Annotated in this window: 54 protein-coding genes and 4 tRNA genes (2 of these 58 only partly in view); 39 read left to right on the top strand and 19 right to left on the bottom strand. The window is 63.6% G+C overall.

Annotation, left to right across the window (positions count from 1 at the left end):
• The 11 genes from der to AC54AG_RS21255 form a co-directional block, all read left to right on the top strand.
• Positions 1–552 carry the 3' portion of a ribosome biogenesis GTPase Der gene (gene der / locus AC54AG_RS21305; protein WP_034752028.1) on the top strand. Its footprint begins 795 nt before the window's first position, so the window shows 552 of its 1347 coding nt (coding positions 796–1347); its start codon lies beyond the left edge, outside the window; it ends in the stop codon at positions 550–552.
• Positions 553–793: 241 nt separating this feature from the next.
• On the top strand, positions 794–1030 hold the full coding sequence (hfq, locus tag AC54AG_RS21300; protein ID WP_008450615.1) for an RNA chaperone Hfq: 237 nt from the start codon (positions 794–796) through the stop codon (positions 1028–1030).
• A gap of 114 nt (positions 1031–1144) precedes the next feature.
• Positions 1145–2368, top strand: a complete 1224-nt coding sequence (hflX, locus tag AC54AG_RS21295; protein ID WP_034752026.1) for a GTPase HflX — start codon at positions 1145–1147, stop codon at positions 2366–2368.
• Positions 2369–2370: 2 nt separating this feature from the next.
• Positions 2371–3666 (top strand): FtsH protease activity modulator HflK, encoded by a 1296-nt coding sequence (gene hflK, locus AC54AG_RS21290; RefSeq protein ID WP_496631526.1) that lies wholly within the window; start codon positions 2371–2373, stop codon positions 3664–3666.
• Positions 3666–4553, top strand: a complete 888-nt coding sequence (gene hflC, locus AC54AG_RS21285; RefSeq protein WP_331778046.1) for a protease modulator HflC — start codon at positions 3666–3668, stop codon at positions 4551–4553. Before hflK ends, hflC begins: the two co-directional genes overlap by 1 nt.
• A gap of 269 nt (positions 4554–4822) precedes the next feature.
• The gene (locus AC54AG_RS21280; RefSeq protein WP_034752022.1) at positions 4823–5983 is read left to right on the top strand and encodes an ATP phosphoribosyltransferase regulatory subunit; all 1161 of its coding nucleotides are present in this window, start codon (positions 4823–4825) and stop codon (positions 5981–5983) included.
• A gap of 3 nt (positions 5984–5986) precedes the next feature.
• Positions 5987–7300 (top strand): adenylosuccinate synthase, encoded by a 1314-nt coding sequence (locus tag AC54AG_RS21275; RefSeq protein WP_034752021.1) that lies wholly within the window; start codon positions 5987–5989, stop codon positions 7298–7300.
• Positions 7301–7366: 66 nt separating this feature from the next.
• The gene (locus tag AC54AG_RS21270; RefSeq protein WP_034752020.1) at positions 7367–7912 is read left to right on the top strand and encodes a phosphoribosyltransferase; all 546 of its coding nucleotides are present in this window, start codon (positions 7367–7369) and stop codon (positions 7910–7912) included.
• 65 nt (positions 7913–7977) lie between these two features.
• Positions 7978–8487 (top strand): GNAT family N-acetyltransferase, encoded by a 510-nt coding sequence (locus AC54AG_RS21265; protein ID WP_034752019.1) that lies wholly within the window; start codon positions 7978–7980, stop codon positions 8485–8487.
• Entirely contained in the window at positions 8484–9410 is a 927-nt protein-coding gene (locus AC54AG_RS21260; protein WP_496631525.1) for a WD40 repeat domain-containing protein, read from the top strand. The genes AC54AG_RS21265 and AC54AG_RS21260 overlap by 4 nt, the downstream gene beginning before the upstream one ends.
• Entirely contained in the window at positions 9407–9712 is a 306-nt protein-coding gene (locus tag AC54AG_RS21255) for an NIPSNAP family protein (protein WP_034752016.1), read from the top strand. Before AC54AG_RS21260 ends, AC54AG_RS21255 begins: the two co-directional genes overlap by 4 nt.
• 6 nt (positions 9713–9718) lie before the next feature.
• On the opposite strand, the gene AC54AG_RS21250 is transcribed toward AC54AG_RS21255, so the two are convergent.
• The 4 genes from AC54AG_RS21250 to AC54AG_RS21235 all read right to left on the bottom strand — a co-directional run bounded on the left by AC54AG_RS21250 (position 9719) and on the right by AC54AG_RS21235 (position 13784).
• Positions 9719–10378: a glutathione S-transferase family protein gene (locus AC54AG_RS21250; RefSeq protein ID WP_496631524.1), complete on the bottom strand. Its 660-nt coding sequence runs from the start codon at positions 10376–10378 to the stop codon at positions 9719–9721.
• Positions 10379–10493: 115 nt separating this feature from the next.
• Positions 10494–11927 (bottom strand): Dyp-type peroxidase, encoded by a 1434-nt coding sequence (locus AC54AG_RS21245; RefSeq protein WP_496631523.1) that lies wholly within the window; start codon positions 11925–11927, stop codon positions 10494–10496.
• Positions 11928–11988: 61 nt separating this feature from the next.
• Positions 11989–12447, bottom strand: a complete 459-nt coding sequence (locus AC54AG_RS21240) for a hypothetical protein (protein ID WP_152546463.1) — start codon at positions 12445–12447, stop codon at positions 11989–11991.
• A 275-nt stretch (positions 12448–12722) separates the two neighbouring features.
• Positions 12723–13784, bottom strand: a complete 1062-nt coding sequence (locus tag AC54AG_RS21235; protein ID WP_166449140.1) for an AI-2E family transporter — start codon at positions 13782–13784, stop codon at positions 12723–12725.
• A gap of 197 nt (positions 13785–13981) precedes the next feature.
• Here AC54AG_RS21235 and AC54AG_RS21230 point away from each other — a divergent pair, with 197 nt between their 5' ends.
• Positions 13982–14608, top strand: a complete 627-nt coding sequence (locus AC54AG_RS21230; RefSeq protein WP_070301513.1) for a flavin reductase family protein — start codon at positions 13982–13984, stop codon at positions 14606–14608.
• A gap of 2 nt (positions 14609–14610) precedes the next feature.
• Here AC54AG_RS21230 and AC54AG_RS21225 read toward each other — a convergent pair whose 3' ends face one another.
• From AC54AG_RS21225 to AC54AG_RS21215, 3 genes are read right to left on the bottom strand one after another with little or no spacing between them, the layout of a single operon-like run.
• Positions 14611–15945, bottom strand: a complete 1335-nt coding sequence (locus tag AC54AG_RS21225; protein WP_496631522.1) for an MFS transporter — start codon at positions 15943–15945, stop codon at positions 14611–14613.
• A 35-nt stretch (positions 15946–15980) separates the two neighbouring features.
• The gene (locus AC54AG_RS21220) at positions 15981–16790 is read right to left on the bottom strand and encodes a substrate-binding domain-containing protein (RefSeq protein WP_496631521.1); all 810 of its coding nucleotides are present in this window, start codon (positions 16788–16790) and stop codon (positions 15981–15983) included.
• Between the two features lie 17 nt (positions 16791–16807).
• Positions 16808–17899, bottom strand: coding sequence for a porin (locus tag AC54AG_RS21215; RefSeq protein WP_496631520.1), 1092 nt, complete (start codon positions 17897–17899; stop codon positions 16808–16810).
• A gap of 113 nt (positions 17900–18012) precedes the next feature.
• On the opposite strand from AC54AG_RS21215, the gene AC54AG_RS21210 reads away from it, so the two are divergent.
• Entirely contained in the window at positions 18013–18927 is a 915-nt protein-coding gene (locus AC54AG_RS21210; protein WP_496631519.1) for a LysR family transcriptional regulator, read from the top strand.
• Positions 18928–18933: 6 nt separating this feature from the next.
• Here the strand turns inward: AC54AG_RS21210 and AC54AG_RS21205 are convergent, their stop codons facing one another.
• Complete coding sequence (locus AC54AG_RS21205; protein WP_496631518.1) at positions 18934–19776, bottom strand: FadR/GntR family transcriptional regulator; 843 nt, start codon at positions 19774–19776, stop codon at positions 18934–18936.
• A gap of 158 nt (positions 19777–19934) precedes the next feature.
• Between AC54AG_RS21205 and AC54AG_RS21200 the strand changes: the two genes are divergently transcribed.
• The 6 genes from AC54AG_RS21200 to denD are packed head-to-tail and all read left to right on the top strand — an operon-like array spanning position 19935 to position 25932.
• Positions 19935–21263, top strand: coding sequence for an MFS transporter (locus AC54AG_RS21200; RefSeq protein WP_496631517.1), 1329 nt, complete (start codon positions 19935–19937; stop codon positions 21261–21263).
• A gap of 14 nt (positions 21264–21277) precedes the next feature.
• Complete coding sequence (gene ltnD, locus AC54AG_RS21195) at positions 21278–22201, top strand: L-threonate dehydrogenase (protein WP_496631516.1); 924 nt, start codon at positions 21278–21280, stop codon at positions 22199–22201.
• A complete protein-coding gene (gene otnK, locus AC54AG_RS21190; RefSeq protein WP_496631515.1) occupies positions 22198–23499 on the top strand; it encodes a 3-oxo-tetronate kinase in 1302 nt (433 codons plus the stop codon). The genes ltnD and otnK overlap by 4 nt, the downstream gene beginning before the upstream one ends.
• A complete protein-coding gene (gene otnC, locus AC54AG_RS21185) occupies positions 23496–24140 on the top strand; it encodes a 3-oxo-tetronate 4-phosphate decarboxylase (protein WP_338679341.1) in 645 nt (214 codons plus the stop codon). Before otnK ends, otnC begins: the two co-directional genes overlap by 4 nt.
• 20 nt (positions 24141–24160) lie before the next feature.
• Positions 24161–24952: a 2-oxo-tetronate isomerase gene (gene otnI, locus AC54AG_RS21180; RefSeq protein ID WP_496631514.1), complete on the top strand. Its 792-nt coding sequence runs from the start codon at positions 24161–24163 to the stop codon at positions 24950–24952.
• A 2-nt stretch (positions 24953–24954) separates the two neighbouring features.
• A complete protein-coding gene (denD, locus tag AC54AG_RS21175; protein WP_496631513.1) occupies positions 24955–25932 on the top strand; it encodes a D-erythronate dehydrogenase in 978 nt (325 codons plus the stop codon).
• Here the strand turns inward: denD and AC54AG_RS21170 are convergent.
• Positions 25929–26771, bottom strand: a complete 843-nt coding sequence (locus tag AC54AG_RS21170) for a DUF6597 domain-containing transcriptional factor (protein WP_496631512.1) — start codon at positions 26769–26771, stop codon at positions 25929–25931. The genes denD and AC54AG_RS21170 overlap by 4 nt on opposite strands.
• A 56-nt stretch (positions 26772–26827) precedes the next feature.
• Between AC54AG_RS21170 and AC54AG_RS21165 the strand changes: the two genes are divergently transcribed.
• Positions 26828–27322: a DUF3224 domain-containing protein gene (locus AC54AG_RS21165; protein WP_496631511.1), complete on the top strand. Its 495-nt coding sequence runs from the start codon at positions 26828–26830 to the stop codon at positions 27320–27322.
• A gap of 135 nt (positions 27323–27457) precedes the next feature.
• Here AC54AG_RS21165 and uvrB read toward each other — a convergent pair whose 3' ends face one another.
• Complete coding sequence (gene uvrB, locus AC54AG_RS21160; protein ID WP_034751995.1) at positions 27458–29551, bottom strand: excinuclease ABC subunit UvrB; 2094 nt, start codon at positions 29549–29551, stop codon at positions 27458–27460.
• A 112-nt stretch (positions 29552–29663) separates the two neighbouring features.
• Between uvrB and AC54AG_RS21155 the strand changes: the two genes are divergently transcribed.
• From AC54AG_RS21155 to AC54AG_RS21145, 3 genes are all read left to right on the top strand, one after another.
• Entirely contained in the window at positions 29664–30878 is a 1215-nt protein-coding gene (locus AC54AG_RS21155) for an amino acid aminotransferase (protein ID WP_175444492.1), read from the top strand.
• 131 nt (positions 30879–31009) lie between these two features.
• Positions 31010–31085, top strand: a tRNA-Asn gene (locus tag AC54AG_RS21150).
• A gap of 135 nt (positions 31086–31220) precedes the next feature.
• Positions 31221–31296, top strand: a tRNA-Asn gene (locus AC54AG_RS21145).
• Between the two features lie 51 nt (positions 31297–31347).
• Here AC54AG_RS21145 and AC54AG_RS21140 read toward each other — a convergent pair.
• Positions 31348–32301 (bottom strand): alpha/beta fold hydrolase, encoded by a 954-nt coding sequence (locus AC54AG_RS21140; RefSeq protein WP_496631510.1) that lies wholly within the window; start codon positions 32299–32301, stop codon positions 31348–31350.
• Between the two features lie 162 nt (positions 32302–32463).
• On the opposite strand from AC54AG_RS21140, the gene AC54AG_RS21135 reads away from it, so the two are divergent.
• From AC54AG_RS21135 to AC54AG_RS21125, 3 genes are all read left to right on the top strand, one after another.
• Positions 32464–32790, top strand: a complete 327-nt coding sequence (locus AC54AG_RS21135) for a Dabb family protein (protein ID WP_496631509.1) — start codon at positions 32464–32466, stop codon at positions 32788–32790.
• A gap of 73 nt (positions 32791–32863) precedes the next feature.
• Positions 32864–32939, top strand: a tRNA-Asn gene (locus tag AC54AG_RS21130).
• A 263-nt stretch (positions 32940–33202) separates the two neighbouring features.
• Positions 33203–33823 carry a choice-of-anchor C family PEP-CTERM protein gene (locus AC54AG_RS21125; protein WP_219327434.1) on the top strand — a complete coding sequence of 207 codons (621 nt, stop codon included), beginning with the start codon at positions 33203–33205 and terminating at the stop codon, positions 33821–33823.
• Positions 33824–33935: 112 nt separating this feature from the next.
• Here the strand turns inward: AC54AG_RS21125 and AC54AG_RS21120 are convergent, their stop codons facing one another.
• From AC54AG_RS21120 to AC54AG_RS21110, 3 genes are read right to left on the bottom strand one after another with little or no spacing between them, the layout of a single operon-like run.
• Positions 33936–34946 carry a hypothetical protein gene (locus tag AC54AG_RS21120; RefSeq protein ID WP_496631508.1) on the bottom strand — a complete coding sequence of 337 codons (1011 nt, stop codon included), beginning with the start codon at positions 34944–34946 and terminating at the stop codon, positions 33936–33938.
• Complete coding sequence (locus tag AC54AG_RS21115) at positions 34943–35686, bottom strand: aspartyl/asparaginyl beta-hydroxylase domain-containing protein (protein ID WP_496631507.1); 744 nt, start codon at positions 35684–35686, stop codon at positions 34943–34945. Before AC54AG_RS21115 ends, AC54AG_RS21120 begins: the two co-directional genes overlap by 4 nt.
• Positions 35671–36159 (bottom strand): GNAT family N-acetyltransferase, encoded by a 489-nt coding sequence (locus AC54AG_RS21110; RefSeq protein WP_496631506.1) that lies wholly within the window; start codon positions 36157–36159, stop codon positions 35671–35673. The genes AC54AG_RS21115 and AC54AG_RS21110 overlap by 16 nt, the downstream gene beginning before the upstream one ends.
• Before the next feature lie 138 nt (positions 36160–36297).
• On the opposite strand from AC54AG_RS21110, the gene AC54AG_RS21105 reads away from it, so the two are divergent.
• The 6 genes from AC54AG_RS21105 (at position 36298) to AC54AG_RS21080 (ending at position 43112) form a co-directional block, all read left to right on the top strand.
• Entirely contained in the window at positions 36298–37302 is a 1005-nt protein-coding gene (locus AC54AG_RS21105; protein ID WP_496631505.1) for an SAM-dependent methyltransferase, read from the top strand.
• Positions 37303–37424: 122 nt separating this feature from the next.
• Complete coding sequence (locus AC54AG_RS21100) at positions 37425–38084, top strand: sugar dehydrogenase complex small subunit (protein WP_496631504.1); 660 nt, start codon at positions 37425–37427, stop codon at positions 38082–38084.
• Positions 38081–39739: a GMC family oxidoreductase gene (locus tag AC54AG_RS21095; RefSeq protein WP_070302271.1), complete on the top strand. Its 1659-nt coding sequence runs from the start codon at positions 38081–38083 to the stop codon at positions 39737–39739. The genes AC54AG_RS21100 and AC54AG_RS21095 overlap by 4 nt, the downstream gene beginning before the upstream one ends.
• A complete protein-coding gene (locus AC54AG_RS21090) occupies positions 39736–41196 on the top strand; it encodes a c-type cytochrome (protein ID WP_496631503.1) in 1461 nt (486 codons plus the stop codon). The genes AC54AG_RS21095 and AC54AG_RS21090 overlap by 4 nt, the downstream gene beginning before the upstream one ends.
• 140 nt (positions 41197–41336) lie before the next feature.
• Complete coding sequence (locus AC54AG_RS21085; RefSeq protein ID WP_128142434.1) at positions 41337–41738, top strand: GtrA family protein; 402 nt, start codon at positions 41337–41339, stop codon at positions 41736–41738.
• A 75-nt stretch (positions 41739–41813) separates the two neighbouring features.
• Positions 41814–43112, top strand: coding sequence for an NCS2 family permease (locus tag AC54AG_RS21080; protein WP_496631502.1), 1299 nt, complete (start codon positions 41814–41816; stop codon positions 43110–43112).
• 68 nt (positions 43113–43180) lie between these two features.
• Here the strand turns inward: AC54AG_RS21080 and AC54AG_RS21075 are convergent, their stop codons facing one another.
• Positions 43181–43888, bottom strand: a complete 708-nt coding sequence (locus AC54AG_RS21075; protein ID WP_496631501.1) for a GntR family transcriptional regulator — start codon at positions 43886–43888, stop codon at positions 43181–43183.
• A gap of 259 nt (positions 43889–44147) precedes the next feature.
• Here AC54AG_RS21075 and AC54AG_RS21070 point away from each other — a divergent pair.
• Positions 44148–44223 (top strand) — tRNA-Asn (locus tag AC54AG_RS21070).
• A gap of 120 nt (positions 44224–44343) precedes the next feature.
• On the opposite strand, the gene AC54AG_RS21065 is transcribed toward AC54AG_RS21070, so the two are convergent.
• The gene (locus tag AC54AG_RS21065) at positions 44344–44727 is read right to left on the bottom strand and encodes a hypothetical protein (protein ID WP_496631500.1); all 384 of its coding nucleotides are present in this window, start codon (positions 44725–44727) and stop codon (positions 44344–44346) included.
• A gap of 340 nt (positions 44728–45067) precedes the next feature.
• Here AC54AG_RS21065 and AC54AG_RS21060 point away from each other — a divergent pair, with 340 nt between their 5' ends.
• Both AC54AG_RS21060 and AC54AG_RS21055 read left to right on the top strand, forming a co-directional pair.
• A complete protein-coding gene (locus AC54AG_RS21060; RefSeq protein ID WP_496631499.1) occupies positions 45068–45859 on the top strand; it encodes an alpha/beta fold hydrolase in 792 nt (263 codons plus the stop codon).
• A complete protein-coding gene (locus AC54AG_RS21055) occupies positions 45856–46233 on the top strand; it encodes a VOC family protein (RefSeq protein ID WP_496631498.1) in 378 nt (125 codons plus the stop codon). The genes AC54AG_RS21060 and AC54AG_RS21055 overlap by 4 nt, the downstream gene beginning before the upstream one ends.
• A 15-nt stretch (positions 46234–46248) precedes the next feature.
• Here AC54AG_RS21055 and AC54AG_RS21050 read toward each other — a convergent pair whose 3' ends face one another.
• Complete coding sequence (locus AC54AG_RS21050) at positions 46249–46923, bottom strand: hypothetical protein (protein ID WP_496631497.1); 675 nt, start codon at positions 46921–46923, stop codon at positions 46249–46251.
• A gap of 139 nt (positions 46924–47062) precedes the next feature.
• Here AC54AG_RS21050 and AC54AG_RS21045 point away from each other — a divergent pair, with 139 nt between their 5' ends.
• From AC54AG_RS21045 to AC54AG_RS21030, 4 genes are all read left to right on the top strand, one after another.
• Positions 47063–47902: a M15 family metallopeptidase gene (locus tag AC54AG_RS21045; protein WP_034750149.1), complete on the top strand. Its 840-nt coding sequence runs from the start codon at positions 47063–47065 to the stop codon at positions 47900–47902.
• A gap of 195 nt (positions 47903–48097) precedes the next feature.
• Positions 48098–51916 carry a type VI secretion system membrane subunit TssM gene (gene tssM, locus AC54AG_RS21040; protein ID WP_496631496.1) on the top strand — a complete coding sequence of 1273 codons (3819 nt, stop codon included), beginning with the start codon at positions 48098–48100 and terminating at the stop codon, positions 51914–51916.
• On the top strand, positions 51913–52893 hold the full coding sequence (gene tagF, locus AC54AG_RS21035; protein WP_496631495.1) for a type VI secretion system-associated protein TagF: 981 nt from the start codon (positions 51913–51915) through the stop codon (positions 52891–52893). The genes tssM and tagF overlap by 4 nt, the downstream gene beginning before the upstream one ends.
• 9 nt (positions 52894–52902) lie before the next feature.
• A complete protein-coding gene (locus AC54AG_RS21030; RefSeq protein ID WP_496631494.1) occupies positions 52903–53688 on the top strand; it encodes an OmpA family protein in 786 nt (261 codons plus the stop codon).
• 127 nt (positions 53689–53815) lie between these two features.
• On the opposite strand, the gene icmH is transcribed toward AC54AG_RS21030, so the two are convergent.
• Positions 53816–54604: a type IVB secretion system protein IcmH/DotU gene (gene icmH / locus AC54AG_RS21025; protein ID WP_496631493.1), complete on the bottom strand. Its 789-nt coding sequence runs from the start codon at positions 54602–54604 to the stop codon at positions 53816–53818.
• A protein-coding gene (gene tssK, locus AC54AG_RS21020) for a type VI secretion system baseplate subunit TssK (RefSeq protein WP_496631492.1) crosses the window boundary here: on the bottom strand, positions 54601–55252 show its 3' end. It continues 719 nt past the right edge of the window; only the last 652 of its 1371 coding nucleotides appear in the window; its start codon lies beyond the right edge, outside the window; it ends in the stop codon at positions 54601–54603. The genes icmH and tssK overlap by 4 nt, the downstream gene beginning before the upstream one ends.

Here is a 55252-nt window from a genome sequence, read left to right as displayed (position 1 = left end):
GTCGTGCTGATGCTCGACGCGCAGCAGGATATCTCGGAGCAAGACGCGCATATCGCCGGCTTCATCCTGGAATCGGGCCGCGCGCTGGTCGTGGCCGTGAATAAATGGGATGGCTTGCAATCGCACGAGCGCGATGAAATCAAGATCGATATCGACCGCAAGCTCGATTTCCTGTCGTTCGCGCAGATGCATTTCATTTCCGCGCTGAAAGGCACCAACATCGGACCACTGATGAAGTCGCTCAACGCCGCGTATGCGGCCGCCATGTGCGATTTGTCGACGCCGAAGCTGACGCGCGCCCTGATCGAGGCCGTGGAGAAGCAGGAGCCGCGCCGCAAGGGTTCGATCCGTCCGAAGCTGCGCTATGCGCACCAGGGCGGCATGAACCCGCCTGTGATCGTTATTCACGGCAATGCGCTCGACGCCGTCGGCGACCCGTACAAGCGTTATCTGGAAAAACATTTCCGCGATACGTTTGCCCTGGTCGGCACGCCGCTGCGCATTGAATTGCGTACGGGTAAAAACCCGTTTGCACGCACGCCAAGCAAGTAATGTTTTAAATGCTGAATTAAGTGCATATTAAGGCGCCGCGGAGATAATGCGGCGCCGACAGTCATTTAATGGCTGTTTGCATGAAAATAATAAAGTGTTAATGCGCCATGCGCGACAGCGATCGCGAAAACAGGTTACAGTAGCTATGACGCATCTTTCTTTCTTTGAAAGGTGTGAGAGCACTTGAAATCAAGCGAGTCGCCTCCAATTCTTACACAACAACATAAACAACGGAGCTGTTATGAGCAACAAAGGGCAACTGTTACAAGACCCATTCCTCAATGCATTACGCAAAGAGCATGTTCCTGTCTCGATCTACCTGGTCAATGGCATTAAATTGCAGGGCCATATCGAATCGTTCGATCAATATGTCGTATTGCTGCGCAATACGGTGACACAGATGGTGTACAAGCATGCCATCTCGACAGTGGTGCCGGCCCGTGCCGTCAATCTCAATATTGAATCTGAAGCGGAGTAAAGCGTTGAGCTTGACGGCCCAGCGCCTTTCACCGTCCATCGCCCCCGTCCGCGCCAGCGGCGCTGATGCGTTTGCATCGGCGTCGGCGTCCGCCACAACTCATCAGATGCCATCATGCGCGCGGCACTAGTCGGAGTTGACTTCGGTCACAGCGACTTCGCCGCCAGCATGGAGGAACTCATGCTGTTGTCGCGTTCTGCTGGCGCAGACCCGATTTCCACCATCACGGCCAAGCGTTCCAGTCCCGACTCCGCGTATTTCGTCGGCAGCGGCAAGGCCGATGAAATTGGCGACGTCGTCGTCAACGATGGCCTGGAAATCGTCATCTTCAATCATGCCCTCTCGCCTGCGCAGCAGCGCAATCTGGAAAAGCGCCTGAATGTGCGCGTGCTCGACCGTACCAGCCTGATCCTCGACATCTTTGCGCAGCGCGCCAAGAGCCACGAGGGCAAGCTGCAAGTCGAGCTGGCCCAGCTGCAGCATCTGGCCACGCGCCTGATCCGCGGCTGGACCCACCTTGAGCGGCAAAAGGGCGGTATCGGCTTGCGCGGTCCCGGCGAGACGCAGCTCGAGACCGACCGCCGGCTGATCGGCGACCGCGTCAAGGCCTTGCGCGCCCGTCTGGAAAAGCTGCACAAGCAGCGCGAAACGCAGCGCCGTGCGCGCGGCCGCAATCACACATTCTCGGTGTCCCTGGTCGGCTATACCAATGCCGGCAAGTCGACCCTGTTCAATGCCGTGACCAAGGCCGGCGTGTATGTCGCCGACCAGTTGTTCGCCACGCTCGACACCACCTCGCGCCGGGTTTACCTGGGGCAGGAAGTGGGCAACGTGGTGATCTCCGACACGGTCGGCTTCGTGCGCGAATTGCCGCATCAGCTGGTGGCCGCATTCCGTGCCACGCTCGAAGAAACCATCCATGCCGATTTGCTGCTGCACGTCGTCGACGCCGCGTCGCCGGTGCGCATGGAGCAGATCGAGCAGGTCAACCTGGTCTTGAAAGAGATCGGCGCCGATCATATTCCGCAAATCCTCGTGTGGAACAAGATCGATGCGGCCGGGCTGGAGCCTTCGGTGGAGCGCGACGAATATGCTACGATCAGTCGCGTGTTCGTCAGTGCGCAGAAGGGCAGCGGGCTCGACCTGCTGCGCGATGCGATCGTCGAGATGGCCAGGAAGGCGCCCGGTTCGGCCCACCTGTATCAGAACGACGAAGCACCGCAGGAAGATCAGTTTGACGGTCAGTACGACCAGCACGATGGCGCCGCCCCGGACCAGGACGAAGAGCCTGGCGAGGACGATAGGATTTCCACCCACTCCCAAGTCGGAACACGATAGTTATGCTTGTCTCCCTACTCAAAAAAACAGGCTTGAAGTTGTCCCTGAACGATCCCCGCTGGGGCAATCGCAAGGACGACGGCAAGAAAGCCCAAGAAGGCAAAAAGCCCGGCGAAGGTCCGCCGGACCTCGATCAGTTGTGGCGCGATTTCAATCAGCACCTGAACGCCTTTTTCGGACAGAAGAACCGTCCCGACAATGGCGGCAATAACAACGGCGGTGGCGGTGGTCCGCGCCCAGACATGAAGGGCGCCGGCATCACCGCAGGCGTGGTCGGCGTGATCGCCGTCTTCATCTGGCTCGCCAGCGGCGCCTTCATCGTGCAAGAGGGCCAGAGCGGCGTCGTGCTGACGTTTGGCCAATACACGCGCACGGCGCCGGCCGGTCTCAACTGGCGCTGGCCGTATCCGTTCCAGACCGATGAAACCGTCAACGTGTCGCAGGTGCGCACGGTGGAAGTCGGGTATCGCACGTCGCTGCGCAACAAGCAGGCCAGCGAGTCGCTGATGCTGACGGACGATGAAAACATCATCGACATCCAGTTCGCGGTGCAGTACACCTTGAAAGATCCGGTGGAATGGCTGTTCAGCCTGCGCGACCAGGAAGACACCTTGCGGCAGGTTGCCGAAACGGCGATCCGCGAAGTGGTCGGCCGCAGCAAGATGGACTTCGTGCTGTATGAAGGCCGTGAAAAAGTGGCCTTCGACACGCAAAAATTGATGCAGCAGATTCTTGAAGATTACAAGTCTGGCGTGTTGATCAACAACGTGACGATGCAGGCCGTGCAGCCGCCGGAGCAGGTGCAAGCCGCCTTCGACGATGCCGTCAAGGCAGGCCAGGACCGTGAACGCCAGAAGAATGAAGGCCAGGCCTACGCCAATGACGTCATTCCGAAAGCACGCGGCGCGGCATTCCGCCTGGTGCAGGAAGCAGAGGCCTACCGGGCCATGGTGACCGAGAACTCCGAAGGTAATGCGTCGCGCTTCAAGCAGGTGCTGGTCGAGTACCAGAAGGCGCCGGCCGTCACGCGCGACCGCATGTACCTGGAAACGATGCAGCAAGTGTTCAGCAGTGCCAGCAAGGTCATGGTTGACGCCAAGACGGGCAGCAATCTGCTGTATCTGCCGCTCGACAAGTTGATCGCCCAGCAGGCGGCGTCGGACGCCTCGGCCGCGGCAGCGCGCGCCACAGCGGCCGCACCCGCAGCCAATACCGTAATGCCACAGGAAGCCATGCAGACAGTAGAAGTCAATTCGCGTCGCGACAGCCGCTCTTCGCGTGAACGGGAGAGCCGCTAATGAACCGTATCGTCGCCGCCCTGATCGCGGGCTTTATCGCGATCATGCTCCTTTCCTCGACCGTGTTCGTGGTCGATCAGCGTAAATACGCCATCGTCTTCGCCCTGGGTGAAGTCAAGGACGAGATCAGCAAACCAGGCTTGTACTTCAAGCTGCCGCCGCCGTTCCAGAACGTCATCTACCTGGACAAGCGCATCCTGACGCTCGACACGCCGGAGCCGGAGCGCTTCATCACGGCCGAGAAGAAGAATATCCTCGTCGACGCGTATGTGAAGTGGCGTATCGTCAATCCGAAGACTTATTTCCGCAGCTTTGGCGGCGATGAAAGCCGCGCCCGCAACCGCATGTCGCAAATCGTCAAGGCCGCGCTGAATGATGAAATCACCAAGCGCACGGTGCGCGAAGTGATCTCGGGCGAGCGTGGCAAGGTGATGCAGGCGATCAAGGCCAAGGTGGCGGCCGAGGCCGAGGCCATCGGCGTGGGCATCGTCGACGTGCGCCTGAAGCGCGTCGATTACGTCGAGCAGATCAACAACTCCGTGTACGAGCGCATGAAGTCCGAGCGCGTGCGCGTGGCCAACGAGCTGCGTTCGACCGGTTCGGCCGACTCCGAGAAGATCCGCGCCGACGCCGACAAGCAGCGCACGGTGATCCTGGCCGAAGCGTACCGCGAAGCCGAGAAGATCCGCGGCGAGGGCGACGCCAAGGCATCGCAGATCTATGCGGAAGCGTTTGGCAAGAATCCGGAGTTCTACAAGTTTTACCGCAGCCTTGAAGCCTACCGCGCCACGTTCAAGGACAAGGGCGACGTGATGGTAGTCGATCCGAGTTCGGAATTCTTCAAGTACTTCAAGGGCGGCGGCGCAGCCGGTTCGGCCAAGAAGTAAGACAGCATCGGGACTGCCCCCGTCCGCAACGACGGGGCAGTAGCAGCGGGGCCGGCATCAATTCCGGCCCCGTTTTTTTGTGCCCGTCAGGTTGTTGCGGGAAGGCGTAAAATGCGGTGTTTTTAGGGCTGCGCGGCAGCGTTTCGGACAACTTATCCCTAAAGGCCCGTGTTTTCGCGTAAAATATCAGGTTCGGCCTCTTGCCTGGCGCGCCTGCCGCTGCCTCGCATGATGCATTTTTTCAACTTTCTTCCGTATCTCGCTCCCTCATGCCGAATTGGCTTTTGCCCGAAAATATTGCCGATGTTCTGCCGTCGGAAGCGCGCAAGATCGAAGAGCTGCGCCGCCTCATGCTGGATAATTTCCGTCTGTACGGATATGAACTGGTGATGCCGCCGCTGCTCGAGTATCTGGAATCGCTGATGACCGGCGCTGGCAAGGATACCGACCTGCGCACGTTCAAACTGGTCGACCAGCTGTCGGGCCGCATGCTCGGCCTGCGCGCCGACATGACGACGCAAGTGGCGCGCATCGACGCCCATCTGCTGAACCGTGCCACCGTCACCCGCCTGTGCTACGCCGGCAGCGTGCTGCATACCCGTCCGTCGGGCTTGCACGCCACCCGCGAACCGCTGCAGATCGGCGCCGAAATCTATGGCCACGCCGGCCTGGAAGCCGATGCCGAGATCCAGGAACTGGCGCTCGCTTCGCTGGCACTGGCCGGTTTCGATAGCGTTCGCCTGGATTTGTCGCACGTCGGCCTGTTGCGCGCTATCATTGCGCAAGACGCCGCCGCCGAGCGCGACGAAGCTGCGCTGTACGCCTTGCTGCGCGCGAAAGATGCGCCGGGCCTGCGTGCCCTGACCGCATCCTACGATGCCGTCACGCGCGATGCGCTGCTGGCCTTGCCGAACCTGTATGGCGACATCGACGTGCTGGCGCGTGCGCGCGAAGTGCTGCCGCCGTTGCCGGGCGTGTTGAAGGCGCTGGCCGAACTGGCCGCGCTGGCAGGATCTGCCCTGGGCCGCGCCGAAGTGGCGATCGACCTGGCCGACCTGCGCGGCTACCAATATGAAAGTGGCGCGATGTTTGCGCTGTATGTACCTGGCTTGCCGAACGCGGTTGCGCGCGGCGGCCGTTATGACCACGTCGGCGAAGCGTTCGGCCGGGCACGTCCCGCGACCGGCTTCTCGCTTGATTTGCGCGAACTGGCGCGCCTGTTGCCGACCGCGGAACGGAAGCATTCGATCCGCGCGCCGTGGGGCAGCGCGCCAGAATTGAAGGAAAAAATCGCCGAGTTGCGCAAGGCGGGCGAGGTCGTGATCCAGAGTATGCCGGGTCACAGTAATGAACAAGACGAGTTCGAGTGCGATCGCGTGCTGGTACTTGCCGATAATGGTAGTAGCTGGATTCTTAAAAACTTAGGTTAAGTGATGTCAAAGAAAATTATGGCAAAGAACGTCGTTGTCATCGGCACCCAATGGGGCGATGAAGGTAAAGGCAAGATCGTCGACTGGTTGACCGATCACGCCCAAGGTGTGGTGCGCTTCCAGGGCGGCCACAATGCAGGCCACACGCTGGTCATCGGCGGCGTCAAAACCGCGCTGCAGCTGATCCCGTCGGGCATCATGCGTCCAGGCGTCGCCTGCTACATCGGTAACGGCGTGGTCGTTTCCGTGCCGGACGTGCTGCGCGAAATCGACAAGCTCGAAGCTGTCGGCGTCGAAGTCGCTTCGCGCCTGAAAGTGTCGGACGCGGCGCCCGTGATCCTGCCTTACCACACCGCGATCGACCTGGCGCGTGAAGCCAAGCGTGGCGATGCGAAGATCGGCACCACCGGCAAGGGCATCGGCCCTGCCTACGAAGACAAAGTGGCGCGCCGCGCGATCCGTATCGCCGACCTGCTGAACGAGAAGCGCTTTGCCGAAAAGCTGGCCGAAAACCTCGATTACCACAACTTCGTGCTGGAAAACTACCTGAAGGCGCCGAAAGTCGACTATCAGAAGACCCTCGACGACGCGCTGGCCTATGTGCCGCGTCTGCGTCCGATGGTCACCGACGTGTCGAGTGCGCTGTACAAGGCGCACAAGGCCGGCGCGAACCTGCTGTTCGAAGGCGCGCAGGGCTCCCTGCTCGACGTCGACCACGGCACCTACCCGTTCGTCACCTCGTCGAACTGCGTGGCCGGCAATGCCGCCGCCGGTTCGGGTGTCGGTCCTGGCATGCTGCACTACATCATGGGCATCACCAAGGCTTACACGACGCGCGTCGGTTCCGGCCCGTTCCCTTCGGAACTGCCAACGGATGCGGGCGTCGGCCACCACCTAGCGCAAGTCGGTCATGAATTCGGCACCGTGACGGGCCGTGCCCGCCGCTGCGGCTGGTTCGACGCCGCCTTGCTGCGCCGCTCCGTGCAGATCAACGGCGTGACGGGCATGTGCCTGACCAAGCTGGACGTGCTGGATGGTATCGAAACGCTGAAACTGTGCACCGGCTACACCATCGATGGCGTAGCCACGGACATCTTCCCATCGGGCGCCGAAGAAGCCGCCCGTTGCGTGCCGGTGTACGAAGAGATGCCAGGCTGGACGGAAAGCACGGTCGGCGCGAAATCGCTGGCGGCGCTGCCGGCAACGGCGCGCGCTTACATCAAGCGCATCGAAGAACTGGTCGGCGTACCGGTGGACATGGTTTCGACCGGTCCGGATCGTGAAGAAACGATCGTGCTGCGTCACCCATTCGAATAAGCTGCTGGACACAATCCGCCGCAAGGCGGATTTTTTTAATCACGCTAATAATAAGATTCCACTATCATGACTACCCCACAATCGAACGATCAACACCTCTGGGTCAACTGGGAAGAATACCACCGCCTGATCGAGCGCCTGGCGCTCAAGGTCTACGAATCGGGCTGGAAATTCGACCAGGTATTGTGCCTGGCGCGCGGCGGCGTGCGTCCCGGCGACGTATTCTCGCGCATTTTTGATTTGCCACTGGCCATCCTGTCGACCAGCTCCTACCGCGAAGACGCGGGCACGGTGCGCGGCGACCTCGATATCGCCAAGTACATGACCATGACCAAGGGCCCGCTGGCCGGCCGCATCCTGCTGGTCGACGACCTGGCCGATTCGGGCGTCACGCTGGACAAGGTCACGCGTCACCTGAAGGAAAACTTCCCTGACGTGACCGAAGTCAAATCGGCCGTGATCTGGCTGAAGGGCTGCTCCGTCGTGCGTCCCGACTACTTCCTCGACGAATTGCCGCACAATCCGTGGATCCACCAGCCATTCGAAGACTACGACGGCCTGCGTCCGCACCAGCTGGCGGCGTGGATCAAGAAGGGCGAAGCAGGCAAGTAATTGCGTGCGCGCTTGCAAAAAAAAGACGATCGTGTATCGTCTTTTTTTTCGTCCAAGGAAATGCGATGACCATACTCACGACGGCGCGCCTGCGCCTGGAACCGATTACGGAAAACCACTACGAGCGCATGCGCACGCTCAACACCGATCCCGAGGTGATGACCTACCTGAACGCGGGCCAGCCCGAAAAGGAAGAGGACACGCGCGCCGCCGTCAAGCGCGTCACGGGCCGCTGGGCCGAGTGGGGTTATTCCTGGTGGGCGCTGATACGCCTCGATGATGGCGAGATGGTGGGCATGGCCTGCCTGCAGCATCTCGATGGCGACAAGAGCAAGCCGCACGAAATCGGCTGGCGTCTGGCCCGCACGGGCTGGGGCCAGGGCTATGCCAGCGAAGCGGCAGCGGCCATCGTCGCGCATGCGTTCGACGTCGTCGGCGCGCCCGAAGTGGTGGCCGTGGCGCACCCGGACAATGCCGCCTCGATCAAGGTCATGACGCGCCTTGGCATGCAATACGTGGGCATGGAACGCCATTACGATATCGATAGCGTCGTGTACCGCCTGGCGCGCCCATGACAGCAAGGCCGAAGTCCTTGACGCTGGGCTGCGCCTACGGCGTGCGGTTTTCGCCCGATGGCACGCGCCTGGCCGTGCTGGGGCGCGACCTGGTCCTGTGGGACGTGGCGGCACGCCAGAAACTGTGGCGCGGCAAGTTCATCGCCCACTGTTCCAGCATGGCCTTTTCGCCCGATGGCGGCCGGCTGGCCATCAAGAGCACGACGGGCCTGCAGGCTGTGGTGGATGCGCAGGCGGGCCAGGTACTGCTGAACTTCCAGAACAAAAAGGATGGCGAAGGCTGCGGCCCCGCGTGGTCGCCGTGCGGCCGGTATCTTGCCGACGGTGGCTGGGATGGACGCCTGCGCGTGCGCGACGCGCAAACGGGCGACCTGCTGTTCACGCAGGCGCACCCTGGCGAAATGCTGCGCGCAATCTACGCCATCGATGGCGGGCGGCGTTTGCTGGTCCTCCATGGCATCAAGTCGGTGGAGGAAGGGCAGGTGCAGCCGCCCGACTACTGCAGCGTGTGGGACTGGCCATTGCAAGCGGGAGGCGGGCGCGTGGTGCTGTCGCTGCCCAAGCTGGCGTCGTGCGCCCCATCGCCCGATGGCGAGCGCCTGGCCGTGCTGCATTACGCGGGCGGCGACGAGTATCTGTCCGTGCATGCGATGGATGATGGCCGCTGTCTGGCCACGGCGCCCGTGGAAGCGGGCGCCGGCACGGGCGACGCCTTGCGCTGGCTGCCCGACGGCAGCGCGCTGGGACGCATCGGCAAGGGCAAGCTGTTGTTCTACGCCTGGCCGGGGCTCGGCGTCCTGGCGCAGGAAGATTGTACGTATCCCTGCGCGCTAGACTTTTTGCCTGGCTCGCCATTGGCCGCCATCGGTTCCTGGGAGTCTGGCATGCTGATGGATCTGAACGTTCACAAGGAAAATACATGATTACCTGCTACCTGCGTTACATCATCGACCCCTACAAATTGCGGGAATTCGAAGCCTACGGCAAGCTGTGGATACCGCTGGTCGAACGCTTCGGCGGCCAGCACCATGGCTACTTTTTGCCATCGGAAGGCGCCAGCAATGTGGCGCTGGCCATGTTCTCGTTCCCCAGCCTGGCCCTGTATGAGCAGTACCGCAGCGATTCGATGCAGGACGCCGAATGCCAGGCCGCCTTCCGCTATGCCGAGGAGACGCGCTGCATCGTCAGCTATGAGCGCAGTTTTTTCCGCCCCGTGTTTGCCTGAACAAGGTCAATCGCGCTGCGGCGCGCCCAGGGGGAAGAGGTGGCGGTACGGGCGTGCTTCTTCCACCGCGCGGGCGAACGACGGGCGGGCCAGCAGGCGCGCGCGGTAGGCGTGCAGCAGGGGCAGCGCCGCGGGAATCGGCTGCGTCCAGTCCGCATAGAACAGCGAGGGCGCGGCGGCGCAGTCGGCCAGCGTAAAGTGGTCGCCGGCGGCCCACGTCTTGCCGGCCAGATGGGTTTCCAGCCAGGCGTAGGCGAGGTCCAGCTTGTCGCCGGCGAACGCGCGGCCTTCCTCGGTCTTCGCCGGGTCGCCGCTCAAGGCGGCACCGACGGCATGCTGCACCGGTGTCATGACGTGCAGGTCGAAATAGCGGTCGAGAAAACGCACGTCCAGCGCCTGCATGGCGTCGTCCGGCAGCAGGCGCAGGGGGCCCGGATGGGCCAGTTGCAGGTATTCGATGATGATGCTGGTCTCGGCGACGTTGCGCTCGCCGTCCACCAGCAGCGGGAATTTGCGCAGCGGCCAGCGCTCCAGCCATTGCTGCAGGTGCTCGGGCATGTCCGGCGCCAGGCAGCGGAAGTCGAACGGCATGGCGTTTTCGTACAGGGCGATGAGCACCTTTTGCGTGTACGAGGAAAAGGGATGGCCGTAGAGTATTAGCGACACGGTGGAATCTCCTGTGCAAGGTTGGCAACACGCGCGTGTGGCAACGATAGTGCAATGACAGGATCAATGCAAGCGGTCCGGGCCGTTCCGCTTGCATCCGGGGCCCGCCCGCCGCCTAACTCAGGTTTGCCAGGTAGCGCAATCCCGTGATGCTGGGGAAGAAGCAATACACGCCGCCGCGCGTGATGACGCTGCGCGAAAAATGCTGCAGTTTCGTATTGCCGCTGCCCTTGGCGCCCACGCCGGGCAAGGTGAAGGAACTGACGCTCGGGTCGTTGATTCCCAGGAACACGTCCTGGCCGCTGATATTGAGCGTGGCATTGCCCGCTTCGGGACCGGCCGGGCCGACGGCCGATTTGACGAAGGTAGCGTCATCGTTCCATTGCTGCATCAGGAATTCGAACTGGTTGCGCAGGTTGGCGTTGATGAAATAGCCGACCAGTCCCCGCTGCTCTGCAATGGGTGTCACCGGGTCGTATTCGCTGCCGTAGGGCATGGCGCGCCGCACGATGCGGTGGTGGCGGGCCGAGGTGCCCACGACGCCTTCGTCGCGCGGATTGTTGCGCCGGATATGCGCGCCGACCGGGCATTTCAGGCCCAGCGTGTCGTCCCGTTCCGGCTGCGCATCGACATAGTGAAAGCGGTTCAGGCTGGCGTTCGGCAGCACGGGCCCCGGTTCGTCCGGCGCGAGCACGAGCGGATTGCCGTTGCGCCAGCGTCCGCACATCTTGGCGGCCACCATCTCGGTACTGAGTCCGGAGCTGGCCGCGCCCTGGCTCAGAATGCTGTCGAACAGGGGCACGTCCTGCTCCAAGATGCGGAAGGCGGCATAGCTGCCATTGGTGGACAGTTGCGGTGGCTGCACCTGGTAGGTGCCGCCGTTTTCATTCGGATAGCCGAGCAGGAATTCGCCCGTCTTGACGCTGTTGAGCGGGTCAGGTTCGTGCTCATGTTCGTGCTTGCGCGGCGGGGCGCCGTCGACGTCGGGCTGGGCGATATTGTCGCGGTAGCCGAAATGCACGCGGTTGCCTGGCAGGGCCACGCCGTCGTGCGCATACAGTTCATGCCAGCCGGCGGCAAAGGCGCCACGCAGCTTGGCCGACGTTGCCTGCAGCACTTCCTCCGATTCGCTGACCCACAGGCTCAGCATCGCATGCACCTGGCCGGCTGTGGTGGCCGGCCCCAGGTTGCCGAGCCAGTGTTCGGGGGCACTGTCGCCCACGTCGCCCACGGCGACGACGCTGGCCGGATCGGCCGCACCCCGTTGAAATGCCTGGTCAAAGGTGGCCAGCTCGGCCGCGGTTACCCCCAGAGCCGACAGGCCGGGAGCGGTAAAGCTGAGGTTCAGGAAGCAGGGCGGCTTGGGGTGGATATGGCGCGCGGTGGTAATGGACGGCAGCCCGTCGCTGCCGTCGAGCAGGGCCGCGATAGTGCGCCGCGCCTGCGCCGCATCCGTGATGCTGAAGATGAAATGGCGCGCCAGGTTGACGCGGTAGCCGCGCAGGATCGTGCCTTGCACGTCGTCGTAATCGATGGTGGGATCGGCCATGCTGTTTCTCCGGGGGCTGGGGTGATGGGGCCGCTTGCGCAGCCCCGGCGTGGCGTTTTCTTTAGACGGAAGCGAGGATTTGCTGGACGGTCTGCGGATAGGCGTTATACAGGCCCGTGTTGGGCACGTGCTGCGCGGCGTCGTTGGCGGTGATGAAGGCTTCGAATGCGGCCACATGGTCGGCAACGGGCATCAGCGCCTTGCCGCCCACGACAAACTGCAGCAGCGCGTCGAATACTTCGCCCAGCTGGGCCACGAAATCTTCGATGTAGCCATTGAAGCTGCCGTCATACTCGGTGATGACGCCGATGATCAGGGTATCGGAAGTGCCCGTCTTGCCAATGTTGGGCAGCAGATTGGCCTGCGAGCGGTCAAACAGGACGAAGCGGGCAAAGTGCACGGTACCGATATTGGTGAGGGCGGTATTGATCTTCGTCTGGTATTCCTGCAATGCTGCGGCGATGGAGATCGGATTGGTGCCGGGTAGTACCGGCATCATTAAGCACAGTGGATTTGCCATGGAAGGCTCCTCATTACGTGGTTGTCGGGACGACCGACACTACGCCGCGGCTCCTGCTGCGTCAAAAACTATATTTTTGTATTTGTTGCTAAATGTATACTATTGCAACATGATAGTTGCTATGAAATGTGGTCTCATGTGGATAGTTGCCGGGACTATCCGGTGCCCGTGGACACTCTGCCGCCAGGCGGTTCCGGCCCGTTTCGGGAAGCGCAAGTGGCGCCGCCCGCAGGCCGGGTTCTCAATGGTTTATTTTTGCAGGCTGGGACGGCGCCTCAATCCTCGGCCTGGAATTCGCTGGCCGAGACGAACAGGTCCCATGAGGCGATGAACAGGGCCGCGACCACGGGGCCGATGACGAAGCCGTTCAGGCCAAACAGGGCCATGCCGCCCACGGTCGACAGCAGCACCACGTAGTCGGGCATCTTGGTGTCCTTGCCCACCAGGATAGGGCGCAGCACGTTGTCGACCAGGCCGATGACGAAGACGCCGAAGGCGGCCAGGCCCGCGCCTTGCCAGATGGCGCCCGTGGCCAGGAAGTAGACGGCCACGGGCGCCCAGACGAGGGCGGCGCCGACGGCCGGCAGCAGCGACAGGAAGGCCATCAGCACGGCCCACAGCAGGGGCGCCGGCACGTCGAGGAACCAGAACGCCAGCCCGCCGAGGGCGCCTTGGGCGATCGCCACGAGGATGTTGCCTTTCACCGTGGCGCGGATCACCGTGGTGAAATTGGTGAACAGGCGCTGCTTGTACTTGCGGCTCAGCGGCACGGCGCCCTTGATGCGGGCCGACAGGGTCGAGCCATCGCGCATGAGGAAAAACAGCAGGTACAGCATGATGCACAGGCTGGTGAGGAATTCGAAGGTGTACAGGCCCACGTTGATGGCTTTCACCGCCACCACCTGGCTCACCTGCGTGGCGCCCTCGGCCAGCTTGTCCTGCAGGCTGGCCAGGCTGGTCAGGTTGAAGCGGTCGAGCAAGTTGATCAGCCATTGCGGCAGCACCGCCATGATTTTATTGAAGAACATGGCAACCGTGATTTCGCCCGAACGCACCATTTCCACAACGCTGGCCGCCTGGTTCACGAGCGACACGGAAATGAGCGACAGCGGCAGGATCACGATGACGATGATCAGCAGCAAGGTCAGTAGCGACGCCAGGCCGGCGCGGCCCCTGGTTTTCAGCAGCAGCCAGCGGTACACGGGCGCGAACAGGATCGCCAGGATGACGCCCCAGAAGATGGCGCCCGCATACGGCGCCAGTATCCAGCCGAAGCCGATGGTGACGATGCTCAAGAGGAGCAGGAACACTTTCTGGTGCAGCGTGAGGGTAGGCATGGGCGGTAGCGGAATGATAAGGGTTGAGTTGTCCCATCATAAGCGAGGCATAGTGCGGCGCGCCATACAATTGTCTCGATGCGTGCGCGAGCGCACCTGGCGCCGGCGGTCTGACAGCGCGGTGGCGGCAATTCCAGTAAGCTGTCGTTCCAGGCGTTCCATCCCGGGCGCTGTTGACTTTGACTTCAGGAACGCGCGTGGCCGACAATATTCACTTTTATGAACCTGCACAGGGCCATGGCTTGCCGCATGACCCTTTCAATGCCATCGTGGGGCCGCGGCCTATCGGCTGGATCGCCACGCAGAGCAGCGAGGGCGTGCTCAATCTGGCGCCGTACAGCTTTTTCAACGCCTTCAATTACCATCCGCCGCTGATCGGTTTTTCCAGTATCGGCCGCAAGGATACCCTGCGCAATATTGAACAGACGGGCGAATTCGTGTGGAACCTGGCCACCCGCCCACTGGCCGACGCGATGAATACCAGCTGCGCACCGGCGCCGCCCGAAGTCGATGAATTCGCGCTGGCCGGCCTGACGCCGGCCGCCTCGCGCATCGTCAATGTGCCGCGCGTGGCGGAAAGTCCCGTCTCCTTCGAATGCCGGCGCACGCAGATCATCGAGCTGCAAGGCGTCAATGGCGACGGTGTCGGCAGCTGGCTGGTGCTGGGGGAAGTGGTGGGCGTGCACATCGCGCGCCACCTGCTCAACGATGGCGTGTACGACACGGCGGCCGCCGCGCCGATCTTGCGCGGCGGCGGTCCGGCCGATTATTTCGAGATCGGGCCGGACAGCCTGTTCCACATGCGCCGGCCCGCCTGGCCGTAACATCATGCAGGGAGCGGATGGCGCTCCCTGACGATGCCGCGATAGATCAGCCACGTCGCCACAAGGCTGATGGCGCCGGCGCCGGCCATCCAGTAGCCTGGCGCCGCCTTGTCGCCGGTGCTCTCGATCAGCAGGGTCGATACCAGCGGTGTCATGCCGCCGAACAGCGCGGTGGCCAGGCTGTAGGCCAGCGAAAAGCCCGTGGTCCTGACGCTGGCCGGGATGATTTCCGTCAGCGCGACGATGGTGGCCCCGTTGTAGCTGCCGTAGAGGAAGGACAGCCACAGCTCCACCATCAGCATGTGGTCGAAACTGGGATGGGCGACCAGCCACGACAGGGCCGGATACGCGGTCAGCACCGTCAGCGCCGAGCACACGGCCATGATGGGCCAGCGGCCGATGCGGTCGGACAGCACCCCCATGACGGGCAGCCAGATGAAGTTCGACAGGCCGATGCACAGGGTGACGAGCAGGCTTTCCTCGGTGCTCAGCTTGAGCACGTTCTTGCCGAAGGTCGGCGTGTAGACGGTGATCAGGTAGAACGCGACCGTCGTCAGCACGATCAGCATCGTTCCGGTGACCACCAGCGGCCAGTTGAGGGCGATCGTCTTGAGCATTTGCCGGAACGTCGGGTGCGATTTGCGCGTCAGGTAGGCCTCGGTCTCCTGCAGCGAACGGCGGATGTAGAACACCACGGGGATGATGGAGCAGCCGATGAAGAACGGGATGCGCCAGCCCCAGTCCGCGATGAATTCCTTGCTCAAGGTTTCGTTGAGATAGTAGCCGAGCGCGGCGGAAAAGATGATGGCCACCTGCTGGCTGGCCGATTGCCAGCTGACGTAATATCCCTTGTTGCCGGGTGTCGCCATCTCGGACAGGTAGACGGACACGCCCCCCAGTTCCACGCCGGCGGAAAAGCCTTGCAGCAAACGCCCGATCAGCACGAGGAACGGCGCCAGCAATCCGATGGTGGCATAGCCGGGCACGAAGGCGATCAGCGCCGTGCCGGAAGCCATGATGGCCAGGGTCAGCACCAGGCCCTGGCGGCGGCCGATGCGGTCGATATAGCTGCCGAGGATGATGGCGCCCAGCGGCCGCATGAAAAACCCCGCGCCGAAGGTGGCGAACGTCATCATCAGGGCCGCGTATTCGCTGGTGGCGGGGAAGAAGGCCTTGGCAATGTACGTGGCGTAAAAGCCGAACAGGAAAAAATCGTACATTTCGATGAAGTTCCCGCTCGTCACCCGGATGACGGTGGCGATGCGGGAGGGCGGACGCACTTGCGCGCGCGGCGTTGCGGCCTTGGCGATGGGTGCGGCGGTGGAGGGAATGTCCATGATTTACCTATTGATGAAAGATGAGTGACGCACGCCTAGTGCATTGCTGGCGTTGGCGCCGGCGCCGTTGCCGGTTCCAGACCGGTCGCCTCGATCGCGCCCGCGTTGTCAGGGGAGGCGAGGAAGCGCAGCAGGGCCCGACCGGCTTCAGGCTGTTTGCCGCCCGGGACCAGCGCCGCCGAAAACTGCGTCATCTTCTGTACTTCCGGCGGCAGCAGGCCGACGATGTCGATGCCATCGACCGGCAGCAGCTCGCTGCGCTGCTGGCAGCCGAAATCGGCCTGGCCATGCGCGATGATTTCGCCGACGGGGGTGGCGGGAATTTTTGCGGCCTTGCCTTGCATCTGCTCCGAAATCTGCAACTTGTTCATCAGCTGCGTCTCGATGTAGACGCCGCTGGCGCTGTCCGAATAGGCGACCTTGTTCGCCTTCAGGAAAGCGCTGCGCAAGCCTTCGGTGGTGCTGATGTCGGGTTTGGCCGCACCGCGCCGCACGGCGCAGGCAATCGGCGAATTGGCCAGCACCACCTTGCTGCCGGGGACCAGGCGGCCTTCCTGCATCAGCTTGTCGAGCGCGTCGCCCACCATGATGACGACGTCGATCGGCTCGCCGCGCGCCAGGCGCGCCGGGATCGCATTCTTGGTCGTCCCCATCGACGGTCCCCATTCGGAAACCAGGTGGTCGCCGCTGGCGCGCTCGTAGGCGGGCGCCAGGTTTTTGTAGGCCTGGGCGAAACCGCCCGAGCTGACCACGCGGATGTCGGCGGCATGGGCCGCGCCGGCGGCCAGCAGCATGAAGCCGGCCAGTAGGGGGGCGGAGCGCCGCACGAGGGTATGTTGAAGCATGGTTGTTTCTCCTGTCGTTAAAATTTCTGCATGAGGCCGAGCGTCAAGCCCATGCCTTTGCGGTCGTTGGCCCGCGTTCCCGTGACACCGGCCGCATCGCCTTGCCACAAGGTGTAGTCCGATTCGAGGTACAGGGTGGAGCGTGGCGAAAGCGTTTTTTCCAGGTAGGCGAAAGCACGCTGGAAGCCGTCATCGACGTGGCCCGTGGCGCTGCGCCGTACCTTGTAGTAGGCGGTCGTGAGCAGCACGTCCGGCGCCAATTGCCGTCCCAAGCCGGTCGATATCACGCCTTGCCGGACCGACTTGCCGGCGCCCACGTCGGCGCGGTTGACGCCGAGGTTGGCCTTGAACTGCCAGGCATCCACCTTGTACGCGGCGCCCACGGTGGCGGCGTCGAGGCTGCGGTTGTCGCGGTTGCGAAAGCGCATCACCGCCCCGGACACGGCCAGCCCCGCCTGCTGGTACGTCAGGGCGGCGCCCCAGGTCGATAATGGCGACGTGGCGCCCGCCACCTCGCCGAACGAGTAGGCGGCGCGCGCCACCACCGGCCCGAGGTTGGCGCTGGCTTTCACCATGTTGTCGAGCCGGTAGAAGTTGTCGGCATAGCCGCTGCTGCCGTATTGCTGGCCGAAAGAGTGGCGGCCAAAAGCCGTATTGCTCAAGCCCGTGATGTTCACGTTCGGATTGAACGAGGCGTAGCGGATGCCCAGCGGGTCCACCGGTGCGATGGCGTCGGCCAGCAAGGTCGCCTGGCGCCCCAGGGTCACGGAGCCCAGCGGCGACTTCAGGCCCACCCACGCTTGCCGGTCGAACAGCTTGTCGGATTTGGCCGCGCTGCCCGTGTCCAGATTCAGGCCGCCCTCGAGGCGGTACAGCGCCTGCCAGCCGCCGCCGAGGTCTTCCTGGCCGCGCAGGCCCCAGCGGCTCGTGTTGTTGATGCCGCTGCTGACGGCGGGCGTGGTGCCGCCGGGCGTGGGTGCATTGGCGGCGTTCAAGCCTTCACCATAGCGGATGCCGGCATCCGCGATGCCATACAAAACCGCGCCGCTCTGGGCCAGGCAGGTGCCGCTGGCCGCGAACAACAGCGCGAAAGTGGAACAATGTCGCATGGTGTCTCCATCTTTTTTTGGGGTGATGCCTTCTTGACGAGGCTCAGCATTAAGGCCCCATCATCGTTGAAATGGCATAATTTGATAATTGCAATTTTTCCGGGGATTAATGCATGCAGCGCATCAATTACGAACTTCATGATTTGCAAGCCTTCGTGGCCGTGGCGGAGCGCAACAGCTTTCGCCAGGCCGCGGCCGACCTGTTCCTGTCGCAGCCGGCACTGAGCCGCCGCATTGAAAAACTCGAGGATGCGCTGGGCGTCAAGCTGTTCGAGCGCACCACCCGGCGCGTGCAGCTGACGAATGTGGGACAGGTGTTTCTGGTGAACGTGCGCGATGCGCTCAATGGCCTCGAGGATGCCGTGCTCGGTGTCGCCGACCTGGCCGCGCACCGCACCGGGACGGTGACGTTCGCCTGTGTGCCGTCGGCCGTGTGGCACTTCCTGCCGGACGTACTCAAGCGCTTCAGCGCGCAGTTTCCGAAAATCCGCGTGCGCGTGCATGATGAAAGCGCGCAGGATGTGCTCAACCTCGTGCTGACGGGCGAGGCGGATTTCGGCATCAGCTTTACAGGCGCGGAAAATCCGGAGATCCATTTCCAGCCCATCTATGTCGAAACCTACGTGCTGGCGATGCGGCACGACCACCGGCTGGCCAAGCGCAAAAAGCTGAGCTGGAAGGATACCGTCGATGAACGCTATATCTCGGTGGCCAAGTCGAGCGGCAACCGCAGCGTGCTCGATGCGGCGCTGGCCGGCGTGGAAAAGCATCCGTGGATCTCGTGCGAGATCAACCACGTGTCAGGCATCTTGGCGCTGGTGGAGTCGGGCTTGGGCGTGGCGGCGGTGCCGGGGCTGTCCATCCTGCCGGAGCGGCAAGGCACGGTGGTCGGCGTACCGCTCGTCAATCCCGCCGTGAAACGGACATTGGGCTTGATCAGCCGGCATCAGCACGCGATGCCGCCCGCGTCGCGCACCCTGTTCGACATGATGAGCGCGAGCATAGGCAAGCAGGGGCGGCGGGCGTGAGCGGTCTTATTTTTGCATGATGGGATCGCGCCCCAGTGTACGCGCCAGCGCGCCGCCGTCGCCGCGCCAGAATTCGCGGGCGGCCAGGCGCACGCGCTCGGCCGCATGCTGCATGTGTTCCATGGCCGCCTGGCGCGCCCGTTGCGGGTCGCCGTCGGCAATCGCCTGGACGATCTTCTCATGTTCGTGCCGCACTTCGATGGAAAAGTCCGTGCGCCGCGCTTCATTCGCGCGCGTCACCTTGACGGCCGAGCGGATCGGGTCGGCAAACATGGCAACGAATTTCGGCCAATAGGGGTTGCCCGTCGCTTCAGCGATCGACAGGTGCAGGCGCACGTCTTCTTCCACGCCGTCGACGCCGGCCGTCACGGCTTCCTCGATCCGGTGCAACGCATGCTCGATGTCGGCCAGCTGGCCCGGCGTGCGCCGCACGGCCGCCAGCGCGGCGATTTCCGCCTCCAGCCCTTGCCGCACCTCGATCAGGTTCAGCAGCGATTGCACGGACTGCTCCGTCAGCGCATCGCCCCGTTCGCCCGTCTTCGCGCCATCCTGCGCGCACACGAAGGTGCCGCTGCCCTTGCGCGTAACGAGGATGCCGTCGGCCTGCAGCAGGGCGATGGCTTCGCGCAGCACCGTGCGGCTCACGCCGAAGTGGCTGGCCATCGCCTGCTCCGACGGCAAACGCGTGCCGCCGGCCAGGCCATCGTTGTGGATTTGCTGGCGCAGCCGTGCCGCCACCCGCGCACCCAGGGTGCCGGTGGTGAAACTGCCCGCGGCGGGCTCCGGCGGGGGAAGGGTAAAGCGGAACGTGCGGTCCATCGGGTGCATCCTTGTGCTAGCGGTTCTCATGGGGCTTGCCTGCTTGCCATTATATGGAATATACAGCTTGACACACACAAAACACACACATAATATACATCCATACAAATTTTAGACAAGTTGCCAGCCACCTCCGGTGGACCATAAAAACCCGGCACGGTCGATCCCCCAGCGATCAGGAGACAAGCATGGACGTATCACAAGCATTGCCCGGACAGCCGGCCGGCGCCGCCGCAAGCCAGAAAACCATCGACGACGCCGTCTACCGCAAGGTGACCTGGCGCATCATTCCCTTCCTCATGCTGTGCTACATCGTCGCTTACCTCGACCGTGTGAACGTGGGCTTCGCCAAGCTGCAAATGCTGGCCGATCTGCAGTTTTCGGAAACCGTGTACGGCCTGGGCGCGGGCGTGTTCTTCCTCGGCTACTTCCTGTTCGAAGTGCCCAGCAACGTGATGCTGCACAAGATCGGCGCGCGCGTGTGGATCGCCCGCATCATGATCACGTGGGCCGTCATCTCGGGCGCCTTCATGTTCGTCACGACGCCGACCCAGTTCTACGTCATGCGCTTCCTGCTCGGCATCGCCGAAGCGGGTTTCTTCCCCGGCATCATTCTTTATTTGACCTACTGGTATCCGTCCGAGCGCCGCGCGCGCATGGTGTGCACCTTCATGGCCGCCATTCCCGTGGCGGGCCTGATCGGCGGCCCCCTGTCGGGCTGGATCATGGAAACCTTCGCCGGCTGGCACGGTTATGCGGGTTGGCAGTGGATGTTCGTGCTCGAAGCGATTCCCGCCGCGCTGATGGGCGTGGCCGTGCTGTTCTACCTCGATAACAGCATCCGCGCCGCGAAGTGGCTGACGGAAGAGGAAAAAGTCATCCTCGAACAGCGCATCGCCACGGAAGCCCAGGGCAAGGTGTCGCATCCGTCGATCCGCGCCATGTTCGCCGACCCGCGCATCTGGGTCATGGCCCTGATTTATTTCTGCTGCGTGATGGGCCAGTATTCGCTGACCTTCTGGTTGCCCAGCCTGATCAAGGCGGCCGGCGTGACGGGCGTGCTCAATATCGGCCTGTTCACGGCGATCCCGTACTCGGTGGCCGTGGCGTCGATGATACTGCTCGGCCGCAGCTCGGACAAATACCGCGAACGCCGCTGGCACATGGCCATCCCGCTGGTGGTCGGTGCCGCCGCCATCGTCTGCAGTGCGCTGGCCGGCGCCCACAACACGGGCTGGGCCATCTTCTTCCTTACCATCGCCGCCGGCGGCATCCTGGCTGCCTCGCCGATGTTCTGGAGCTTGCCGACGGCTTTCCTCGGCGGCGTCTCGGCCGCCGCCGGCATCGCCGCCATCAACTCGGTGGGCAACCTGGCCGGCTTCGCGGCGCCGTACATGATCGGCTCGATCAAGGACCTGACGCAGTCGACCGACATCGCCATCTACCTGCTGGCCGGCATCCTGGTGATCGGCGCCATCATCATCATGCGCGTGCCGGCCAAGCTGGTGAACAAATAAAACTGGAGTAGCAGATGAACGTAGAAATGAAAAAAGTGGGCGTGATCGGCCTGGGCGCCATGGGCATGGGCATCGCGCAATCGTTGCTGCGCGCCGGCTTTGAAGTACATGCCTGCGACGTGCGCGCCGACACCGTGCAAGCGCTGGCCGGCCAGGGCGCCCATGCGGCGCAGTCTCCGGCCGCGCTGGCGGCGCAGGTACAAGCCTTGCTGATCGTCGTCGTCAATGCGCAGCAGACGGAAGCCGTGCTGTTTGGCGAACACGGTGCGGCTGCCAGCCTGGCGCCGGGCAGCGTGGTGATCGCCTGCGCCACCGTGGCGCCCGAGTTTGCCGAGGCTCTCGGCGCGCGCCTGGCGGCCATGGGCCTGCGCTTCATCGATGCGCCCATTTCCGGCGGCGCGGCCAAGGCGGCTGCCGGCGAGATGTCAGTGATGGCGGCCGGCGCGCCCGATGCGTTCGACGCCTGCGCCGGCATTTTCGACGCCATCTGCGCCAAGCTGTACCGCCTGGGCGAACAGCCGGGGCAGGGCTCGAAAGTCAAGATGATCAACCAGTTGCTGGCCGGCGTGCACATCGCCGCCGCCGCCGAAGCGATGGCGCTGGGCTTGCGCGCGGGCTGCGACCCGGACGCTCTGTACGAAGTCATTTCAAACAGCGCCGGCAGTTCCTGGATGTTCCAGAACCGGGTGCCGCACATCCTGAAGGGCGACTACACGCCGCTGTCGGCCGTGAATATCTTCGTCAAGGATTTGGGCATCGTGCTCGATTATGCGAAGAAAAGCGTGTTCCCGTTGCCCCTGTCCGCCACGGCGCACCAGATGTTCATGCAGGCCTCGGCGGCCGGTTTTGGCGGCGAGGACGACTCGGCCGTCATCAAGACTTTCCCGGGAATTACTTTGCCGGTGCAAGCGTTACTGAATCAAGAGGAACCATCATGACCGTACTACTGGGATGTATCGCCGACGATTTCACGGGTGGCACCGACCTGGCCGGCATGCTGGTCAAGGCCGGCATGCGCACGGTGCAGCTGATCGGCGTGCCGCAAGGTCCGCCGCCAGCCGATGTCGACGCCGTCGTCATCGCCCTCAAGTCGCGCACGAATGCACCGGAGGACGCCGTGGCTGAATCGCTGGCCGCACTGGCCTGGCTGCAGCAAGCCGGATGCAAGCAGTTCTACTTCAAGTACTGCTCCACGTTCGACTCCACGCCGCGCGGCAATATCGGCCCCGTGGCCGAAGCGCTGATGCGGGCGCTCGATACGGATTTCACCATCGCCTGTCCCGCATTCCCCGCCAACGGCCGCACCATCTACAAGGGCAACCTGTTCGTCGGCGACGTGCCGCTGGCCGAATCGGGCATGCGCGAGCATCCCCTGACGCCGATGACGGATTCGAACCTGGTGCGCGTGCTGCAGCAGCAGGTGCAAGCCAAGGTAGGCCTGGCCGATTTCTCCGTGGTGGAGAAGGGCGCGGCCGCCATCGCCCTGCGCTTTACGGACTTGCGCGGCCAGGGCTGCCATTTCGCCGTCGTCGATGCCGTCTCGAACCGTGACCTGGAAGCCATCGGCGCCGCCTGCGCGGACCTGAAACTGATCACGGGCGGCTCCGGCATCGCACTTGGACTGCCGCAGAATTTCCGCCAGCGGGGCCAGCTGGCGCCATCGCCCGCGGGACAGGCTGGACGCTTGCCGCCGCCGGCCGGTTTGCGCGCCGTGATCTCGGGCAGCTGCTCGGTGGCCACGCAGCAGCAGGTGGCGCACCTGCGTGAACTGGCGCCATCGTTCCACGTCGATCCGCTGCAGTTGGCCGCAGGCGGCGAAGTGGTCGATGCCGTCGTCGCGCAGGCGCTGGCATGGGCGGATGAGCACCTGGCGCAAGGGCCGGTGCTGATCTATGCCACGGCCACGCCGGACGCCGTGCGTGCCGTGCAGGCGCAGCTGGGCGTGGAGCGTGCCGGCGCCCTCGTCGAGGAAACCTTGGCCTCCATCGCGCAAGGCCTCGTGCGCCTCGGCGTGGGCCAGTTGATCGTCGCCGGTGGCGAAACCTCGGGCGCCGTGGTGAAAGCGCTGGGCGTGGCGGGCTTGCGCATCGGTCCCGAGATCGACCCTGGCGTGCCGTGGACGCAAGCCTTGCCCGCGCCGGGCGACGATGGCATGGCGCCCTTGGCGCTGGCGCTGAAGTCCGGCAATTTCGGCACGGCCGATTTCTTCAGCAAGGCCTGGCAGGTGCTGGCATGAGCGCCACCGAATCGCGCCAGCGCGAGCTGATCGTCGACTTCGGCAAGTCGCTGTTCGAGCGGGGCTTGACGGCCGGCAGCAGCGGCAACCTGAGCGTGCGCCTGGATGACGGCTGGCTGCTCACGCCCACGAACGCCAGCCTGGGACGGCTCGATCCGGCGCAGCTGTCCAAGCTTGATTGGGACGGCAATCTGATCAGCGGCGCGCCGCCGTCAAAAGAGGCGTTCCTGCACCGCGCCATGTATGAAGAGCGGGGCAGCGCCGGCGCCATCGTGCACTTGCACTCGACGCATTCGGCGGCCGTGTCGTGCATGTGCGGCTTGAACCATGACGACTGCATACCGCCGCTCACGCCATATTTCGTGATGAAGGTGGGACGCTTGCCGCTGGTGCCGTATCACCGGCCCGGTGACCCGGCGCTGGCCAGTGCGATCAGCGCCATGGCGCGCAAGCACTCGGCCGTGCTGCTGGCCAACCACGGTCCCGTCGTATCGGGCACGAGCCTGGAAGCGGCCGTGTATGCGGCCGAGGAACTGGAAGAGACGGCCAAGCTGTTCCTGCTGCTGCGTGACGTGCCCACGCGTCCGCTCGACGCGGCGCAGATCGCGGACCTGAAGCACACGTTCAAACTCGACATATAAGATTCCCAAGGAGATACCGCATGCCCCGTTTTGCCGCCAATTTGACCATGATGTTCAACGAAGTCCCTTTCCCGCAGCGCTTTGCCGCCGCCGCGCAAGCGGGTTTTAAAGGCGTCGAATTCCTGTTCCCGTATGACCACGCGCCGCAGGAAGTGGCCGGCTGGCTGCGCGAGCACGGCTTGCAGAATGTGCTGTTCAACCTGCCGCCGGGCGACTGGGCGGCCGGTGAGCGTGGCATCGCTTCGCTGCCGGGCCGCGAAGAAGAATTCCGTGCCGGCGTGGCACGCGCCATCGAGTATGCGCTGGCGCTGGGCACGCCGCGCGTGCACATGATGGCGGGCCTGCTGCCCGTGGGCGCCGACGTCAAGCTGCACCGCGCCACCTACCTGGCCAACCTGCGGTACGCGGCCCAGGCCGTGGGCGAGCATGGCATCGAGCTGTTGATCGAACCGATCAACGGGCGCGACATGCCCGGCTACTTCCTCGTCACGCAGGCACAGGGCCATGCGCTGCGCCTGGAGTCGGGCGCGGCCAACGTCAAGGTGCAGATGGATTTTTACCACACGCAGATCGTCGAGGGCGATATCGCCATGACGTTCAAGAACAACTTCGACGGCATCGGCCACGTGCAGATCGCCAGCGTCCCGGCGCGCAATGAGCCGGACGATGGCGAAGTCAACTACCCGTATCTGTTCAAACTGCTCGATGACCTCGGCTACGAGGGCTGGATCGGCTGCGAATACCGTCCGCGCGGGCGTACTCAGGATGGCCTGGGCTGGCTGGCCGCTTACAACAACAAACAAGGAGCATGAACATGAAAGTACTGATTACCGGCGGCGCCGGTTTCCTCGGACAGCGCCTGGCGCGCCAGTTGCTGGCGCAAGGCCAGCTGACGGACAGCCACGGCCAGTTGCAAACGATCAGCGAGCTGGTACTGGTCGACGTGGTGGCCGCGCATGACTTCAACGATGCGCGCGTGACAGTCGTCACGGGCGACATCGCCGACGGCGCTCTCATGCGCGCCACCGTCGATGCGCAGACCAGCTCGATCTTCCACCTGGCCGCCATCGTCAGCGGCCAGGCGGAAGCCGATTTCGAGCTGGGCATGCGCATCAACCTCGACGCCTCGCGCGTGCTGCTCGATATCTGCCGCGAACTGGGACACAAGCCGAAGGTCGTGTTTACCAGTTCCGTGGCCGTGTACGGCGGCAAGCTGCCGGACGTGGTGCAGGACACCAGCGCCCTGAACCCGCAATCGTCGTACGGCGCGCAAAAAGCCATCGGCGAATTGCTGCTCAACGATTACAGCCGCCGCGGTTTCGTCGACGGCCGCGTACTGCGCCTGCCGACCATCAGCGTACGTCCCGGCAAACCGAACAAGGCGGCGTCGTCGTTCGCCAGCGGCATCATCCGCGAGCCGTTGAATGGCGAGGCGGCCGTGTGCCCCGTGTCCACCGATTTGCGTCTGTGGCTGCTGTCGCCGCGCGGCGCCATCGCCTCGCTGATCGCCGGCCATGAACTGGCGGGCGAGGCCTTCGGCGCCAGCCGCACGGTGAACTTGCCGGGTTTGAGCGTGAGCGTGGGCGAGATGATCGCCGCACTCGAAGAAGTGGCCGGCAGCGAAGTGACGGCCCGCATCAGCTATGCGCCCGATCCTGCCGTCGAACGCATCGTCAATAGCTGGCCCGGCGCCTGGGATACGGCGCGGGCCGAAGCGTTGGGCTTGACGGCCGATGCGGACTTCGCCGCCATCATCCGCGCGTATATCGACGACGTGAAAGCGGTGGGCTAGGCTGCTGTTACCAACTGCGAGCGGCGATAGTCGAGCGGCGTGCTGCCCACCAGTTCCGCAAAACTGCGGCTGAAATGGGCCTGGTCAAAAAAGCCCAGCGCATGCGCCAGGCTGGCCAGGTCGGGCGCATCGGGCTGCGCCAGGCGCCAGATCGCTTCCTGCAGGCGGTAGCGCTGGATCACCCACTTCGGTGGCACGCCCACGTAGTTGGCGAACAGGCGCTGCAGCCGGCGTTCGCCGATGGCCATTTTTTCGCACAGTTGCGCCACGCTCGCCGGGCCGTTGTGGGCCGCCGCCGCGGCAGTCAGCCTGGCGGCCAGCAGGGCCGCGTCATCGACCTGCGGCAGCCGTGCCAGCAGCAGCGCCTGCGTCTGCGCCACCATGGCTGCATCGCCGGCTTGCCCCAGCACGAGCGCCTCGGCTTCCCCTGCCGGCATGCCCAGCAGGGCATCGGCGGCGATGGTCGTATCGGTGAATGACGACAGGGGCTGGGTAATGAACGGGCGCAGGCCGCCCGGCGCGAAACGCACGCCCAGCACCTTGCCCGCACCGGTCAACGGCCTGTCAAAGGCGCCGCGCACGACGCCATGGATGGCGGTGCGCCCAAGGTCGAACACCAGGTGGGCGTTCGGGTAGGGCAGCACACGCTGCGTCTCCGGCGGACAGCCCCGCCTGTCCCATTCGACCACCCAGAAATACTCGACGAACGGCGCCAGCGCGGTGTCCGGCGGATAGGTCACCAGCCGTATGCGGCGCGCCGCCGCCTGCGGGTCGACGATGCCCTTCGGCGCCTGGCCGCGCGCGGCGAGCACATTGCGCGTGCTGTCGGCTTTATCCAATATTTGTCTCCTGAGCGGTACTAGGATGGTTCTCTCGCATCGATTGAAAGGGAATCATGAAATCACACAGCTTGTCCGGCCTGGTGCTGGCCGCATGTTGTCTATCGGTGGCGCCGGCCGGCGCCGCTTCATCTGCAGAGGGAGATCATCGCATGCCAGTGCACGCCACGGGAAGTTTCATCATCACCATGACGCCATCCGCGGCGCCGCAGCGTGCGGGGCGCACGACCTTGGGCAAGGTACTGCTCGACAAAGTCTATGCCGGCGACCTGGTCGCCACGGCCAAGGGCGAGATGCTCAACGCCGTCACCGACACCAAGGGCGCGGCCGGCTACGTCGCCATCGAAGCCATCACGGGCGTCTTGCAGGGCAGGGAAGGCAGCTTCGTGGCGCAGCATGCGGGCACCATGGCCGATGGCAAGCAGCAGCTGTCCATCGTCATCGTGCCGCATTCCGGCACGGGGCAACTGACGGGCATCAGCGGCACCCTGGCCATCCGCATTGAAAACGGCCAGCATTTCTACGATATCGACTATTCGCTGCCGGAGTAGGGCGAACCATGGACAGAAATCCTGTACTCGCTGGTGCGGTCAAGGCTTTTCAAGTAGGTCGGATTAGCGGCAAGGCCGCGTAATCCGACACCGCCACCAGCGCCAACGATGTTGTCGGATTACGGCCCGCAGGGCCTAATCCGACCTACCCAGTATCGATGTCACATTGTCCGTACCCGGTGCGCCAAACAGCTGCTGCTTGAGGATATGCAGCTGGTCGCGCACTTGCGCCGCCTTTTCGAACTCGAGGTTCTTGGCGTGGTCGACCATCAGTTTTTCCAGGCGCTTGATTTCCTTGCTGACCTGCTTCTCGCTCATCGCTTCGAACTTGGCCGCTTCCTGCGCGACTTGCAGGGTTTCGCGCGCTTCCTGCGGGCTGTAGACGCCGTCGATCATTTCGCGGATCGATTTCTTCACGCCGATCGGGATGATGTTGTTGGCCGTATTGAAGGCGATCTGCTTGGCGCGGCGGCGTTCCGTCTCGTCGATGGCGCGGCGCATGGAGTCCGTGATGCGGTCGCCGTACAAAATCGCCGTGCCGTTCAGGTTACGCGCGGCGCGGCCGATGGTCTGGATCAGGCTGCGCTCGGAGCGCAGGAAGCCTTCCTTGTCCGCGTCAAGGATGGCGACCAAGGAGACTTCCGGCAAGTCCAGGCCCTCGCGCAGCAGATTGATCCCCACCAGCACGTCGAAGGTGCCCAGACGCAGGTCGCGCAGGATTTCCACGCGCTCCACCGTCTCGATATCGCTGTGCAGGTAGCGCACCTTGATACCATGGTCGCCCAGGTATTCCGTCAATTGCTCGGACATGCGCTTGGTCAGGGTCGTCACCAGCACGCGCTCGTCCTTCTTGATGCGCTCGACGATTTCCGACATCAGGTCGTCGACCTGGCTGCTGGCCGGGCGCACGATGATCTGCGGGTCGACCAGGCCCGTGGGCCGCACGACCTGTTCGACCACCTGGTCGGAATGGTTCTTTTCGTATTCCGCCGGCGTGGCCGAGACGAACACGGTCTGGCGCATCTTCTGTTCGAATTCCTCGAATTTCAAGGGGCGGTTGTCGAGCGCCGACGGCAGGCGGAAGCCGTAGTCGACGAGGTTCGTCTTGCGCGAACGGTCGCCGTTGTACATGGCGCTCAGCTGGCCCGTCAGCACGTGCGACTCGTCGAGGAACATCAAGGCGTCGGGCGGCAGGTAATCGACCAGAGTAGGCGGCGGCTCGCCCGGCAGCGCGCCGGACAGGTGGCGCGAGTAGTTCTCGATGCCCTTGGTGAAACCGATTTCCGCCATCATTTCCAGGTCGAAGCGCGTGCGCTGCTCGAGCCGCTGCTCTTCGATCAGCTTGTTCTCCTTGCGGAAGAACTCGAGGCGCTCGCGCAGCTCGTCCTTGATGGTTTCTACGGCGCGCAGCACGGTGGAGCGGGGCGTCACATAGTGCGAGCCCGGATACACGGTGAAGCGGGGGATTTTCTGGCGTACGCGGCCCGTCAGCGGGTCGAACAGCTGGATCGATTCGATTTCGTCGTCGAACATTTCCAGGCGCACGGCCAGCTCCGCATGCTCGGCGGGGAAGATGTCGATGGTATCGCCGCGCACGCGGAAGGTGCCGCGGCCGAAATCGACCTCGTTGCGCGTGTACTGCATCTGGATCAGGCGCGCGATGACGTCGCGCTGGGCGACTTTGTCTTTGACGCGCAACGTCAGGATCATCTGGTGGTATTCGTTCGGGTTACCGATACCGTAGATGGCCGAGACGGTGGCGACGATGATGACGTCGCGCCGTTCCATCAGCGACTTGGTGCACGACAGGCGCATCTGCTCGATATGCTCGTTGATCGACGAGTCCTTTTCGATGAACAGGTCGCGCTGCGGCACGTAGGCTTCAGGCTGGTAGTAATCGTAGTAGCTGACGAAGTATTCGACCGCGTTTTGCGGGAAAAAGTCGCGGAACTCGCTGTACAGCTGCGCGGCCAGGGTCTTGTTCGGCGCAAAGACGATGGCGGGCCGGCCCATGCGCGCGATGACGTTGGCCATGGTGTAGGTCTTGCCCGAACCCGTCACGCCCAGCAGGGTCTGGAAGGCCAGTCCGTCGGCAATCCCCTCTGACAACTGGTCGATTGCCGTGGGCTGGTCACCGGCCGGAGGGAAGGGCTGGTGCAGCTTGAACGGGGAGTCCGGGAAAGAGATAATTGCGCTTTCCGCCTCGCTGGCGGTAGATAATTCGGGCATGTGAATCAGACCTTTGTTAGAATAGTGCTCTGCTGGCGGCCCTGGCGTTGTATTTTGGGGCGCTGTCTACAACTCCGCTGTGAACCTGCTTCCAATCGAATCCAATCTTATCATGACGAACCCAACTGTTTCTGCCAGTCTGTTTAGCGCCATCGAGATGGCCCCACGCGACCCGATCCTGGGCATCACCGAAGCATTTAACGCGGACCAGAATCCCGCCAAAATCAATCTGGGCGTTGGCGTCTATTATGACGACAACGGTAAAGTGCCTCTGTTAGCTTGCGTACGCAAGGCGGAAGCCATCCTGATCGAACAGGCGGCGCCACGCACCTATCTGCCGATCGAAGGCCTTGCCGCCTACGACAAGGCTGTGCAAGAACTCGTATTTGGCGCCGACAGCGCCGTAATTCAAGAGCGCCGCGCCGTCACCGTGCAAGCCATCGGCGGCACGGGCGCACTGAAGATCGGTGCCGACTTCCTGCAGCGCTTCGCGCCGGGCGCCCAAGTCTACATCAGCGACCCGAGCTGGGAAAACCACCGTGCGCTGTTCGAAAACGCCGGTTTCGTCGTCAATAACTACACCTACTACGATGCCGCCACCCATGGCGTGAACTTCGACGGCATGCTGGCCAGCCTGAACGCCATGCCAGCCGGCTCCATCGTCGTGCTGCATGCCTGCTGCCACAACCCGACCGGCGCCGACCTGAGCGTGGCCCAGTGGGATCAGATCATCAGCGTGGTGACCTCGCGCGGCCTGGTGCCGTTCCTGGACATGGCGTATCAAGGCTTCGCCAACGGCATCGCCGAAGACGGCGCCGTGGTGCGCCGCTTCGCCGACGCGGGCGGCCCGCTGCTGGTATCGAACTCGTTCTCGAAATCGTTCTCGCTGTACGGCGAGCGCGTGGGCGCCCTGAGCGTCGTCGCATCGAGCGCCGACGAAGCGGCCCGTTTGCTGTCGCAGCTGAAGCGTGTCGTGCGCACCAACTACTCGAATCCGCCAGTACACGGCGGCAAGGTGGTCGCCACCGTCCTGGCCACGCCGGAACTGCGCCAGCTGTGGGAAGAGGAACTGGCCGGCATGCGCGTGCGCATCCGTGAAATGCGCAATGCCTTCGTGGAAAAGCTGAAAGCCAAGGCGCCAGGCCACGACTTCGAATTCGTGCGCCAGCAAATCGGCATGTTCTCGTACTCGGGCCTCACCAAGGAGCAGGTGGCGTCTTTGCGCGAACAATCGATCTACGCCGTCGACACGGGCCGTATCTGCGTGGCAGCATTGAATTCGCGCAATATCGACATCGTCATTGACGCGATCGCCAAAGTACTTTAATATCTTGCTTCTTCGGCGCTGCATGCAAGTGCGGCGCTGATGGCGGTAGAAAGTCGGCGATGGCCGTGTTTGTGGTGATGCAGTATCGGTCTTGCAAATATGGAACAAGCGACATATAATATTGCCTCTTTTCCCTGATAGCTCAGTTGGTAGAGCGACGGACTGTTAATCCGCAGGTCCCTGGTTCGAGTCCAGGTCGGGGAGCCAGAATTCGAAAGGCCACGTTGAAAAACGTGGCCTTTTTTGTTTTTGCGCCACTGATGCGTAGCTTGGGCCAACATGAGATTTCCCCTTTGGAAATCTGGACAGCGCCAGGTTTGGCCTATATAATACGGCCTCTTTTCCCTGATAGCTCAGTTGGTAGAGCGACGGACTGTTAATCCGCAGGTCCCTGGTTCGAGTCCAGGTCGGGGAGCCAGAACACGTAGTAGCAGAAAGCCCAGCCTTGAACGGTTGGGCTTTTTGCATTTCAGCGCGCCGCGATTGGCTCGGGCAGAGTCCCGATGATCGCCTGCTGGAATTTTTCCGGTTCATCCTGGTGTATCTGATGGCCCGACTGTTCAAATAAAAACAGCCCCTTCCTCGGCGCCTGCAACTGCTCAAAATAGTCTTGCGTGATGCGGGTGGAGGTCTGGATGTCGTTCTTGCCAACGAAGAAATAGACCGGGCAGTCGACTTTCTTCAAGGTCTTCGGCAAATCGATATGCATTACTTCGTTCCATACGGGCGACCAGGCTTTGGACCATTGCAGAAAGCCGGTCTTGAAGCCATCGCTGGTCGCAAAAGCCTTACCCTCCTGATGGAAAAGCCATTTGCGCAGGTAAAACAGGTCTTCATCCTGTTGAAAGGGAATATGCACTTGCGCCAGTTCCTTGCTGGCGGTGGCATCGTCCCGGAAATGCGCCTTCAAATTGGCCAGCAATTCCTTTTCGCTGGCCAGCTGACTGATGACGGGATTGACGGCGAAATACGCATGCAGCAGTTCCGGATGCTGTTCGACGATATGAAAACCGAGCACATTGCCCCAGGAGCTGCCCAGCAAGTATATTTTTTCCTGCCTGAGCTCTTTTTGAAGAAACGTGATGACCTGATACGTGTCCTGCTTCATCTGCGCGACGGAAGGCTGGCTAGGCGACGGATTGAGTTTCAGGGTTTTTCCCGCATCGCGCTGATCCCACTGCACCAGCGTAAATCTGTTTTTCAGAATGGCGGTGAAGGCATCCGCATTCTTCATCATCGAACTTCCCGGCCCGCCCGATAAAAAGAGCAGAACAGGTTTTTTTGAGTCATCTGTCTTGATTTCCACAAACTGTTTGATCCCGCCGATGTCCGGTGTCAGCAGCGCATCGATGGCGAGCGCTCGCGCTTTGCTTGCGGAAAATGGCATCAGGGTGATGAATAGCACTGCCAGTAGCTTAGTCATGGGCGGATATCGATGGTGGCCTGCGGGTATGGGGTGTCCATGGGGGATATTATCCGAATAACATGTTGCATATAGAGAATATGTGTGGCGTGGCGGGCCGCTGCCTGTGTGCTTTTTCGTTTTGCGCTATCCTGAATGCAACCCCATAGGAGAGCTGCCACCATGACCTGTTCAATTCCGTTGCGCCATATCGTCCTGTGTGACTTTCTCGAGGACATCACACCGGCCAAGCATGCCGAGCTGGTCTATGAATTTTCCCTGCTTAAACACCGCATTCCCGGCGTGCTGCAATTCGAATGGGGACCGAACGTCAGCCCGGAAGGCCTCGATGACGGTTTTACCGATTGCTTTACCCTGACCTTCGATGGCGCCTCCGCGCGCGACGTGTACCTGGCCCATCCGGCCCACCTGGCCTTTGTCGATCTGCTCAAGCCATGGCTGGGGCGGGTGCTGGTGTTTGACTATCAGCCCCGGGAAAATCCGGGCTGAGTGTCGCCGCGCGTAAATTTTTCAGCGTAAATCTGGACAACTGAAAATTTGCCCTATAGAATGCGGCCTCTTTTCCCTGATAGCTCAGTTGGTAGAGCGACGGACTGTTAATCCGCAGGTCCCTGGTTCGAGTCCAGGTCGGGGAGCCAGAACATCAGCAGCATCAAAAAGCCCAGCCTTCCGGTTGGGCTTTTTGCGTTTCAGGAACTACTCCTTGCGCGTGGCACATCATTTGGTCATCCACATCATTTTCAATTTCATGATCGCCAGATCCCCGAGGCGAAGAGGGCGAATCTTGGAGGATTATTTATTATTAAATTAAGAATATTATTGATTTTTTAAGTTGTCAGCCTTAAGCTGATGACTTCAAGAAAAATAAATTTCTTGAATAAAATAAAAGGGATATTGAATTATGCGTAAGTTGACTGCTTTGGCCGGTGTGGCTGCACTGATTCTGGTTGCGCCTTTGGCGCACGCTAACTTGTTGAGCAATGGCGGCTTCGAATCGAGCACGTTTAGCGGCCCGTTCACTCAGATAAACAGCGGCGGACACCTGGGCGCCTGGAGCGTGGACAGTGGCAGCGTCGATATCATCAACCAATACTGGAAGCACGCCGAGGGCAATTACAGCCTGGATTTGAATGGCAGCTCGGGCGGACGTATTTCGCAATCCTTCGGCACCGTGATCGGACAGCAGTACAACGTCAGTTTCAGCCTGGCCGGAAATGCCGAAGGTGGCGGCAGCCTCAAGTTGGTGGATGTGGGCGTCACGGGCGTGCACAGCTTCACGTTTGACAGCACGGGCCGGTCTCCTTCCAACATGGGCTGGGTAAACGAAGGGTTCAGTTTTATTGCCACCGCTGCCAACAGCACCTTGTACTTTCAAGGTAATAACAAAAACAGCGTGTGGGGTGCGGCACTCGATAACGTATCGGTCACGGCCGTGCCAGAACCATCAACCTATGCCATGCTGGCTGCCGGCCTGGGACTGATGGGTTTCATGGCACGCCGCCGTCGCGCGCAACGTGGCTAAGGGACTTTCCGGCTGAGGCACGGCCGCTCAGCGCAACGGCCGCCACACAAAAGCCCGGTCCTTCACCGGGCTTTTGCCTTTTACGGCGCGCTGATGGCACGCTGCAGCAAGGTCAATTTCCTATCCGCAGCGCTTCCAACACCTGATAGCCTGCTTGTATCTGCTCCGCCATGACAGGCAGGCTGCTTGCCGCATGCGGAGGTGCGTCGCCCTGGAATACCGTGCCATATTTTGCATGCACGCCGCCGCGTTCGCGCATCGCTTGCAGCTGTCCAGCGGTGGGGGTAATGCGGAAGCGGGGCAGCAAATCATCCAATACCATGCCAGGCAATTGATTGTAGTTAATGAGCTTGAGTTGACCCGCAGCGGCGGGCGGCTGAGCCGCCGCAAACAGGCTGGACAGCACCACACCCGCATAGCCATCATGGTCGCCCGGAGCTAGCTGGTGTGCGGGTAGCGGCAGCAGAGCCGGGTGCAGCATGCCGGGGATCATCTGCGGCCCGCGCTGGCGCTGGTGCGAGGCAAGCACGGCTTGCGGTTCGCGGTACAGGAACAGGCAGGGCGTATCGGGAAACGTCTGGCGCAGCAAGGCCAGGTTGTGGATGTGCCAGCAATCGAACTTGATGAAGAAATGTGTCTCTTCGCCCGTGCGGCGCTGGCCCAGGGCCAGGATAGCCTGGCGCAGCAGGGCGATGCCGTCGCTGCCCGCCATGCCATCGTGATGCAGACGCAGCAGCGAGTCGATCACGGTTGGCTCAGATAGCACCACGCATTGCGGCAAGGTCGCCAGCAATTGCGTCAGCAGGGTCGAACCACAGCGCGAGACGTGGAAGATGAAGGCGTCGGGCGTCAGGCAATCGCCAAGCGTGGCGAGCGCCGCCAGCGGCGTGTGGCAGACGCGGCGCTCCTCATGCGGCTGGCGTGCCAGGGTGTTGATAAAGAATGGTTCGCTGAACGGCTGCCGGCCCAGGTCGCGCCAGCAGAGGGATACCTCGTCCGTTTGCGCATCGTGCTGTGCAAAGAGTGGATACCAGCGGCGCATGTCCATGCCCGCATGCCAGGGAACAACAGTGCCTCTGGCCAGCAAGCCTTCCTGCTGGGTCAGGCCATGCCGGGCGCTCATGGCGCGTTCCCAACGCCGCCGGCTAATGCTGCCAATTCGCTGGCCAGCGCCAGGCTGGCGGGCGAGGGGGACAGCCGCAGCTGGGCGATGACGGCCCGCACATTGCCATCGTTGATGCTGGGGTCGCCATATTTATGGGCCGCTTTCGGCACGAAACCGGCGGAGGCGAACAGCGTTCCGAGCCAGGCATTGGTGATGCAGTCGAGCACGAGGTGGATGCGCGGCGCCGCGCCATCGTTGCGCACCGCGTGCAGGCAGCTGGCGTCCATGTACCAGGCGTGGCCGGCCGTGAAATGCACGTTCTCGCCGTCAATGCTGAACAGGACCTGCGGCGTAGTGTGGATGGGGATGTGGATGCGGATCAAGCCATCGGCCAGCGATGTGCCGGCGTCGCGGTGTGGGCGGATGACGGCGCCCGGTGCCAAGGCCATCAGGCGCGCGGCGCGGATCTCGCAGGCGAAGCTGGCGAGCACCTCGCGCAGGCAGGGGCAGCGCGCCAGTTGCGGTGTGCCGGCATAGGCGGCGCCGTCGACGGGCATGATGTCGCCGGCTACTCCGCCGGGCGAACGCAGCGGCACGCAACTCCAGCCCGTGTCGTAGGCGCCCGTATTGAAATGATGGATCCACTCGCCCGTGGCGAACTGGTCGCTGTCGCGCTGCATGCGCGCCACGTCAAAGCGCAGCGGCAGCCGCAGCCAGGTGCTGGGCGGAATCGGCGCCGCCACTATGATGCGCTCCATTCCAGCTGCTCCTGCACCTCGTTTTCCCCGCGCAATCGGAAGCCCAGCCGCTGGTACAGCGCGCGCGCGGCGGTGTTGCTTTTGTTGACGGCAAGGTGGATCCGGCATTGCTGCGCGCCCGCTTGCGCTTGCAGGCCGCGCAGCACGGCGCTGCCTGCACCCTGGCCTTGCGCGGCGGGCAGAATGGCGATGTCGACCAGGTGCAGCACCTGATCCTGGCGGTCCAGGACCAGGCGCCCGATGGGCGTGTCGCCGTGCTGCAGCACCAGGTATGTGGCCTGCGGATAGGCTTGCCGGTAACCGTGGCTTTGCATGCGTTGCTGCATGGCGATCAGCTGCTCGATGACGGCGGGATCGGCCGGCATCTGGCGCAAGTCGTCGCGCGTGGAGCTGTACAGCGCGGCGGCAAAGCCATCGTCGTCGTCGCGCTGGACGCGCAACTGGTAGGGGGCGGAAAGCGGCAAGTCGTGCATCGGTGCTCCGGCAGGTGGTGGCAAATGCGCAGGCGTTTATTTATTTGCTATGCTGCCAATTTTTCCGCGCACTTGCAATCATTTCAAGGAAGCCGCCATGCATTCTGTCTTTATCCCGCCTTTTCCGTGGAGTTGCGCGTGACTTCGGCGCGCGTGGAACTGGCCGCCATGGCGGCCGCGCTGTGCGATCCGCAGCGTTCGCTGGCCAGCCTGGTCGGCGAAACGGTGCGGCTGCGCCAGCTCGTCGAGCGCCATTCGCGCCTGCCCATGGACCGGCAGGACGGCTTGCGCGACGGCGAAAGTTTTTTGCCCAGCGGCTGGGCCATCTCGCCCGTGCAGGCGGGCCTGTGCGCGCGCGAGCCCTACCGCAGCGCCGCCTTCATCCAAGGCCTGGCGCTGGCCGTGCGCGAGCGGCTCGACGTGAACGGTGGGCGGCCCGTGCGCGTGCTGTATGCGGGCTGCGGTCCGTTCGCCCTGCTGGCCCTGCCGGTGATGGCCGTGCTGGACGCGAGCGAGGTGCAGTTTGCCATCCTCGACGTGCATGCCGAGACCCTGGACTATGCGCGCGAACTGATCGCAGCCCTGGGCCTGGATAGCCACGTCGACGAATACCTTTGCGCCGACGCGGCAGCCTACCGCATTCCTGCCGGCGCCATGCCGGACGTGATCGTCAGCGAAACCATGAATACGGCGCTGGGCAAGGAGCCGCAGGTGGCCATCCTGCGCAACCTGCACGCGCAAGCGCCCGCGGCGGCGCTGCTGCCGGCGGCCGTCACCGTGCACCTGGGCCTGGACCGGCGCAGCCCCGGCGAGTCGTGCACGGACTGGGGCCGCGTGTTTGCGCTCGACGCGGACGCCATGCGCGCCTGGCAGGGGGAGCGGGGCGACACGCTGCCCGCCGCCAGCATCCGCCTGCCTGACGTGCTGGAGCAGGCGCCGCGTTTGCTCACGCGCATCCGTGTGCATGGGGACATCGTCCTGGGCGACCATGATTGCAGCCTGAACCTGCCGCTGCCTTTGCCGGGCAAGCCAAACCTGGCTGGCGGCAGCGTGCTGGACTTCCATTACTGCCTGGGCGGCCAGCCAGGACTGGCGTTTTGCCTGCGTGAAAAACAGGAATTGCCCGAGCCAATATCTCAGTAGTAATACTACATTGGCAGACAATTTACTTCTGTAGGATAATATGGAACCGGTTCCATCTATGCGCAAATGCAATGTGGCGCAATCATCGAAGTCAATAAAACAACAAGTCTTGCGGGAGTCTCATGAACCATCCAGACACTGAACCATCTGCAACATCCGTTTCATCCCTTCCCCGCATCAGCCGCCGCCACGCCCTGATCGGCCTGGCCGCCTTGCTGGCGCAGGCCGGTTTCTGGAGCAATCCCCTGTCCGCCGCCATGCAGGCCCCGGCCAGCGCGCCGGCTGCCGGACTGGCGCCCGCCACCATGCTGTTCTACACCTTGTCGCAAACGATCACGGGCCACCGCGATCTGTCCGCCGCGACGGCGGCGCGCATCGAGCAAGCCATGCGCAGCAACGTGCCCGGCTTCGCCGAGCGCTTGCCGCAGCTGGGCGCGCTGCTCGTCACGGGCCAGGAAGCGAAAGCCCTGCTGGCGGCCGCCACCGCCGCCGATGCGCGTCTGCGCGAACTGGCGCTGGCCATCGTCGCCGCCTGGTACACGGGTACCGTCGCCGGCAACGCGGCGCAGGGTACGAAATCCATCGTCGTCGCCTACGCCGAGGCCTTGATGTATCGCACGGTGGCCGATGGCCAGGTCGTGCCGACTTACTGCAATTACGGTCCCCTGTGGTGGCTGAAGGCGCCGCCGGCCGTGCGCGTTTCCGCACCCGTGGAACCGAAACCCGTGCCCGCGCCGGCCACCACCGGCACCCCTGAACCGAAAGGCAAGCAAGCAAAATGAAATCACCCCAATTCAAGAGTAATGGCGACGTCGTCGCCGATGTCGTCATCGTCGGCACGGGTGTCGTCGGCGCCATGATGGCCGATCAGCTGGCCGCGCAAGGCCATTCCGTGATCATGCTGGAAGCGGGCCTGCGCATCGAGCGCGGCCAGGCCGTGGAAAACTGGCGCAACATGCCATTCGAAAACCGCGTCGGTTCGGACTTCCAGGGCCTGTATCCGCAGGCGGAGAATGCACCGGCACCGCTGTATTTCCCGAAGAATAACTATGTGGAAGTGTCCGGCCCCAACGGCAGCAGTTTCCAGCAGGGCTATCTACGCACGGTGGGCGGCACGACCTGGCACTGGGCCGCATCGTGCTGGCGCCACTTGCCATCCGACATGCGCATGAAGAGCGATTACGGGGTAGGGCGCGACTGGGCCATTTCCTACGATGAACTGGAACCGTACTATTGCCGCGCCGAGCAGGAAATGGGCGTGGCCGGCCCCAACGATCCGGCCCTGCAGTCGCCGAGCGAGCGCAGCGCACCGTACCCGATGGACATGGTGCCCTGGGGCTATGGCGACAAGCGCTTCGCCGAAGTGGTCAACCCGCACGGCTACCGTTCCGTGCCGATTCCGCAAGGCCGCTCGACGCGCCCATGGCAGGGCCGTCCGACCTGCTGCGGCAATAACAATTGCCAGCCGATCTGCCCCATCGGCGCCATGTACAACGGCATCCACCACGTGGAGCGGGCCGAGCTGAAGGGCGCTGGCGTGCTGGCCGAGGCCGTCGTCTACCGCATCGACACGGACCACAACAACAGAGTGACGGCCGTGCACTGGTACGACGCCAAGAAACAGTCGCACATGGCGACGGGCAAGGCTTTCGTGATTGCCTGCAACGGCATCGAAACGCCGCGTTTGCTATTGCTGGCGGCCAACAAGAACAATCCGAACGGCATCGCCAACAGTTCCGACCAGGTGGGCCGCAACATGATGGACCACTCGGGTTTCCACTGTACCTTCCTTGCCAATGAACCGATCTGGACGGGCCGTGGCCCCGCGCAAAGCAGCTGCCTGGTGGGCCCGCGCGACGGCGCCTTCCGCGCGCAGTATTCGGCCAACAAGATGATCCTCAATAACATCACGCGTGTCGGGCCTGCTACCCAGCAGTCCTTGAAGCTGGGCCTGGTGGGCAAGGACCTCGACGACGAGATCCGCCGCCGCGCCGCGTTTGGCGTGGACTTGTCGATCAGCCTGGAACCGCTGCCCGAAGCGCACAACCGCCTGACCCTGAGCAAGACGCGCAAGGACCCGCTGGGCCTGGCCTGCCCCGACATTTACTATGACGTGGGCGACTACGTGCGCGATGGCGCGAAGGCCGCGCATGCGCAGCTCAAGCACATCGGCAAGCTGTTCGGCGCCGTGGAATTCCATATCACCGACAGCCTGAACGCGAATAACCACATCATGGGCGGCGTCATCATGGGTTCGAATCGTCTTGACTCCGTGGTCGACGGCAATTGCCGCGCCCACGATCACGCCAACCTGTGGCTGCCGGGTGGCGGCGCCATGCCGTCGGCCAGTGTTGTCAACACCACCCTCAGCATGGCGGCGCTCGGCTTGCGCGCGGCCGACGACATCGCCCGCACCCTGGCAAGGGAGGCCGCATGATGCGCCGTTTATTGCTGAGCCTGACCTTGGCGGCTAGCTTGCCGCTGGCCGCGCACGCTGCACCACCGGTGCCGCCCGTCACGCTGACGCCGGACCGCCCGGCCGCGCCCGTGGCCGCCAAGCCCGATGCGCGCCTCGAACGGGGCCGCTACCTGGCCATCGCCGCCGACTGCATGGCGTGCCATACGGCAGCGGGCGGCAAGCCGTATGCGGGCGGCTACGCCATCGATTCGCCGCTGGGCACGATCTACGCGACGAATATCACGCCATCGAAAAAAGGCGGCATCGGCCACTACACGGAAGCCGACTTTGCGCGCGCCCTGCGCGAAGGCGTGCGCGCCGATGGCAGCCACCTGTATCCGGCCATGCCCTACACCAGCTATGCGCAGCTGACGGATGCGGACGTGGGCGACCTGTATTACTACTTCATGCAGGCCGTCCAGCCCGTCGACGAGCCGGCGCGCCAGACGGCCCTGCCATTCCCGTTCAATGTGCGCCTGTCGATGCTGGGCTGGAATACCTTGTTCCTCGACAATAAGCGCTTCGTGCCGGACGCAACGAAGAGTGCGCAGATCAACCGCGGCGCCTACCTGGCCGAAGGCCTGGCGCACTGCAGCGCCTGCCATACGCCGCGCAATGCGCTGATGGCGGAAATCGGCAGCCAGACCCTGGCCGGCGCCTCGCTCGGCTCCTGGCATGCGCCGAATATCACGTCCGACAAGGTCAGCGGCATCGGCGCGTGGACGGATGCGGAAATCGCCGCCTACCTGAAGACGGGCCATGTGGAAGGCAAGGGGCAGGCGGCGGGCGGCATGGCCGAAGCCATCCAGAACAGCCTGCAATTTTTGCGTGACGACGACGTGGCCGCCATCGTCGCGTGGCTGCGCACGGTGCCGCCCGTGCGTGCACCGGGCCAGACGAAAGCTGCATTCAGTCATGGCAGCGCGGCCAGCGAAGAACCGCTGCTGCGTGGCATGGCCAGTTCCACCGAGCACCATTCCCTGAACAGCGGCGCCGTGCTGTTTTCCGGCTACTGCGCCAGCTGCCACTCGGCCAGCGGCGCCGGCAGCACGGGACAAAGCTATCCGGCCCTGTTCAACAACACGGCGACGGGCGGTAACACCCCGGCCAACCTGGTGTCGGCCATCTTGTTTGGCGTCGAGCGCAAGATCGAAGGGGAAGAGCACGAAGCGTTCATGCCCCGTTTCGACCAGCGCTCCTACGTGCAGCCATTGACGGACGAGCAGATCGCGTCGATCGCCAATTACGTGCTGAAGCAGTACGGCAACCCGGACGTGTCCGTCACGCCCGCCTACGTGGCGCAGGCGCGCAGCGGCGGCGAGAAACCCGTGCTGGCGCGGGCGCAACCGTTCATGCTGCCGGGCGGCATCGTGGGCATCTTGCTGCTGATCGCGCTGTTTGTGTGGTTGCGCCGGCGCCGCCAGCGCAAGGAATAAGTGTCGAAACGGCGGCGAATATGAACGTTGGGCGCAACTTGCAGTAAAATGCAGGCTGAAAAATGGTTACGAGCAATCGTAGCCATTTTTTATTCTGGCCCGATCCTGGCGAGAGTGTTCGCCATATTTGAAAATTGACAATGTCCCATTCCCTGCATCACCAATTTCTACGTTTCGCCGCCGTCGGCGCTTCCGGCACGGCCGTGCAATACAGCGTGCTGTGGGGCGGCGTGGAATGGGCCGGCATCAGCGCCGCCGCCGCGTCCGGCATCGGCTACATCCTCGGTTCCGTCGTCAACTACATCCTCAATTACTTTTTCACGTTTAAAAGCGACAAGGGCCATGGCGAAGCGGCTTCCAAGTACTTCACCTTGCTGGGTATCGGCTGGTGCATCAATACGGGCCTGATGTGGCTGCTGGTGCACCAGCTGGGCTGGTATTACTGGCTGGCGCAGGTACTGGCGACGGGCATCGGGCTGGTCTGGAATTTCGCGGGCAGCCGCTGGTGGGCCTTCAAACCGGCTGGCGCAGCGACCAAGTAACTAGTTATTGCAAGAAAAAAAGATGCGTCTTGGCCAAGACCAGGCGCGCGGTTTTACCAAAACAAGGGGTTAATCATGCAGTTCCTGGAACGCTATTTCAAACTGAAGGACAACGGGACCAATGTGCGCACGGAGCTGCTGGCCGGCCTGACCACGTTCCTGACGATGGCCTACATCATCTTCGTTAACCCGTCCATCCTCGGCGATGCGGGCATGCCGAAAGACGCCGTCTTTGTCGCCACCTGCCTGGCGGCCGCCATCGGCACCCTGATCATGGGCCTGTACGCGAACTACCCGATCGCGCTGGCGCCGGGCATGGGCTTGAATGCGTACTTCTCGTACACGGTGGTCAAGGGCATGGGCATGAGCTGGGAAGTGGCGCTGGGCGCCGTTTTCATTTCCGGCTGCCTGTTTATCCTGGTGAGCCTGTTCAAGATACGCGAGATGATCATCAACAGCATCCCGCCCGCGCTGCGCACGGCGATCACGGTGGGTATCGGCTTGTTCCTGGCCATCATTTCCCTGAAAAGCGCCGGCGTGGTGGTGTCGAACCCGGCCACCATCATCGCCTTGGGCGACTTGCACCAGGCGGCGCCCATCCTGGCCATCCTCGGTTTCTTCATCATCGTCGCGCTGGACCGCCTGAAAGTGCCGGGTGCCATCTTGATCGGCATCCTCGCCATCACGATTGCCAGCTTCTTCTTTGGCGGCAACCAGTTCAACGGCATCGTCTCGGCACCGCCCGCCATCGAGCCGACCTTGTTCAAGCTCGACATCATGGGCGCGCTGTCGTTCGGCATCATCAACGTGGTGCTGGTGTTTTTCCTGGTCGAACTGTTCGATGCGACGGGCACCCTGATGGGCGTGGCCAACCGTGCAGGTCTGCTGAAAGACGGCAAGATGGAACGCATGAACAAGGCCTTGCTGGCCGACAGCACGGCGATCGCGGCCGGCGCCTGCCTGGGCACGTCGAGCACGACGGCCTTCGTGGAAAGCGCGGCCGGCGTGCAAGCGGGTGGCCGCACGGGCTTGACGGCCGTGGCCGTCGCGCTGCTGTTCCTGGGCAGCCTGTTCTTCGCCCCGCTGGCGCACACGGTGCCGCCGTATGCGACGGCCCCAGCGCTGCTGTACGTGGCTTGTTTGATGTTGCGCGAACTGACGTTTATCGACTGGGATGACAGCACGGAAAGCATTCCCGCCGCCATCACGGCGCTGATGATGCCATTTACGTATTCGGTTGCCAGCGGCGTCGCCTTCGGCTTCATCACCTATGCCGTATTGAAACTGCTGACGGGCAAGGGCAAGCAGGTGTCCGTGGTGGCTTACATCATCGCCGCCATCTTCCTGTTCAAGTTTATCTACTTGGGCGAATAGCGGGTTTGCCGCCGCAATGACAAGGCCGCCCGTGCATCCGCACCGGCGGCCTTTTTTGATGGCGCGGCCTACATCAGCAGGGCCGCCACCAGGTCTTTTTTGGCCTCGCCGGCGCTGCCGTCGAAGCGCAGGGCCGCTTCCACGTGCGCCAGATGTTCGACCATCAGACGCGCCGCCAGGTCCGCGTCGCCGCTGCGCGCCGCCTCGAGAAAGCGGCCGTGCTCGTTGCACGAGCAGGCGGCATCATGGCCCGACTGGTACAGCATGGTGATGAGCGAGCTGCGGCCCACCAGTTCGCGCACGATGTCGCGCAGCACGGCGTTGCCGGCGATATCGGCCAGCAAGACGTGGAAATCGCCCAGCAGTTGCGAGCGCAGCGGCGTCGCTTGCGCCAGCGCCTGGCGTTCCGCCTTCAGGTGGCGCTCGAGCATCCTGTAGTCGGCAGGCTTGGCCCGCGCAACGAATTCGCGCGCCACGGCCGCTTCGATGATGCGCCGCGCGGCAAAGATGTCGCGCGCCTCCGCTTCGGTCGGCTGGCTGACGAAGGCGCCCTTGTCGGGCACCATGCGGATCAGTTTGTCTTTGGAGAGGATGAGCAGGGCGGCGCGGATCTTGGTGCGGCTGACGCCGTACAACCGGCACAGCGCCTCTTCGCGCAGCCGCGTGCCGGGCGGCAATTGGCGTGCCACGATGGCGGCCGCCATATGCGCGGCAATGTCCGCCGAGCTGTCGCCGCTGCCGGGATTGTCCACCAGGGTTGCGCTTGATTCTGTCATGTCGGGTGAGAGCAGTAAGCCAGGGGCAAGGCGAACCTCGCAAGCGCATGTCCGCGCGACGGCGTGGTTGACGCCCCGCTGCCGGCATGCCGTTGTACGCCTTGCGTGTCGGCAAGGCCTGGCTATTCTACTATCTTGCATGGCGCCGCGCAGACGGGCGCAGCCAGCCGGCGAGGCTTGCTCCCTGGCGGCCAGTTTTGCTGGCCATGCAGCAACAACTGGACATGAGAAATTTTGACGTATATAATTCGGCCTCCTTTCCCTGATAGCTCAGTTGGTAGAGCGACGGACTGTTAATCCGCAGGTCCCTGGTTCGAGTCCAGGTCGGGGAGCCAGAACAAGCAGCAGCAAAAGGCCACGTGGCAACACGTGGCCTTTTTTGTCATGCGCACACGGTTTCCCGTTCACGCTAGTTATCGCTTCAGCGCATCAACGGCGTGCGCGGTGTTCCCTGATCAGGGATCCACAAACACGTCGAAACGCACCTTGAGCGGGCTGCCCCACGAGATATCCACCCAGGCACGGAAGCCGCCGTTATATGGTGCGATGTTGTACACGGCCATGCGGGCTGAGCCGATGAAACGGTCCTGGGGAGTCGCGGCATATTCGCTGATGTTGAGCAATACGCGCGAATTGGCTTTCACGTTGGCATTGGCGAAGTTGACCGAAGGATGCACGCCATTGGCCGTCCACGTGTAGTAGGTGGTGAAGGCGGCGGCGCTCAGGTTCAAGTCCTGTGCGCTTGCGCCTTGCGCGGCTTGGCCGTCCAGCTCCAGCGGCAGGTCGGTGGTTTCCGGGGCCAGGTTGCTGCCCGTGCGATTTTCTACTTTCATTTCCATGATGTACTCCTCATCGATAGTTTGGACACCGCGCCTGTCGTTGTGCGGCAAGACGCCCTATCTGTGTTGCCGTGACGGCCAGTGTCACGTCCGGGCTGATAAGGTAGCCGCCTGCTCCATGCTGTTGGAGTAATTCATTCTAGGCATACACAGGCGTAGAAAGCGCGCTGGGCCGCTGGAAAAGCGGCGCTCGCTTGTGCTGGCGCAAACACCTTGCAGGCAAGCGGCAAGAACTTTTCCGGCAGGCTATTTTTACGGGGGCGCCACGCATGCCGTGCAGGACAATGGCACAATAGGCCCAGCCGACCTGCCGATACGGAACCCGTTGCGAGCCTAGCCCATGCCGATACTGAACCTGAGTGCCGAAACCGATATCTATTACGAACTGATCGAAGGCGACCCCGCCAAGCCCTGCCTGGTATTCCTGCACGAGGGACTCGGTTGCTGTGCGATGTGGAAAGATTTTCCCGCGCAGCTATGCCAGGCCACGGGCTGTCGCGGCTTGCTGTACGACCGTCACGGCTATGGGCAATCGTCGCCGCTGACGGCGCGCCGCCAGCTCCATTATTTGCACGACTACGCGCTGTGCGAGCTGCCGCAAGTGCTGGCGGCACTGCTGCCGGGACAGGACCATTTTCTCGTCGGCCATTCCGATGGCGGCAGCATCGCCCTGATCTATGCGGCGCAGCAGCCGCCGCGCTTGCGCGGCATCATCACCGAGGCGGCGCATGTGTTTGTCGAAGGCATCACGCTCGATGGCATACGCGAGGCGGACGCGGCGTTTGGCGCGGGCAAGCTGCGCGCGCTGGCGAAATACCATGGCGACAAGACGGAGACCATTTTCAAGGCCTGGTCGGACACCTGGCTCAGCTATGGCTTCCAATTCTGGAACATCGAGTATCTGCTGCCTTCCGTCGAATGCCCGGCGCTGGTGGTGCAGGGCAGCGAGGACCAGTACGGCAGCGCGGCCCAGGTCGACACCATCGTGGCGCAGGCGCTCAACGCCATGCCCGCCATGGTCGAGCAGTGCGGCCATACGCCGCACCAGGAGCAGCCGCAGGCATTGCTGGCGCTGATGGAAGGCTTTTTGCAGGGCCGCATGGACGCGGCCATTCACCCGAGAACGGCATGATAGACCATCTCGACCACCTGGTATTGACCACCCGCGACAAGCCGGCCTGCATCGATTTCTATACGCGCGTGCTGGGCATGCGGCTGGAAACGTTTGGCGCCGGCCGCCATGCCTTCAAGTTTGGCGCGCAAAAAATCAACCTGCATGAGGCCGGCAAGGAATTCCTGCCCAAAGCGGATTTGCCCACGCCCGGCGCGCTGGACCTGTGCTTCATCGCCGCCGTCCCGCTCGACGTGTTCATCGCCCATTTGGCGGCGCTGGGGATTGCCATCGAGGAAGGTCCGGTGGCCCGCACGGGCGCCAATTGGCCCATCCGCTCCGTGTATCTGCGCGACCCGGACCGCAATCTGATCGAAGTGTCCGAGCGCGCCTGAGGTTCACCCCGACGCTCAATGGCAGGCGGGATCGTTGTCCCAGCGGCCCGAGCAGATACGCGAACGGCACAGCATGCCTTCGATCAGGCCCAGCTGCTGACAGCGCTGCAACAGTTCCGCCGTTTCCTCGTCCTGTTTGCGCAGCACCACGTCGCGCGCGGGTACCGCCGTGCCTGCTTGCCGGTGCGCATGGGCCACCATCGCCGTCAGCAAGGCGACGTCGCTGTCGCCGGGCGCGGCAGCCGGCTTCGCGCCTTGTTGACGGGCGGCCGCCTGGCGCACGGGCGCTAGCACCTTGCGCGGCGCGCTCACGGCTGCCACCTCGGTCAAGGGCGGTCCCGCCGTATTGACGATAGTGGCGGCCTGCGGCGGGGAGGCCGCCTGTTGCAGCACCGTTGGCGCCGGTATTGCGGGTGCCGCCATGGCAATGGCGGGCGCCGGCGGCAGTGGCGTGGCGTCCGTGTCGTAGGCGAGCACGGCCGTGATCAGCACCGCCAGGCACAGCGCGCCAGCGGCTCCGTGCCGCCAGCCGGGGCGCCAGCGCAGGGCCGGCATGGCGGCGGGCGCGGCGGCGCCGTGCTCGAGCTGCGACAGGATGCCCTTGCCTTCGATGCGCGCACCAGCCGCGCCGGCCTTGCTCAGCAGGTCAGGACCGCGCGCCTGGCCATCCCCGGTTTTCAGTAAAGACAAAATATCACCTCCGCAGTGGATCAAATTCAACTGACCTTGATGTAAACCGCGCTCATGCGGGCCGCAGACGCCTACGATCTAGCGATACCGCCGAGCAATGGATTGCCCGGCCCCGCCGATTCCCGTCACGGAGCGCCCCATGTTCGTCGCCCTGGTCCTGATGTATTTCTTGCTCGCCTGTTTTGCCTGCTGGCTGCTGCTGTTTCCCGGCGGCCGCGCCATCGTGCTGCACACGCTCGTCAACCTGGGCTGGCGCATGCAGCGGCGTGCACAGGGGTTGCAGCGGGGCGGCGGCGCGCAGTGGCAGCGCGTGCAGCAACACACGGGCTCGGGCATGGCGCGCGTCTGGCAACTGCTGTGGCGGCATCGCTGGCTGAGCCTGGCAGGCAGCGTGCTGGTCATCGTGCCGCCGCTGCTGGCCTGGCTGTCCAGCGACCGCATCGCCCTGCGCGGCTATGCCGACCAGCAACACGTCATCAACGACCAGGTCAGCGACTTGCTGAAGGGCGAGCAGCTGGTGCCGCCACCGACCTTGCCGCCGCTGCTGTTTTCCACGGCGGAAGTAACGCAGCTGCGCCCGCTGCTGGGCGGCGCCAGCCGCAACTGGCAATTGCTCGATCACGATTTCGCGCAGCGCTTGCTGCTGGTCTTCAAGATCATGAAAGACGTGCATGGTTACGATATGGTCTTGCTGGAAGGCTATCGCAGCCCGGCGCGCCAGGATCAATTGGCGGCGGCCGGCCCGAACGTGACGAACGCGAGGGCGTTTCAAAGCTATCACCAGTATGGCCTGGCGGCCGATTGCGCATTCATGCATGAAGGAAAGCTCATCATTTCTGAAAAAAATGCCTGGGCCATGCGCGGCTACCGTTTATATGGCGTGACGGCCGAATCGGTGGGCCTGCGCTGGGGCGGACGCTGGACCATGATGGATTTTGGCCACACGGAATTGCCGCAACCGCGCGTGCTGGGCAAGTAAGCCGCGCCAGCCATTCTAGCGCCGCGTGCGGCCCCGAATTTCACTGCTGCAAGCTTGATTGCGCAGCGTCAATGGCCTGCCAGTGCCTGCCGCGCGCTGGCGCCAGATACTTGTCGTATGTCAACAAAGGCGCGCCCCATTGCTGTCAGCATGGGCCGAATCCGCCTTGCTTTGCGACCTCACCCTGGGCTTATCATGCTGCGACGACTCTGGCATTTCCTCACCGACAGCCGCCAACTGACCATCCTCGGCTTCGTGGCGCTGGCCGTGTTCCTGTACCTGGGCGCCGAGGTGCTGGAAGTGGCGCTGATATGGGCCCTGGTCTTGCTGCTGCTGGCTTTTGCCACCTGGCTGGGCGTGTGGCTGTGGCGCCGGCGCCGTGCACGGCGCGATGCCCAGGCGCTGGGCCAGGCCATCCTCAACGAGGCCGAGATCGCCGCCGCGCAGGCGGCCTCGGCCTCCACGGCCGGCAGCACGCAGCAGGGCGAACTCGGCGCCGTGCGCTCGGGCATGCTGGCCGCCATCGAGACCATCAAGACATCCAAGCTGGGCCTCAAGTCGGGCGCCGCCGCCCTGTACGAATTGCCGTGGTACATTATCATCGGCAATCCTGCCGCCGGCAAGAGCAGCGCCATCCTGCATTCTGGCCTGCAGTTCCCCTTCGCTGACGGCAAGATCGTGCAAGGCGTGGGCGGCACGCGCAATTGCGACTGGTTTTTTACGACGGACGGCATCGTGCTCGACACGGCGGGGCGCTATTCCGTCGTCGACGAGCACCGCGGCGAGTGGTTCGGCTTTCTCGACCTGCTGAAAAAATACCGGCGCAAGGCGCCCATCAACGGCATCCTCATCGCCGTCAGCATCGCCGAGCTGGGCGGCGATCCTGATGTCGGCATGCAACTGGCGCGCAGCCTGCGCAAGCGCGTGCAGGACGTCATCGAACGGCTGGAAGTGTTTGCGCCCCTGTACATCGTGTTTACCAAGGCGGACCTGATCGCCGGCTTCACGGAGTTTTTCGCCGATGCCGAGCGCAGCGAACGCGAGCGCGTCTGGGGCGCCACCATGCCCTACCAGCGCAAGTTGCCCACGGCCGACTTGCTGGCGTTTTTTGACCAGAGTTTCGATGAATTGCACGATGGCTTGACGGAGCTGAGCCTGGCCAACATGGCGCACCGGCAACGCAAGACGATGGCGCCCGGCGTATTCACCTTTCCGCTCGAGTTCGCCGCCATCAAGCCGGCCTTGCGTGCCTTCATCGCCACCCTGTTCGAGGAAAACCCGTTCCAGTTCCAGCCCGTGTTCCGCGGCTTTTATTTCACCAGCGCGCTGCAGGAAGGCGAGCCCGTCAGCGCTTCCTCGCAGCAGGTGGCGCGCCGCTTCGACCTGGCCTTCGCGCCGGCTCCGGCCGCAGCGCCGTCCGGCGCGCGCCAGCATGGCTATTTCCTGCTGGAGCTGTTCCGCAAGGTGATTTTTGCCGACAAGCATCTGGTGGCCAACTATGCCAACCGCGCCAAGCTGCGCTTCAAATATGCCGTGTTCTTTGCCGCCACGGTGTCGCTGGGCGCCTGCCTCGGTGGCTGGAGCTGGTCCTACCTGGGCAACCGGCAACTGGTGGCCAATGTCGAGGCCGATTTAAATAAAGTGGTCAAGCTGCAGGAGCGGCGCCTGGACTTGCAGTCGCGCCTGGAAGCGCTCGAGATCTTGCAGGACCGCATCGAGCAGCTGGACGCGTACCGCACGCAACGGCCGTGGTCCTTGCGCCTGGGCCTGTACCAGGGGGAGTTACTTGAACGCAAGCTGCGCGAGGAGTATTTTGCCGGCGCGCGCCAGGTCATGCTGGCCCCCGTGGCGGGCGCGCTGGAAGCCTTGCTGTTCGAGATGAACGCCAGCGCCGACCAGCTGCAGCCCACGGCGCGCACGCCGCAGACGCCGGCCGCCGCGCCCGCAGCGTCTTCCGCACCGCGCAGCGTGCAGTACCAGGCGGCCAGCGCGACGAATGTGGAAGACGCCTACAACGCGCTGAAAACCTATCTGATGCTGGCCGATAAGACGCATGCGGAAAGCAGCCACCTGAACGACCAGCTGACGCGCTTCTGGCGCGGCTGGCTGGAGAGCAACCGGGGCGCCATGCCGCGCGAGCAGATGATACGCAGCGCCGAACGGCTGCTGACGTTCTACCTGGCGCAGATCGGCGACCCGTCCTGGCCGCGCATCGAACAGAAGCTGGCGCTGGTCGACCAGGCCCGCGAAAACCTGCGCCGCGTGGTGCGCGGCATGCCGGCGCGCGAGCGCGTGTATGCCGACGTCAAGGCGCGCGCCTCGACGCGTTTTCCCGGCATGACGGTGGCGCGCATCGTCGGCGAGCAGGATCAGACCCTGCTGGCGGGCAGCTATGCCGTCTCCGGCGCCTTTACGCGCCAGGCCTGGGAAAAGTTCGTCGAGGGCGCGTTTCGCGACGCCGCCAACCGCGAACTGCAAAGCGCCGACTGGGTGCTGAAAAGTGCCTCCACCGACGACCTGACCCTGGAAGGCAGTCCGGAGCAGATCGAGAAAAACCTCGTGGCCATGTACAAGGCCGATTACGCGCGCGAGTGGCAAAAATTCGTGCAGGGCGTGGCCGTCGCCGACCTGAAAGGTTTTGACGGCGCCGTGCAGGCGATGAACCGCCTGGGCGATCCGCAGTCGTCGCCGATCGCCAAGCTGCTGACGACCATTTACGAGGAAACCTCGTGGGACAACCCGGCCCTGCAAAATGCGCAACTGCGCAAGGCCGAGCGGGGCATCATTGCCTGGTTCAAGGAAACCGTGCTGCGCCGCGCGCCGTCGCAGCTGACGGCCAATCCCGGCATGAATGCGCAGCTCGACCCGGCCCGCCTGGATAAGCCGATGGGTCCCGTGGGGCGCGAATTTGCCGGCGTGGGCAAGCTGGTGGCGGCCAGGGACAACAATGCCTCGCTGATGCGCGCCTACCTGGAAGCGCTGTCGAAACTGCGCAGCCGCCTGAACCAGCTGAAGAACCAGGGTGACGCGGGGCCGGGCGCGCGCCAGTTCATGCAGCAGACCCTGGAGGGAAGCGGTTCCGAGCTGGCCGACGCCCTGAAGCTGGTCGACGAGCAGGTGCTCACGGGGATGAGCGACGCGCAAAAGCAGGCGATACGCCCCATCCTCGTGCGCCCGCTGATGCAGACCTTTGCCGTCATCGTCGCGCCGGCCGAACTCGATATCAACAAGACCTGGGCGGCGCAGGTGTATGAACCATTCCAGAAATCGCTGGCCAATAAATATCCGTTTGCGCCCACGGCGCGCATCGAGGCGAGCAACCTGGAGATCGGCCAGTTCTTCGGCCCCGAAGGCCTGGTGGCGAAATTCGTCACCACATCCATGGGCCCCTTGGTGGTGCGGCGCGGCGACGTGCTGGCGCCGCGCACCTGGGCCGACATGGGCATCAGCCTGGCGCCGCAGGTGGTGGCGCGCTTCCCCGGCTGGATCGCGCCGCTGGGCGCTGGCGGCGTGGCGGCCACCTCGACGGCGGCGCAAACCGTGTTCCAGATCCAGCCGTCGCCCGCGCCGGGCACCCTGGAATACACGGTGGAGATCGACGGCCAGCAGCTGCGCTACCGCAATACCCCGGCGCAGTGGACGAATATGGTGCATCCGGGTCCGCAGGGCGCGGCGGGCCAGCAAGGCGCGCGCATCACGGCCGTCACGTTCGACGGGCGCACGGTGGAACTGTTCAACGAACCGGGGCAATTCGGCTTGAAGCGCATGATCGACGCGGCGGCCAAGAAGCGCAAGGATGGCGGCGTGTTCGAACTGCGCTGGACGCGCGGCGAGGTGGCCGTGGCGGTCGACCTCAAGATCACCAGCAGCGCCGAGACGACGGGCGCCGGATCTGCCACGGCGCTGCAGGAGCAGGGCTTTCGCGGCATGCAGCTGCCCGAGACCATCGTCGGCATGCCGGGCGTTCCCGCGCCGGTCATGGCCGCAGTTGCGGCGACCGGGGTGGCGCCATGATGCGCGTGGCGCAGCAGGTGCGCCTCGGCTATTTTGGCAAGATCCCCGCGCGCGGCGATTTCATCAAGGCTTGCGACAATCACGCGCTGGTGCAGCTGCTCGACGACTGGCTGGCGCAGGTCATGATCGCCTTGACGGTGGAACCGCGCTGGAAGCTCAATTACGACGCTTTGCCGCCGCTGCGTTTTGCCTTCGTCGGCACGCGCAGCCGGCGCGCCATCGCCGGGCGCCTGGAAGCGAGCAACGACCAGTCGCTGCGGCGCTTTCCCTTCATGGCCATGGGCGCGCTTGAAGTCGATGACGCCGAGGCCTTTGTCGCTTGCAGCCCGCTCGCGCTCGCGCCCCTGTGGCAGCGGGTGGAGCAGCTGTCGCAGGGTATCGTGGCCAGCACCGAGCCGGGGCCGGCCCTGCTGGCGCTGGCCGGTAACGTGGTCGAAGTCGAACCGGCCGCGCCTGGCCATGCGGCGCGGCTGGCCGCCTTTTTACAGGCGCAGACCGTGCATGGCCTGCAAGCGATGCTGGCTTCTCCTGCGTTCCCCGTGACGGTGCGCGAACTGCTGCTGGGCCTGGGCCTGCTGCTGCGGCCGGTGCGCCAGAGCGGCTTGCCGCGCCTGGAGAAAAGCCTGGTACTGCCGCTGCCGCAAGACGCGCAGCTGCGCGAGCTGGTAGCCAGCTTCTGGCTGCATTTGATTGCACCCTTCCTGCGCCAGGCCGATTTCGAACTGGCGCTGTTCTTTTCCCACCTCGACGAGGCGCCCGTGCTGGTGATCGGCTTTTGCGGCGCCGACCCGGATGGCTTGCGCGCGCTGATCGACCCGCAGGCCGGCAGCGAACGGCTGATCGTCTTCGACCAGCTGGACTGGGTCGAGGAGCAGCTGGGACACGACGCGGCGCTGCGTCAGTTTTCAGCCTGCCTGCTGCAGGAGCAGCTGTCGCTGCGCTCGGCCTGCGCCATGTTTGCCGACACCTTTGCCTGAAGGACCGCGATGAAATCGTATGCCATTTTCCTGCTGCTTGCCGCGGCCGTTCCCTGCCGCGTCCAGGCGCAAGCGCAAGCGCCCCAGACGCCGATGCCGGGGCAGATCCTCGCCACGGGTACCCTGGCCGACGAGGCGGCCAAGGCGGCCGTGCTGGCCCGCCTGCGCGAACTGTACGGCGCCGAGCGCGTGGTCGACCAGATCGCCATCGGTAACGTGGCCGTGCCGGCCAACTGGAACGCCTACGTGCACAAGCTGATCGCGCCGAACCTGAAGCTCATTTCACGAGGGCAGATCACCGTCGACGGCAACAACGTCAGCGTGCGCGGCGAAGTGGCGAACGAGGCGCAGCGCCAGCAGATCGCCAGCGACATCGCTACCAGCCTCAATCCCACCTACATCGTCAACAATGGCTTGCGGGTCAAGGCGGTCGAGGCCGAGCAGGGCTTGCTCGATGCGGCGCTCGATAAACGCATCGTCGAATTCGACAGCGGCAAGGCCACCATCACGCCGGCTGGCCTGGCCATCCTCGACGAGATGGCGGCCGTCATGCTCAAGCTGCGCGGGCGCAAGGTGGAAGTGATCGGCCACACGGACGACACGGGCCTGCGCGCCAGCAACGTGGCGCTGAGCCAAGCGCGCGCCGAAGCCGTGCGCGCCTACCTGGTCAGCAAGGGCATCGCGGCCTATTCCGTGCTGGTGTCGGGCCAGGGACCGGACCGCCCCGTGGCCAGCAACGCCACGGCCGATGGCCGGGCGAGAAACCGGCGCATCGAGTTCAGGATTGCGCAGTAGATTGGGTTGACACCTCACAAAACCGTAGCGAGCGGAAGGGAGAGGCGGTCGAGAAGCGCAACCGTGCCAGAGCACGGTGAGCATCGCAGGCCGCCCATACCGACGCGCAGTAGGTTTTGTGAGGTGTTCAGGGCAGGGTGATGGTCAGGTGTGCTGGGCGTGGCGCCAGCTTGACCAGGTCCGCATACGCGGCCAGGGTCGTTTGCGTGCCACGCGTCAGATGCGTTTTCAGGCCCAGGTAGGCGCAGATGGCCAGCAGGGCGAAAAAGCTCGACAGCGCCCACAGCGGCACGTCGCTGCCACGCTTGTTGACCACCTGGTCGGGGCGTTCCGCGCGCGGCGCGAAGCCACGGCTCTTGCCCTTGATGTGGGCGATCTCGTCGCCCAGGCGCGCCGTCAGGTAGCTGAGTTTTTCGCCGCCGTCGATCGCATACTTGCCCTGGAATCCCAGCAATAGGCACATGTGGAAGACCTGCAGCGCCTGCACGCGCATGGCGCCCTTGCCGCGCAGGGCGTCGAGGCGGTCGAAGAAGTGTTCGCCGGCCAGCTGGTCGCCAAAGATCAGCAGCTGCAGCGGGCGCCGCTCCCACTGTTTGCGCAGGGCGAAAGGCGAGGCCAGGATAATTTCATCGACGGCCGCGCAGAACGCATACTTGGCCGCCTCGATATCGTCGCCATCGGCGCGAATTTTTTTCGCTTCGCGCTCGAAGTCCTCGAGGAAGGCCGTGATGCGGTCCATGAAGCTTTGTTCGTCGCCGGGCGCCGAACCGTGCTTCAGCATGAACAGCATATAAAAGCCTTCGTGCATCAGGTCCAGCAGGGCGCTGCCGGCATGCCGGCTGGCCGTGCCACCGGGGGCGGAACCGCGTTGTCCCAGCAGGGAGGGTGCCGCGCGCCGTTCGATGAGCTGGCTCATGCCGTCACCGCGATCAGTTCCAGCTGCAGGTCGCGTATGCCGGTCGGCACGTAGACGGAAATCGACTGCGCCTTGAGCATCTGCTCATACAGGACGCCACGGTTTTCAATCGCAAAATAATAGGTGTCGGGGCGCACGGGAATGGCGGCCGGCACTTGCGGCGCATGCGACAGCTTCAGGCCGGGCATGGCCGTGAGCACGCATTTTTCCACGTCATCGGGCGCGCCCACTTTCACGCGCAGCGGCACCACGTCGACCAGTTCGATGGCGGGCATGGCGGCGCGAATCGCCAGGTACAAGGTGGTGTGCTGGTCGATCTTGCCCGAATCGAGCTTGCCCAGGTAGTACGACGGCTTGTCTTCGAGCAGGGCGATGGAAAAATACTTCGACGAGATGACGGTGTCGAGCAGTTCGCGGATGATCGCGTCGATGGCGTCGAAGCAGGCGCCCGGCTGCGCGTGGTCGTAGGCGGGCAGGCTGGCCAGGGTGTAATGCTTGGAGTAGCTGAGCAGGCCGCCCGCCAGTCCCAGCAGCGCCTCGTACAGGCGCTCCGGATGCAGCGCCGGATGGCGCACATAGTGCATCAGGGCGGCGGCGGCCGTGCTGACCGTGTGCAGCAGCCAGAACGAGGACACGTCGCCCGAACGG

Source organism: Janthinobacterium sp. BCJ23, from assembly GCF_059617945.1.
This window is presented reverse-complemented; position numbering and strand designations above follow the sequence as displayed.

Excerpts from the sequence above, each read along its gene's own strand:
- hfq (WP_008450615.1), top strand. The coding sequence starts at position 794 with ATGAGCAACAAAGGGCAACTGTTACAAGACCCATTCCTCAATGCATTA.
- hflX (WP_034752026.1), top strand. The coding sequence starts at position 1,145 with ATGCGCGCGGCACTAGTCGGAGTTGACTTCGGTCACAGCGACTTCGCC.
- hflK (WP_496631526.1), top strand. The coding sequence starts at position 2,371 with ATGCTTGTCTCCCTACTCAAAAAAACAGGCTTGAAGTTGTCCCTGAAC.
- hflC (WP_331778046.1), top strand. The coding sequence starts at position 3,666 with ATGAACCGTATCGTCGCCGCCCTGATCGCGGGCTTTATCGCGATCATG.
- AC54AG_RS21280 (WP_034752022.1), top strand. The coding sequence starts at position 4,823 with ATGCCGAATTGGCTTTTGCCCGAAAATATTGCCGATGTTCTGCCGTCG.
- AC54AG_RS21275 (WP_034752021.1), top strand. The coding sequence starts at position 5,987 with ATGTCAAAGAAAATTATGGCAAAGAACGTCGTTGTCATCGGCACCCAA.
- AC54AG_RS21270 (WP_034752020.1), top strand. The coding sequence starts at position 7,367 with ATGACTACCCCACAATCGAACGATCAACACCTCTGGGTCAACTGGGAA.
- AC54AG_RS21265 (WP_034752019.1), top strand. The coding sequence starts at position 7,978 with ATGACCATACTCACGACGGCGCGCCTGCGCCTGGAACCGATTACGGAA.
- AC54AG_RS21260 (WP_496631525.1), top strand. The coding sequence starts at position 8,484 with ATGACAGCAAGGCCGAAGTCCTTGACGCTGGGCTGCGCCTACGGCGTG.
- AC54AG_RS21255 (WP_034752016.1), top strand. The coding sequence starts at position 9,407 with ATGATTACCTGCTACCTGCGTTACATCATCGACCCCTACAAATTGCGG.
- AC54AG_RS21245 (WP_496631523.1), bottom strand. The coding sequence starts at position 11,927 with ATGGCCGATCCCACCATCGATTACGACGACGTGCAAGGCACGATCCTG.
- AC54AG_RS21240 (WP_152546463.1), bottom strand. The coding sequence starts at position 12,447 with ATGGCAAATCCACTGTGCTTAATGATGCCGGTACTACCCGGCACCAAT.
- AC54AG_RS21235 (WP_166449140.1), bottom strand. The coding sequence starts at position 13,784 with ATGCCTACCCTCACGCTGCACCAGAAAGTGTTCCTGCTCCTCTTGAGC.
- AC54AG_RS21225 (WP_496631522.1), bottom strand. The coding sequence starts at position 15,945 with ATGGACATTCCCTCCACCGCCGCACCCATCGCCAAGGCCGCAACGCCG.
- AC54AG_RS21220 (WP_496631521.1), bottom strand. The coding sequence starts at position 16,790 with ATGCTTCAACATACCCTCGTGCGGCGCTCCGCCCCCCTACTGGCCGGC.
- AC54AG_RS21215 (WP_496631520.1), bottom strand. The coding sequence starts at position 17,899 with ATGCGACATTGTTCCACTTTCGCGCTGTTGTTCGCGGCCAGCGGCACC.
- AC54AG_RS21210 (WP_496631519.1), top strand. The coding sequence starts at position 18,013 with ATGCAGCGCATCAATTACGAACTTCATGATTTGCAAGCCTTCGTGGCC.
- AC54AG_RS21205 (WP_496631518.1), bottom strand. The coding sequence starts at position 19,776 with ATGAGAACCGCTAGCACAAGGATGCACCCGATGGACCGCACGTTCCGC.
- AC54AG_RS21200 (WP_496631517.1), top strand. The coding sequence starts at position 19,935 with ATGGACGTATCACAAGCATTGCCCGGACAGCCGGCCGGCGCCGCCGCA.
- ltnD (WP_496631516.1), top strand. The coding sequence starts at position 21,278 with ATGAACGTAGAAATGAAAAAAGTGGGCGTGATCGGCCTGGGCGCCATG.
- otnK (WP_496631515.1), top strand. The coding sequence starts at position 22,198 with ATGACCGTACTACTGGGATGTATCGCCGACGATTTCACGGGTGGCACC.
- otnC (WP_338679341.1), top strand. The coding sequence starts at position 23,496 with ATGAGCGCCACCGAATCGCGCCAGCGCGAGCTGATCGTCGACTTCGGC.
- otnI (WP_496631514.1), top strand. The coding sequence starts at position 24,161 with ATGCCCCGTTTTGCCGCCAATTTGACCATGATGTTCAACGAAGTCCCT.
- denD (WP_496631513.1), top strand. The coding sequence starts at position 24,955 with ATGAAAGTACTGATTACCGGCGGCGCCGGTTTCCTCGGACAGCGCCTG.
- AC54AG_RS21165 (WP_496631511.1), top strand. The coding sequence starts at position 26,828 with ATGAAATCACACAGCTTGTCCGGCCTGGTGCTGGCCGCATGTTGTCTA.
- uvrB (WP_034751995.1), bottom strand. The coding sequence starts at position 29,551 with ATGCCCGAATTATCTACCGCCAGCGAGGCGGAAAGCGCAATTATCTCT.
- AC54AG_RS21155 (WP_175444492.1), top strand. The coding sequence starts at position 29,664 with ATGACGAACCCAACTGTTTCTGCCAGTCTGTTTAGCGCCATCGAGATG.
- AC54AG_RS21140 (WP_496631510.1), bottom strand. The coding sequence starts at position 32,301 with ATGACTAAGCTACTGGCAGTGCTATTCATCACCCTGATGCCATTTTCC.
- AC54AG_RS21135 (WP_496631509.1), top strand. The coding sequence starts at position 32,464 with ATGACCTGTTCAATTCCGTTGCGCCATATCGTCCTGTGTGACTTTCTC.
- AC54AG_RS21125 (WP_219327434.1), top strand. The coding sequence starts at position 33,203 with ATGCGTAAGTTGACTGCTTTGGCCGGTGTGGCTGCACTGATTCTGGTT.
- AC54AG_RS21120 (WP_496631508.1), bottom strand. The coding sequence starts at position 34,946 with ATGAGCGCCCGGCATGGCCTGACCCAGCAGGAAGGCTTGCTGGCCAGA.
- AC54AG_RS21115 (WP_496631507.1), bottom strand. The coding sequence starts at position 35,686 with ATGGAGCGCATCATAGTGGCGGCGCCGATTCCGCCCAGCACCTGGCTG.
- AC54AG_RS21110 (WP_496631506.1), bottom strand. The coding sequence starts at position 36,159 with ATGCACGACTTGCCGCTTTCCGCCCCCTACCAGTTGCGCGTCCAGCGC.
- AC54AG_RS21100 (WP_496631504.1), top strand. The coding sequence starts at position 37,425 with ATGAACCATCCAGACACTGAACCATCTGCAACATCCGTTTCATCCCTT.
- AC54AG_RS21095 (WP_070302271.1), top strand. The coding sequence starts at position 38,081 with ATGAAATCACCCCAATTCAAGAGTAATGGCGACGTCGTCGCCGATGTC.
- AC54AG_RS21090 (WP_496631503.1), top strand. The coding sequence starts at position 39,736 with ATGATGCGCCGTTTATTGCTGAGCCTGACCTTGGCGGCTAGCTTGCCG.
- AC54AG_RS21085 (WP_128142434.1), top strand. The coding sequence starts at position 41,337 with ATGTCCCATTCCCTGCATCACCAATTTCTACGTTTCGCCGCCGTCGGC.
- AC54AG_RS21080 (WP_496631502.1), top strand. The coding sequence starts at position 41,814 with ATGCAGTTCCTGGAACGCTATTTCAAACTGAAGGACAACGGGACCAAT.
- AC54AG_RS21075 (WP_496631501.1), bottom strand. The coding sequence starts at position 43,888 with ATGACAGAATCAAGCGCAACCCTGGTGGACAATCCCGGCAGCGGCGAC.
- AC54AG_RS21065 (WP_496631500.1), bottom strand. The coding sequence starts at position 44,727 with ATGGAAATGAAAGTAGAAAATCGCACGGGCAGCAACCTGGCCCCGGAA.
- AC54AG_RS21060 (WP_496631499.1), top strand. The coding sequence starts at position 45,068 with ATGCCGATACTGAACCTGAGTGCCGAAACCGATATCTATTACGAACTG.
- AC54AG_RS21055 (WP_496631498.1), top strand. The coding sequence starts at position 45,856 with ATGATAGACCATCTCGACCACCTGGTATTGACCACCCGCGACAAGCCG.
- AC54AG_RS21045 (WP_034750149.1), top strand. The coding sequence starts at position 47,063 with ATGTTCGTCGCCCTGGTCCTGATGTATTTCTTGCTCGCCTGTTTTGCC.
- tssM (WP_496631496.1), top strand. The coding sequence starts at position 48,098 with ATGCTGCGACGACTCTGGCATTTCCTCACCGACAGCCGCCAACTGACC.
- tagF (WP_496631495.1), top strand. The coding sequence starts at position 51,913 with ATGATGCGCGTGGCGCAGCAGGTGCGCCTCGGCTATTTTGGCAAGATC.
- AC54AG_RS21030 (WP_496631494.1), top strand. The coding sequence starts at position 52,903 with ATGAAATCGTATGCCATTTTCCTGCTGCTTGCCGCGGCCGTTCCCTGC.
- icmH (WP_496631493.1), bottom strand. The coding sequence starts at position 54,604 with ATGAGCCAGCTCATCGAACGGCGCGCGGCACCCTCCCTGCTGGGACAA.